The organism is Streptomyces fuscichromogenes, assembly GCF_014645815.1.
Classification (GTDB): domain Bacteria; phylum Actinomycetota; class Actinomycetes; order Streptomycetales; family Streptomycetaceae; genus Streptomyces; species Streptomyces fuscichromogenes.
This window is the reverse complement of sequence record NZ_BMML01000030.1, coordinates 1-56,541: the sequence shown is the minus strand read 5'-3', so window position 1 is coordinate 56,541 and position 56,541 is coordinate 1. Positions and strand designations below refer to the sequence as shown.

At 69.7% G+C, this 56,541-nt stretch carries 54 protein-coding genes and 1 pseudogene (1 of these 55 only partly in view); 44 read left to right on the top strand and 11 right to left on the bottom strand.

Annotation, left to right across the window (positions count from 1 at the left end; all coding sequences use genetic code 11):
* Positions 1-107 carry the 3' end of a FadR/GntR family transcriptional regulator gene (locus tag IEZ11_RS42320; protein ID WP_189268393.1) on the top strand. 619 nt of this gene lie to the left of the window's left edge, so 107 of the gene's 726 nt are visible here — the last part of the coding sequence; the start codon falls outside the window, past its left edge; its stop codon occupies positions 105-107.
* Between the two features lie 227 nt (positions 108-334).
* Complete coding sequence (locus tag IEZ11_RS42315; protein ID WP_189268392.1) at positions 335-3,490, top strand: DUF1349 domain-containing protein; 3,156 nt, start codon at positions 335-337, stop codon at positions 3,488-3,490.
* 144 nt (positions 3,491-3,634) lie between these two features.
* Here the strand turns inward: IEZ11_RS42315 and IEZ11_RS42310 are convergent, their stop codons facing one another.
* Entirely contained in the window at positions 3,635-4,321 is a 687-nt protein-coding gene (locus tag IEZ11_RS42310) for a GntR family transcriptional regulator (protein ID WP_189268391.1), read from the bottom strand.
* Positions 4,322-4,463: 142 nt separating this feature from the next.
* Here IEZ11_RS42310 and IEZ11_RS42305 point away from each other — a divergent pair, with 142 nt between their 5' ends.
* The 3 genes from IEZ11_RS42305 to IEZ11_RS42295 are packed head-to-tail and all read left to right on the top strand — an operon-like array spanning position 4,464 to position 7,338.
* The gene (locus tag IEZ11_RS42305; RefSeq protein ID WP_189268390.1) at positions 4,464-5,243 is read left to right on the top strand and encodes a (Fe-S)-binding protein; all 780 of its coding nucleotides are present in this window, start codon (positions 4,464-4,466) and stop codon (positions 5,241-5,243) included.
* Positions 5,240-6,676: a LutB/LldF family L-lactate oxidation iron-sulfur protein gene (locus IEZ11_RS42300; RefSeq protein WP_189268389.1), complete on the top strand. Its 1,437-nt coding sequence runs from the start codon at positions 5,240-5,242 to the stop codon at positions 6,674-6,676. The genes IEZ11_RS42305 and IEZ11_RS42300 overlap by 4 nt, the downstream gene beginning before the upstream one ends.
* On the top strand, positions 6,673-7,338 hold the full coding sequence (locus IEZ11_RS42295; protein ID WP_189268388.1) for a LutC/YkgG family protein: 666 nt from the start codon (positions 6,673-6,675) through the stop codon (positions 7,336-7,338). Before IEZ11_RS42300 ends, IEZ11_RS42295 begins: the two co-directional genes overlap by 4 nt.
* 90 nt (positions 7,339-7,428) lie before the next feature.
* On the opposite strand, the pseudogene IEZ11_RS51460 reads toward IEZ11_RS42295, so the two are convergent.
* Positions 7,429-7,515: pseudogene (locus IEZ11_RS51460) on the bottom strand (GntR family transcriptional regulator); the annotation flags it as partial.
* A gap of 272 nt (positions 7,516-7,787) precedes the next feature.
* Here IEZ11_RS51460 and IEZ11_RS42290 point away from each other — a divergent pair.
* Positions 7,788-9,713, top strand: a complete 1,926-nt coding sequence (locus tag IEZ11_RS42290) for an alpha-L-fucosidase (RefSeq protein WP_189268387.1) — start codon at positions 7,788-7,790, stop codon at positions 9,711-9,713.
* A 94-nt stretch (positions 9,714-9,807) separates the two neighbouring features.
* Here IEZ11_RS42290 and IEZ11_RS42285 read toward each other — a convergent pair whose 3' ends face one another.
* Positions 9,808-11,004 (bottom strand): ROK family transcriptional regulator, encoded by a 1,197-nt coding sequence (locus IEZ11_RS42285; RefSeq protein ID WP_229713694.1) that lies wholly within the window; start codon positions 11,002-11,004, stop codon positions 9,808-9,810.
* A 396-nt stretch (positions 11,005-11,400) separates the two neighbouring features.
* Between IEZ11_RS42285 and IEZ11_RS42280 the strand changes: the two genes are divergently transcribed.
* From IEZ11_RS42280 to catC, 22 genes are all read left to right on the top strand, one after another.
* On the top strand, positions 11,401-12,528 hold the full coding sequence (locus tag IEZ11_RS42280; RefSeq protein ID WP_189268385.1) for a Gfo/Idh/MocA family protein: 1,128 nt from the start codon (positions 11,401-11,403) through the stop codon (positions 12,526-12,528).
* Positions 12,525-13,418 carry a sugar phosphate isomerase/epimerase family protein gene (locus IEZ11_RS42275; protein WP_189268384.1) on the top strand — a complete coding sequence of 298 codons (894 nt, stop codon included), beginning with the start codon at positions 12,525-12,527 and terminating at the stop codon, positions 13,416-13,418. The genes IEZ11_RS42280 and IEZ11_RS42275 overlap by 4 nt, the downstream gene beginning before the upstream one ends.
* Positions 13,419-13,505: 87 nt before the next feature.
* The gene (locus IEZ11_RS42270) at positions 13,506-15,014 is read left to right on the top strand and encodes an ABC transporter substrate-binding protein (RefSeq protein WP_189268383.1); all 1,509 of its coding nucleotides are present in this window, start codon (positions 13,506-13,508) and stop codon (positions 15,012-15,014) included.
* Positions 15,015-15,053: 39 nt separating this feature from the next.
* Positions 15,054-15,995 carry an ABC transporter permease gene (locus tag IEZ11_RS42265; RefSeq protein WP_189268382.1) on the top strand — a complete coding sequence of 314 codons (942 nt, stop codon included), beginning with the start codon at positions 15,054-15,056 and terminating at the stop codon, positions 15,993-15,995.
* Complete coding sequence (locus IEZ11_RS42260; RefSeq protein WP_189268381.1) at positions 15,992-17,743, top strand: dipeptide/oligopeptide/nickel ABC transporter permease/ATP-binding protein; 1,752 nt, start codon at positions 15,992-15,994, stop codon at positions 17,741-17,743. The genes IEZ11_RS42265 and IEZ11_RS42260 overlap by 4 nt, the downstream gene beginning before the upstream one ends.
* Positions 17,740-18,567, top strand: coding sequence for an ATP-binding cassette domain-containing protein (locus IEZ11_RS42255; RefSeq protein ID WP_189268380.1), 828 nt, complete (start codon positions 17,740-17,742; stop codon positions 18,565-18,567). Before IEZ11_RS42260 ends, IEZ11_RS42255 begins: the two co-directional genes overlap by 4 nt.
* Entirely contained in the window at positions 18,564-18,995 is a 432-nt protein-coding gene (locus tag IEZ11_RS42250) for a nuclear transport factor 2 family protein (protein WP_189268379.1), read from the top strand. Before IEZ11_RS42255 ends, IEZ11_RS42250 begins: the two co-directional genes overlap by 4 nt.
* Positions 18,992-19,252, top strand: coding sequence for a hypothetical protein (locus tag IEZ11_RS42245; protein ID WP_189268378.1), 261 nt, complete (start codon positions 18,992-18,994; stop codon positions 19,250-19,252). Before IEZ11_RS42250 ends, IEZ11_RS42245 begins: the two co-directional genes overlap by 4 nt.
* Before the next feature lies 1 nt (position 19,253).
* Complete coding sequence (locus IEZ11_RS42240; protein WP_189268377.1) at positions 19,254-19,856, top strand: response regulator transcription factor; 603 nt, start codon at positions 19,254-19,256, stop codon at positions 19,854-19,856.
* Positions 19,853-21,286 (top strand): ATP-binding protein, encoded by a 1,434-nt coding sequence (locus tag IEZ11_RS42235; protein WP_189268376.1) that lies wholly within the window; start codon positions 19,853-19,855, stop codon positions 21,284-21,286. The genes IEZ11_RS42240 and IEZ11_RS42235 overlap by 4 nt, the downstream gene beginning before the upstream one ends.
* Positions 21,287-21,417: 131 nt before the next feature.
* On the top strand, positions 21,418-22,632 hold the full coding sequence (locus tag IEZ11_RS42230) for a metal-dependent hydrolase family protein (protein ID WP_189268375.1): 1,215 nt from the start codon (positions 21,418-21,420) through the stop codon (positions 22,630-22,632).
* 124 nt (positions 22,633-22,756) lie between these two features.
* The gene (locus tag IEZ11_RS42225; protein ID WP_189268374.1) at positions 22,757-23,866 is read left to right on the top strand and encodes an acyl-CoA dehydrogenase family protein; all 1,110 of its coding nucleotides are present in this window, start codon (positions 22,757-22,759) and stop codon (positions 23,864-23,866) included.
* Between the two features lie 14 nt (positions 23,867-23,880).
* Positions 23,881-24,240: a hypothetical protein gene (locus IEZ11_RS42220; protein ID WP_189268373.1), complete on the top strand. Its 360-nt coding sequence runs from the start codon at positions 23,881-23,883 to the stop codon at positions 24,238-24,240.
* Complete coding sequence (locus IEZ11_RS42215; protein ID WP_189268372.1) at positions 24,237-25,496, top strand: aromatic ring-hydroxylating oxygenase subunit alpha; 1,260 nt, start codon at positions 24,237-24,239, stop codon at positions 25,494-25,496. The genes IEZ11_RS42220 and IEZ11_RS42215 overlap by 4 nt, the downstream gene beginning before the upstream one ends.
* Positions 25,486-26,004 carry an aromatic-ring-hydroxylating dioxygenase subunit beta gene (locus IEZ11_RS42210; RefSeq protein ID WP_189268371.1) on the top strand — a complete coding sequence of 173 codons (519 nt, stop codon included), beginning with the start codon at positions 25,486-25,488 and terminating at the stop codon, positions 26,002-26,004. Before IEZ11_RS42215 ends, IEZ11_RS42210 begins: the two co-directional genes overlap by 11 nt.
* A complete protein-coding gene (locus tag IEZ11_RS42205) occupies positions 26,001-26,789 on the top strand; it encodes an SDR family NAD(P)-dependent oxidoreductase (protein ID WP_189268370.1) in 789 nt (262 codons plus the stop codon). The genes IEZ11_RS42210 and IEZ11_RS42205 overlap by 4 nt, the downstream gene beginning before the upstream one ends.
* A 42-nt stretch (positions 26,790-26,831) precedes the next feature.
* On the top strand, positions 26,832-27,779 hold the full coding sequence (locus tag IEZ11_RS42200; RefSeq protein WP_189268369.1) for a PDR/VanB family oxidoreductase: 948 nt from the start codon (positions 26,832-26,834) through the stop codon (positions 27,777-27,779).
* 38 nt (positions 27,780-27,817) lie between these two features.
* Complete coding sequence (locus IEZ11_RS42195) at positions 27,818-28,324, top strand: flavin reductase (protein ID WP_229713693.1); 507 nt, start codon at positions 27,818-27,820, stop codon at positions 28,322-28,324.
* Positions 28,321-29,532: an amidase gene (locus tag IEZ11_RS42190; protein WP_189268368.1), complete on the top strand. Its 1,212-nt coding sequence runs from the start codon at positions 28,321-28,323 to the stop codon at positions 29,530-29,532. The genes IEZ11_RS42195 and IEZ11_RS42190 overlap by 4 nt, the downstream gene beginning before the upstream one ends.
* Positions 29,529-30,632, top strand: a complete 1,104-nt coding sequence (locus IEZ11_RS42185; RefSeq protein ID WP_189268367.1) for a mandelate racemase/muconate lactonizing enzyme family protein — start codon at positions 29,529-29,531, stop codon at positions 30,630-30,632. The genes IEZ11_RS42190 and IEZ11_RS42185 overlap by 4 nt, the downstream gene beginning before the upstream one ends.
* A 35-nt stretch (positions 30,633-30,667) precedes the next feature.
* Positions 30,668-31,519 carry a catechol 1,2-dioxygenase gene (gene catA / locus IEZ11_RS42180; protein ID WP_189268366.1) on the top strand — a complete coding sequence of 284 codons (852 nt, stop codon included), beginning with the start codon at positions 30,668-30,670 and terminating at the stop codon, positions 31,517-31,519.
* A 42-nt stretch (positions 31,520-31,561) separates the two neighbouring features.
* Complete coding sequence (gene catC, locus IEZ11_RS42175; protein ID WP_189268365.1) at positions 31,562-31,840, top strand: muconolactone Delta-isomerase; 279 nt, start codon at positions 31,562-31,564, stop codon at positions 31,838-31,840.
* Positions 31,841-31,877: 37 nt separating this feature from the next.
* Here catC and IEZ11_RS42170 read toward each other — a convergent pair whose 3' ends face one another.
* Entirely contained in the window at positions 31,878-32,249 is a 372-nt protein-coding gene (locus tag IEZ11_RS42170; protein WP_189268364.1) for a DoxX family protein, read from the bottom strand.
* 259 nt (positions 32,250-32,508) lie between these two features.
* Between IEZ11_RS42170 and IEZ11_RS42165 the strand changes: the two genes are divergently transcribed.
* The 9 genes from IEZ11_RS42165 (at position 32,509) to IEZ11_RS42130 (ending at position 42,519) form a co-directional block, all read left to right on the top strand.
* Positions 32,509-34,851, top strand: coding sequence for an ATP-binding SpoIIE family protein phosphatase (locus IEZ11_RS42165; RefSeq protein WP_189268363.1), 2,343 nt, complete (start codon positions 32,509-32,511; stop codon positions 34,849-34,851).
* A gap of 115 nt (positions 34,852-34,966) precedes the next feature.
* On the top strand, positions 34,967-35,128 hold the full coding sequence (locus tag IEZ11_RS52295; RefSeq protein ID WP_308426588.1) for a hypothetical protein: 162 nt from the start codon (positions 34,967-34,969) through the stop codon (positions 35,126-35,128).
* The gene (locus IEZ11_RS51455; RefSeq protein WP_308426587.1) at positions 35,095-35,421 is read left to right on the top strand and encodes a molybdopterin cofactor-binding domain-containing protein; all 327 of its coding nucleotides are present in this window, start codon (positions 35,095-35,097) and stop codon (positions 35,419-35,421) included. The genes IEZ11_RS52295 and IEZ11_RS51455 overlap by 34 nt, the downstream gene beginning before the upstream one ends.
* Positions 35,422-35,568: 147 nt before the next feature.
* Entirely contained in the window at positions 35,569-36,726 is a 1,158-nt protein-coding gene (locus tag IEZ11_RS42155) for an acyl-CoA dehydrogenase family protein (protein WP_189268362.1), read from the top strand.
* Positions 36,723-37,511: an enoyl-CoA hydratase/isomerase family protein gene (locus IEZ11_RS42150; RefSeq protein ID WP_189268361.1), complete on the top strand. Its 789-nt coding sequence runs from the start codon at positions 36,723-36,725 to the stop codon at positions 37,509-37,511. The genes IEZ11_RS42155 and IEZ11_RS42150 overlap by 4 nt, the downstream gene beginning before the upstream one ends.
* A gap of 219 nt (positions 37,512-37,730) precedes the next feature.
* Positions 37,731-38,990: an ABC transporter substrate-binding protein gene (locus IEZ11_RS42145; RefSeq protein WP_189268360.1), complete on the top strand. Its 1,260-nt coding sequence runs from the start codon at positions 37,731-37,733 to the stop codon at positions 38,988-38,990.
* 46 nt (positions 38,991-39,036) lie between these two features.
* A complete protein-coding gene (locus IEZ11_RS42140; protein WP_189268359.1) occupies positions 39,037-41,028 on the top strand; it encodes an ABC transporter permease in 1,992 nt (663 codons plus the stop codon).
* Positions 41,006-41,752: an ABC transporter ATP-binding protein gene (locus IEZ11_RS42135; protein ID WP_189268358.1), complete on the top strand. Its 747-nt coding sequence runs from the start codon at positions 41,006-41,008 to the stop codon at positions 41,750-41,752. The genes IEZ11_RS42140 and IEZ11_RS42135 overlap by 23 nt, the downstream gene beginning before the upstream one ends.
* On the top strand, positions 41,749-42,519 hold the full coding sequence (locus IEZ11_RS42130) for an ABC transporter ATP-binding protein (RefSeq protein ID WP_189268357.1): 771 nt from the start codon (positions 41,749-41,751) through the stop codon (positions 42,517-42,519). The genes IEZ11_RS42135 and IEZ11_RS42130 overlap by 4 nt, the downstream gene beginning before the upstream one ends.
* A 74-nt stretch (positions 42,520-42,593) precedes the next feature.
* Here IEZ11_RS42130 and IEZ11_RS42125 read toward each other — a convergent pair whose 3' ends face one another.
* The 3 genes from IEZ11_RS42125 to IEZ11_RS42115 are packed head-to-tail and all read right to left on the bottom strand — an operon-like array spanning position 42,594 to position 45,702.
* On the bottom strand, positions 42,594-44,051 hold the full coding sequence (locus IEZ11_RS42125; RefSeq protein WP_189268356.1) for an aldehyde dehydrogenase: 1,458 nt from the start codon (positions 44,049-44,051) through the stop codon (positions 42,594-42,596).
* A 5-nt stretch (positions 44,052-44,056) separates the two neighbouring features.
* Positions 44,057-44,509 carry a Zn-ribbon domain-containing OB-fold protein gene (locus IEZ11_RS42120; RefSeq protein WP_189268355.1) on the bottom strand — a complete coding sequence of 151 codons (453 nt, stop codon included), beginning with the start codon at positions 44,507-44,509 and terminating at the stop codon, positions 44,057-44,059.
* Positions 44,506-45,702: a thiolase C-terminal domain-containing protein gene (locus IEZ11_RS42115; RefSeq protein ID WP_189268354.1), complete on the bottom strand. Its 1,197-nt coding sequence runs from the start codon at positions 45,700-45,702 to the stop codon at positions 44,506-44,508. The genes IEZ11_RS42120 and IEZ11_RS42115 overlap by 4 nt, the downstream gene beginning before the upstream one ends.
* Positions 45,703-46,048: 346 nt before the next feature.
* Between IEZ11_RS42115 and IEZ11_RS42110 the strand changes: the two genes are divergently transcribed.
* Positions 46,049-46,807 (top strand): FadR/GntR family transcriptional regulator, encoded by a 759-nt coding sequence (locus IEZ11_RS42110; protein WP_229713692.1) that lies wholly within the window; start codon positions 46,049-46,051, stop codon positions 46,805-46,807.
* 138 nt (positions 46,808-46,945) lie between these two features.
* A complete protein-coding gene (locus IEZ11_RS42105; RefSeq protein WP_189268352.1) occupies positions 46,946-49,420 on the top strand; it encodes a CaiB/BaiF CoA transferase family protein in 2,475 nt (824 codons plus the stop codon).
* Between the two features lie 60 nt (positions 49,421-49,480).
* Here IEZ11_RS42105 and IEZ11_RS42100 read toward each other — a convergent pair whose 3' ends face one another.
* Positions 49,481-49,687 carry a hypothetical protein gene (locus IEZ11_RS42100; protein WP_189268351.1) on the bottom strand — a complete coding sequence of 69 codons (207 nt, stop codon included), beginning with the start codon at positions 49,685-49,687 and terminating at the stop codon, positions 49,481-49,483.
* A 3-nt stretch (positions 49,688-49,690) separates the two neighbouring features.
* Positions 49,691-50,824, bottom strand: coding sequence for an amidohydrolase family protein (locus IEZ11_RS42095; RefSeq protein ID WP_189268350.1), 1,134 nt, complete (start codon positions 50,822-50,824; stop codon positions 49,691-49,693).
* Positions 50,825-51,062: 238 nt separating this feature from the next.
* Between IEZ11_RS42095 and IEZ11_RS42090 the strand changes: the two genes are divergently transcribed.
* From IEZ11_RS42090 to IEZ11_RS42080, 3 genes are read left to right on the top strand one after another with little or no spacing between them, the layout of a single operon-like run.
* Positions 51,063-52,001: a TIGR03619 family F420-dependent LLM class oxidoreductase gene (locus tag IEZ11_RS42090; protein WP_189268349.1), complete on the top strand. Its 939-nt coding sequence runs from the start codon at positions 51,063-51,065 to the stop codon at positions 51,999-52,001.
* Complete coding sequence (locus IEZ11_RS42085) at positions 51,998-52,855, top strand: SDR family NAD(P)-dependent oxidoreductase (protein ID WP_189268348.1); 858 nt, start codon at positions 51,998-52,000, stop codon at positions 52,853-52,855. The genes IEZ11_RS42090 and IEZ11_RS42085 overlap by 4 nt, the downstream gene beginning before the upstream one ends.
* Positions 52,856-52,862: 7 nt before the next feature.
* Positions 52,863-53,633: an SDR family NAD(P)-dependent oxidoreductase gene (locus IEZ11_RS42080; RefSeq protein WP_189268347.1), complete on the top strand. Its 771-nt coding sequence runs from the start codon at positions 52,863-52,865 to the stop codon at positions 53,631-53,633.
* Positions 53,634-53,695: 62 nt separating this feature from the next.
* Here IEZ11_RS42080 and IEZ11_RS42075 read toward each other — a convergent pair whose 3' ends face one another.
* Positions 53,696-54,328 carry a TetR/AcrR family transcriptional regulator gene (locus tag IEZ11_RS42075; RefSeq protein WP_189268346.1) on the bottom strand — a complete coding sequence of 211 codons (633 nt, stop codon included), beginning with the start codon at positions 54,326-54,328 and terminating at the stop codon, positions 53,696-53,698.
* A 91-nt stretch (positions 54,329-54,419) separates the two neighbouring features.
* Between IEZ11_RS42075 and IEZ11_RS42070 the strand changes: the two genes are divergently transcribed.
* The gene (locus IEZ11_RS42070; RefSeq protein WP_189268345.1) at positions 54,420-55,274 is read left to right on the top strand and encodes an MBL fold metallo-hydrolase; all 855 of its coding nucleotides are present in this window, start codon (positions 54,420-54,422) and stop codon (positions 55,272-55,274) included.
* 259 nt (positions 55,275-55,533) lie between these two features.
* On the opposite strand, the gene IEZ11_RS42065 is transcribed toward IEZ11_RS42070, so the two are convergent.
* Complete coding sequence (locus tag IEZ11_RS42065) at positions 55,534-56,109, bottom strand: TetR/AcrR family transcriptional regulator (RefSeq protein ID WP_189268344.1); 576 nt, start codon at positions 56,107-56,109, stop codon at positions 55,534-55,536.
* Positions 56,110-56,266: 157 nt separating this feature from the next.
* On the opposite strand from IEZ11_RS42065, the gene IEZ11_RS42060 reads away from it, so the two are divergent.
* The coding region (locus IEZ11_RS42060; RefSeq protein ID WP_189268343.1) for an SDR family NAD(P)-dependent oxidoreductase at positions 56,267-56,541 on the top strand (275 nt) is incomplete at its 3' end.

The following is a 56,541-nucleotide window of genomic DNA, read 5'->3' as shown; positions in this document are numbered from 1 at the left end:
AGCGGCTCCTGGCGCGCGATCCGCAAGGTGCCGCGGACGCCATGACGGCGCATATCGAGGCCGCGTGGCGCCGCCGCCGCGCACCGCAGCCAGGTGCTACCCCCTGAGCTGCACTCGACCTTCCGGGCGCACTCGACCTCAACCCGCCCCCGAGCCGTCAGGCCGGGGGCGGGTTCCTTTTCGGGCACGGACCTATTTCTGTCGCACATCTTGACGACATACGTATGACGACTAACGTTACGTCGCCGTATCACCTCCGAAATCACCGCCGGGCTGTCACCCCATGACCGGGGCGCCCCGCGTGTGACTCCCTTGCACAACCGGAAGGTGCCAGATGCGCCCAACCCGCCTCCGTCCCGCGCTGCGTGACCGGCTCAGACCATGTCTGGCCGCACTCGCGCTGCTCACCGCATCGGCCGGGGCCGTCCTCGCCCAGGCCATGCCCGCCTTCGCCGCCACCACGACGCTCTACGTGGCTCCGAACGGCACCGGTACCGCCTGCTCCGCCGGCCAGCCCTGCTCCCTCACCCAGGCCAAGACCAACGTCCGGGCCATCAACAACTCGATGACGAGCGACATCACCGTCGAGCTCGCCGACGGCACCTACCGGCTCTCCGCACCGCTGACCTTCACCTCGGCCGACTCCGGCACCGGTGGCTACACGGTGACCTGGAAAGCCGCGCTGGGCGCCCATCCCGTGATCACCGGTGCGCAGCAGGCCACCGGCTGGACCCTCCACGACTCCGCCAAGAACATCTGGCAGGCCAGTGTCGGCACCGGCTTCGACACCCGGCAGCTGTACGTCAACGGCATGCAGGCGACGAGGGCCCGCGCCTCGCTCAACCGCTCCGACCTGACCGCGACCACCAGCGGTTACACGTTCACCAGCAGCGCGCTGAGCTACCTCAACAGCCTCGCGAACCCGGGCCGGACCGAGATCCACGGCATCGGGTCCTTCACCGACCGCTACGCCCCGGTGTCCGGCATCAGCAACGGCACCATCACCATGAGCCAGCCGTCCTGGGACGACAACACCTTCGGCTACGACACCCTGACGAGCCCCTTCCGGGCGGGCCCGCTGTACATCGAGAACGCCTACGAACTCCTCGACACAGCCGGCGAGTGGTACCTCGACACGGGCACCGGGACCCTCTACTACAAGCCGCTCCCGGGGCAGGACATGAGCACCGCCGACGTCGAGGTGCCAGAGCTGCAGTCACTCCTCGACGTCGGGGGAAGCTATGGCTCTCCCGCCACCCACATCACCTTCTCCGGGCTGCAGTTCTCGGGCACCAGCTGGCTGCGGCCCGGCACCGACGGCTACGCCAGCCAGCAGACCGGCGCCTACCTCAGAGGCACCTGGGACCGCCCGTCGGACGCGTTGACCTCATGCCAGAGCGGCTGCCCGCTCTTCGAGGCGACCCGCCCCCACTGGGACCAGATGCCGGCGGCCGTGCAGGTCTCGGCCGCCGACCACATCACCTTCACCGGCAACCGGTTCACCCAGCTCGGGCAGGTCGGCCTCGGAATCGGCAACGACGCCAACGCGCACGCGACCGGCGTGGGACTCGGCGCCGACACCGTCACCGCCACCGGAAACGTCTTCACCCAGGACGCGGGCGGTGGCATCGTCGTCGGAGGGCTCCAGGCGGACGCGCACCACCCCAGCGACAGCCGGATGACCAACCAGAACATCACCGTGAGCAACAACCTCATCCACGACGTGGCACTGGACTATCGGGACATGTCGTCCATCCTGCTCACCTATGTGAACGGCGCCACCGTGTCGCACAACGAGGTGTACAACCTGCCCTACTCCGGCATGACCATCGGCTACGGCTGGGGCACCAACGACCCGGGTGGCAGTCAGGACTACGTCAACCGCGGCCTGTACAACTACCAACCGGTCTACACCACTGCGACCACGGCCGCGAACAACCACGTCACGGACAACTACATCCACGACATCATGCAGCAGATGAACGACGGCGGTTGCATGTACACCCTGTCGGCGTCGCCCGGCAGCACCTTCGAGCGCAACTACTGCCACACGAACAACAACTACATGGGCTTCTACCACGATGAAGGATCCCGGAACTTCACGGACACCAACAACGTCTTCCGGGACACCGGCCGCTGGGCCAACCAGAACGGCAGCTCCACCAACAACACCGGCGCCCTGACCCTCACGGACAACTGGACGAGCAACAACTCCACCAACATCACCAACGGCAGTCGCGGGAACGTCGTGAGCGGCACCGTCGTCGTCGCCGACGGCAACTGGCCGTCCGGCGCCCGGACAGTGATGGACAACGCCGGCATCCAGCCCCTCTACCGTCCCCTGACCACCGACCCGGTCACCGCCCCCTACAGTGCCTATTCCTCCACCCCTGCCTTCACCGGCCAGAGTGGCGGCCGCTTCACCATCACCGACGCGGGAGCCGACATCTGGGGCGCCGGCGGACAGCACGACGACGCCTACGGAACCGTCTACCTGCCGGGCGCCGCCGTCGACGGCACCTCGGTGACCACCCGGGTGGACAACGTGGACAGCTCCAACGGCTGGGCCAAGGCCGGTGTCGTCCTGCGCAACAGTCTCACCGGCAGCGGTTCCTCCCCGGGCTACGCCGTAGCGGTGGCGACCCCCGGCCACGGCGTCTGCTTCCAGTGGGACTCGACCGCCGACGGCTACCTCGACCAGATGACATGCACGGCCTCCACGGTCAAGGCGCCGGTCTGGGTACGACTCACCCGCACCGCCACCCAGGTGTCCGCCTTCTACTCCACCGACGGCGCCACCTTCACGCAGATCGGCTCGGCCGTCACGCTCCCGTCCATGGCCGCCACGCAGGACGCCGGCCTCATCCACACGGCCCACGGCACCACCGTCGGCAGCGCGGCCTTCAGCAACCTGCGGATCGTCACCACCCCCTTCAAGGCCTACAGTTCCGTCCCGGCCGCCGTGGGCCAGACGCAGGGGGTGACGTCCCTTACCAACGCGGGCATCGACACGTGGGCCGCGGGAACGACCCGCGACGACGACTACTCGTCGGCCTACCAGCCAGGCGCGGCGGGAACGTCGTCGACCGTGATCGTGCACGTCGACAGCCAGGACAAGACCAACGACTGGGGCAAGGCCGGCCTGATGCTGCGCAACGACATCACCGGCACCGCCTCGTCCACCGGTTATGTCGTCCTCGCCGCCACCCCCGGGAAGGGGGTCTCCCTGCAGTGGGACTCCGACAGTGACGGCTACCTCGACACCAACACCACCAAGACCGGAAGCGCCGCCATCGCCCCCGTCTGGCTCCGCCTGGTCCGCAGCGGCACCTCGGTCACCGGATCCTATTCGGCCAACGGCACCACCTGGACCACCGTCGGCACGGCAACGCTGACCGGAGCGAACAGCAGCGAGGACGCCGGCGTGTTCTTCACGGCCCACGGCGGAAGCCCCGGCACGGCGAACTTCAGTCAGTTCTCCGTGAACTGACGGGCCGACCGGAGCGATCGTCCTTGATCCAGCGAGCGGTCCCGCGTCGCGGTGCGGCATCACCGCGACGCGGGACACCGCCGTGTCTTCTACCCGTGCCCCGGGGACATGGGCGCTCCGCTCGTAGTACCCGCTCCGCGGCAGTCATCGCCGGCCGTGGCCTCCTGTGCCGGGCAGGCTCGGCCCGTTCGCCAGACCGATGCGCCGGGCCACGGCGGCGATGTGGCCGATCAGCGACTCGCGAGCGCTCGTGGGGTCACCGTCGGCCAGGGCGCGTGCCAGCGCGCTGTGTTCCTCGACGTCCTCCATGACGTGCGTGGGCCGCGTCGTCGAGGCGGCGCTGACGCGGATCTGCTGGTCCCACAGGGCCGCGTGGGAGGCGGCGAGGACCGCGTTGCCCCCGGCTCGCATCAGGCAGGCATGGAAATCGCGTGCGGTCTCCAGGGCCTGGCGGGATGAGGGGCCCCCGTCCGCGTCGGCTTCGCGGTTGGCCAGGGCCAGCAGCTCGGTGCCGGTGGCGCGGACGACGTCCGCAGGGCCGGCGGCCACGGAGTCCAGGGCGAACAGTTCCATCAGCAGGCGGGCCTGCAGCACTGCCAGGGCCTCACCGGGGGTGACCGGGACGACCATCGCACCGCGCTTGGGGTAGAGCCGCAGGAAACCCTGGGCCTCCAGGCGCAGAAAGGCCTCGCGAACGGGGGTGCGGGAAACGCCCAGCTCCGCAGCGACCACGCCTTCCGAGAGCAGTTCGCCACCGGAGAGGTCACCGTCGAGAAGGCGATCGCGCAGACGGGTGTAGACGAGGTCGGCGGCAGGCTGAGGCTTCGGCATACACCCATTCTGGCCTGCACGAGGACTCTCTGCATCCAAGCTTGTATCGCTGCTTGCATCTAAGTTTGCATCTATACTTGCATCTATCTTTGTATGCATGCTTTCATGAGTCGGCATTTCTCGCACACCGAAAGGCGAACCGGTGAACGTCGCCCTCTTCGTGACCTGCCTGAACGACGCGCTCTTTCCTCGTTCCGGCCAGGCCGCAGTCACGCTCCTCCGCCGTCTGGGAGTGGATGTGGACTTCCCGTCCGCGCAGAGCTGTTGCGGGCAGATGCACTGGAACACCGGCTACCGCTCCGAGACGCTCCGGCTTGCCCGGCGCTTCGTCGACGTCTTCGCCGACTACGAGGCGATCGTGATCCCGTCCGCGTCCTGCGGCGGAATGCCCGCCGAGGCCTACGCCACCGCCGCCGAGGCGGCCGGCGACATGGGCCTCGTCCGAGCGGTGCGCGAACTCGTGCCACGGGTCCACGAGTTGACGACGTATCTGACCGATGTGCTGGGTGCCGAGGACGTCGGCGCCTATTTCCCGCACCGGGTGACCTACCATCCGACCTGCCACAGCCTGCGCGCCGCACCCGTCGGTCACCGGCCCTACCGGCTGCTGTGCGCGGTCGCGGGCATCGATCTCGCCGAACTGCCCGCACAGCAGGAGTGCTGCGGCTTCGGCGGCACCTTCTCGGTGAAGAACGCCGCCGTCTCCGGGGCGATGTGTGCCGACAAGGCCCGCCATGTGGTGGAGACCGGAGCAAGCGTGCTGGCCGCCGTGGACAACTCGTGCCTGATGAACATCGGGGGCCGGCTCGACCGGGACGGGCATCCGGTGCACACCATGCACCTCGTGGAGATCCTGGCCCGGACCTGGGAGGACGGTCCGGTGCCGGAACTCCCTCTGGCGGCGGGCGCGGTGGCCCGATGAGCCGCACCTTCGTCGGCTGGCCCGCCTTTCCCCGAGCTGCTGCCGCCGCCACCCAGGACATGCAACTGCGCTCCAACGTCACCCGCGCCACCGGGACCATACGCGGCAAGCGGGCGAAACTGGTCACCGAGCGGCCGGACTGGGAGGACCTGCGGGACTCGGCGGCGGCGCTCAAGGACGAGGTCCTGGCACACCTGGACCGCTACCTGCTCCAGGCCGAGGAACAGGTCACCGCCGCGGGCGGCACCGTGCACTGGGCGCGCGACGCGGCGGAGGCCAACCGGATCGTCACAGAGCTGGTGCGGGCCACCGGCGAACGGGAGATCGTCAAGGTCAAGTCGATGCTCACCGAGGAGATCGGTCTCGACAACGCGCTGGAGGCAGCCGGGATCAGTGCCCGGGAGACCGATCTCGCCGCCGCCATCGTGCAGCTGGGGGACGACCTGCCCTCGCATGTGGTGGTGCCCGCGCTGCACCGCAACCGCGGCGAGATACGGGACGTCTTCGTCCGGGAGATGGGCCGCCACGGTCGTCCGGCTCCGCAGGGGTTGACCGACGAACCCGCGCAACTCGCCGAGGCCGCACGGCTGCACCTGCGCGAGAAGTTCCTCAAGGCCAAGGTCGCCGTGAGCGGCGCCAACTTCCTGGTGGCCGAGACCGGGACGGTCGTGGTGGTCGAGTCGGAGGGCAACGGCCGCATGTGCCTCACCCTCGCCGACACGCTGATCTCGGTGGTGGGGCTGGAGAAGGCCGTCCCGACCTGGCGCGATCTGGAAGTCTTCCTGCAGTTGCTGGCTCGCAACGCCACGGGGGAACGGATGGCCCCCTACACGACCACCTTCACCGGGGTCACCCCCGGCGACGGGCCGCAGCGGTTCCATCTGGTGCTGGTCGACAACGGCCGGACCAGGGCGCTGGCCGACCGGGTCGGACGGCAGGCGCTGCGCTGTATCCGCTGCGGCGCGTGCATGAACATCTGTCCCGTCTACGAGCGCACCGGCGGCCACGCCTACGGCTCGGTCTACCCAGGACCCATCGGGGCGATCCTCAACCCGCTTCTCAAGGGACCGGACGACCCTCAGACCGCCTCGCTGCCCTACGCCTCTTCGCTCTGCGGAGCCTGCAACGAGGTCTGTCCGGTGCGGATCCGCTTCACGGACGTGCTGCTGAAACTGCGGCATGAGGTCGCCGAGGGCGACGCGAAGGTGAAACACCCGGTGGAGAAAGCGGCGTTGGACGCGGTCGGCGCCGTCATGGAGCACCCGGCAGCGTGGAACGCCGCCGTGCGCGCGGCGGGCAGGGTGGGTCCCCTGATGCCGAGGAAACGGTTGCCCGGCCCGCTGCGCGGCTGGACGGACACCCGCAACGTCCCCGAGATCCCCAAGGAGTCCTTCCGGACCTGGTGGAAGCGCACGGACGGGGGCACCAAGTGAGCACCGGCGCCCGCGAGGAGATCCTGGGCCGGATCCGGTCGGCGACGGCCGACCTGCCGACGCAGTCGCCCGAGGTGCCGCGCACCTATCTGAGGCACGCGCCCGACGTCGACCCGGCGGACCGCGAGACAGTGCTCGCGCTCTTCGCCGAGCGACTGGAGGAGTATGGCGCCACCGTGTACCGGGCGGGCCCGGCCGGTCTGGTGTCCACCCTGGCCGAGGTGCTGCCCGCCGGGCGTGTCATGGTGCCGACCGGGTTCCCGATCGCATGGCTGACGCAGTGGGCCGGGGAAGCGTTAACGGAGGAGACGACGCCGCTGTCCAGGCGACAACTGGACGGGCTGGACGCGGTGCTGACGACCTGTGCAGTCGCGATCGCGGAGTCGGGGACCGTTGTGCTGGACACCGGTCCCGGCCAGGGCCGACGCGCGGCCACCCTCCTTCCTGACCTGCACGTGTGCGTGGTACGTGCCGGCCAGGTGTTCTCGTCGATGCCGGAGGTGATCGGCTCGCTGGATCCGCTTCGACCTCTGACGTGGATCAGCGGGCCCTCTGCCACGGCGGACATCGAGATGATCCGGGTACCGGGCGTGCACGGTCCACGCCGACTGACGGTGGTGCTCCTGCTGGAGGAAGACCAGAGTCGCGACGCCGTGGGATGAGCAACGGCACCATGTCCCGCTGCCGCGCCGCCCGGGTGTCCACCAGGCCTCGCCAGATGCGGGCAACGCCGCGTCATGGGCGTTCACTCACGTCACGGCCAACGCGGTGGCGGCGGGTTCGAGCAGGCGTCGTACCTCCATGAGGTCCAGCACGGCACCCGGGTCCCCCTGAAGCAGCTATGGACACGCCGGACTGATCGGTTCATCCCATCATCCCTCAGAGGAGTGATTCAAGACATGGGATGTCTAGAGTGATGGAAACTTAGCAAATAGGACGAAATTCGACTCTGGCTCCAAATGGAAGCGCTCTTCATCCCAGCACGATGGTTGACATGGCCCGGTCGTATGCAAGAAGTTCATGCCTGACATCCAATGATGCTCGCGCTGTTGTCGTTCGACGGGCGGCCCAGCCCGCTCCGTGGGAACACCTCTGAATCCAGGAGTCAGACATGCCGTCAGGAAGCCCGTCCCGTCGTTCCGTCCTGGCCGCCGGCGGCGTCTCAGCCGCGGCCGCGGCGCTTCCCGTGCTCTCCGGTTCGCCGGCCGAGGCCGTCACCGGCACGACGACCGCGCTGAGAAGACTGGTGGACATGCGGTTCGGCATGTTCAACCACTTCAACATGGGGACGTTCACCGACGAGGAGTGGGCCGCGCCCGACCAGGACCCCGGCCTCTTCGCTCCGGGCACCGTCGACTGTGCACAGTGGGCCGCGGCCGCCAGGGCTGCCAGGATGAGCTACGGCGTGCTCACCACCAAGCATCACGACGGCTTCTGCCTCTGGCCGAGCAAGTACAACGACTACAACGTCGCCAACAGCGGGTACAGACAGGACATCGTCGCGCAGTACGTGAAGGCCTTCCGGGCGGAGGGGCTCCGCGTCGGCCTGTACTTCTCGATCTGGGACCGCTCGTACAGCGTTCAGGGGTACGACACCCGGCACGGGGTGGGAGCGGATCAGATCATCGTGCCCGGTGATCTGACGTACATCCTCGACCAGATCACCGAACTGCTCACGAACTACGGCGAGATCGACATGTTCGTCACGGACGGCTACGGATGGCAGATGGGGCAGCAGGCCATTTCGTACCAGCGGATCCGCGAGCATGTGAAGTCCCTCCAGCCCGACATCGTCATGATCGACCACGGTGGACTCTCGGTACCGTTCCTCGGCGACGCGATCTACTTCGAGGAGCCGTTGGGCATCACGGCGCCGGAGGGGAACACGCACGCCGCCGTACAGGGGCAGACGATCAGCAACGGATGGTTCTGGCATCCCTCGACACCGACCACCGACCCCGTCAGCAAGGCGTCGATCCTGTCCCATCTCGTCGATCTGGAGCCGAAGTACACCTCGTTCATCCTCAACTGCCCGCCCAACCGTGACGGCAGGTTGGACGACAACATCGTGCAGAGGCTGGCCGAGGTCGGAAAGGCCTGGCGGCCCGACACGTCCCGCCCGCCGCTTCCTGCCCAACTGCCGCGCGCGGAACACCCGGTGACGCCGGTCAGCGCCTACGCCACCGGCTTCCACGACGGTGAGGGCCCCATGAACGCGATCGACGGACTCAGTGACAGGAACTTCGAGACGTGCTGGTCGACGTGGAGCCTGAGCCTGCCCCACTCCGTCACCATCGATCTCGGCGGAGTCTGGAGCGATGTGTCCACGCTGGAATATCTGCCGAAGCAGTGGAACCGCAACAACTCCACGGACGGCGACATCATCTCGTACAAGATCAGCACCAGTGTCGACGGCACCCTTTTCGTGCCGGTGGGTGAGGGCATCTGGGGCGGCAGCCGGGCGCTGAAGGTCCTGGAATGGAGTCCTCGGGACGTGGGATACGTGCGGATACAGGTCGAGGAGGGCACTGGCGGCTACGCGAACGTGGGTGGTGTGCGGATCGGCGGCAGGAAGAAGAGGCCGGCACTGGTGTCGCGGGTGCTGCCGGGGGACTCGACGGTGTACCGGCTGGTGAACCGCGCCAGCGGTCAGGTGGCCGACGTTCTGGGAGGTGGCACCGCCAACGGCACCGACGTGCGCCAGCAGCCCTGGCGGAGCCAGGAGAACCAGAAGTGGACCTTCGCATCCACCGGCGACGGCTACTACAGGATCCAGGGCGTGGGCAGCGGCAAGGTGCTGGAAGTGGCCGGACTGTCGCGGGCGAACGGCGGCAACGTCCGCATCTGGTCCGACACCAGCGTCCCCCAGCAGCACTGGGCGGTGACGCCGACCGGCGACGGCTACTTCTGTCTCACCAACAGGCTCTCCGGGCTGGCCCTCAACGTCGACGGTGGATCGACGGCGGACGGGGCGGACATCAACCAGTGGACCTATACCCGGACGGAGCGGCAACAGTGGCTGATCGTGGCCGAGTGACCGGTGCCTGGCCTGCCCTGGGGCGGGCACTTCCTGGGCTTCCTTCCGATGCCTGTACCGCGCCGTGATCGACGGCTGTGTCCCCCCGACGGGATCACCTGATCGACGACCCGGCCAGCAGCTCCGCGATGCCCGCGGGGCTGAACACCTCCTGCGTGGCGAGCGCGATTCCGCCGTGCACGCCCGCGCTGCCCCTGAGACGGCTGGCGGTGATGGTCAGCTTCCGGGTGGCCAGCGGCAGGGCGCGCTGGTACACCGCGGCCCGTACGGCGGAGACCAGGTCGTCGCGGAGTTCGCTGAGCGGGCCGGCTAGCACGACCGTGCGCGGATTGAACATGTGGACCAGCATGGCCACGATCTCGCCGATCTCGGTGGCGGCCTGACGCACGGCGTGGAGTGCGGTCGGGTCGCTGTCGGCGATACGCCGGGCGAGCTCCCGCGCGCCGTGCAGCGGGTCCTCGTCGGTGGACTCCGGGATACCGAGGCTGCGCAGTACTGCCTTGTGGGAGGCCAACGCGCCGACACAGCCGACGTTGCCGCAGGCGCAGAGCGCGGTGCCCCCGCCGACCGCCCTGATGTGCCCGATGTCGCCGGCGGCGCCGTCGGCCCCGCGGTACACCTGCCCGCCTGCAGTGATCAGACCCGAGCCGATACCACTCGCGATCTTGATGCAGAGCAGCGGCGTTTCCATCGCCCCCTGCTCGGATTCGCCCAGGGCCATGAGATTGACGTCGTTGTCCACGATGACAGGGGCCTGAAAGCGCTCCCGCATGTACTCGGCCACGGGGTAGCCGTCCCAGCCCGGCATGCCGGTCGGCTGCACCGCGCAGCCCTGCTCGAAGTCGACGGGTCCCGGCAGGCCCACGACGACCTGCTGTACGCGGCCGGGATCACGGTGATGTTCCTCCAACAGCCTCCGCAGCCGTTCGGTCACTGCGTCCAGCACGGCTTGCGGACCCGCGCCGATCCAGACGTCCACGCTCTCCTGTGCGATCACCCGTCGGGTCAGGTCCGCTATGCCGATACGTGTGGTCGAGGTGTCGACGTCGGCGACGATCACGGTCCCCGCCTGCGGGCTGATGGTGAGCACGCGCGGAGGGCGGCCGCGGACCGAACTCCTCGACTCGACCTCATCGAGGATGCCGGTGCCGACGAGCTGATCGACCTGCTGACCCACCGTGGAGCGGGCCAGACCGCTGCGTCGGGCGATCTCCGCGCGGTTGGTCGCCGCTCCGGAGACGACGAGGTCCAGTACCCGCCGCAGAGCCTGAGGAACGGTAGTGGATCCCACTTCGGCCTCACTGTGACCGTCATCTTTATGCATTCACGTGAACTTAATGGGCCGCCATTGTGCTCGTCAATGATGAGATCCGCCTTCAGGATCTAGAGGATCAACCGGACAGCCCATCCTGATTTTTGACTGAATTTAGGCCCCTAAAAAAATTAAATATCCCCTCTTGTGTGCAGCACGCGAACTAAACGATGGTGATGCGCAACGCGGCGTTCAGGCCGCGGACAAGTACGGGACGTCGGGGTGCGGCGGCGAACCACTCGAACCGGGCGGCGGTCTTCGGCGCCGGAACGACCGGCGCTGTGTGCACCGCTGCGATCCGTGCTGCAGGCGGTCGCCGCGGCCTCTGATCACCGCCTGAGACTTCGTCAAACCATCGGGGATTGCGGGAGATTCATGGTTCAGCAAGCAGCACGGCATCGCATCGGGATCCTGGGGGCCGGCAACATCTTCGGCCGTTACATCGAGGGTCTGCGCACCTTTCCCGAGCTCGAAGTGGTGCGTGTGGCCGATGTCGACGAAGACCGTGCCCGGCGGGCCGCGGACGAGTACGGGATCCCTGCCTGGGGCGATGGCGACCAGCTCCTCGACGACGACTCCGTGGAGATCGTCGTCAACATCACCCCGCCGCAGTTCCACGCCAAGACCGTCATCGCCGCGCTGGAGGCCGGCAAGCACGTCTACGTCGAGAAGCCGCTCGCGGCGACGGTGGCCGAGGCCCGCGAGGTCCTCGGTGCCGCCGCGGGCACCACGGCGCTGCTGGGGTCGGCCCCTGACACTTTCCTCGGCAGCGCCGTGCAGACGGCCCGGCACGCGATCGACACCGGACTGATCGGCGAGCCCGTCGGTGCCACCGCGTTCGTGCGCTCCAGCCGCGCCGAGACCTGGCACCCCGACCCGCGCGCCTTCTACGGCCCCGGCGGGGGCCCCGTCCTCGACATGGGCCCCTACTATCTGGCCGCGCTCGTCAACTGCCTCGGCCCGGTCGCCCAGGTCGCGGCGGCCACCCGGGTCGGGGCGCCGGTCCGCACGGTCACCAGCCCCGAGCGGGTCGTGGACGAGGTCACGGTCCAGGTCGCCACCCACGCCTCGGCGACCCTGACCTTCGCCTCCGGCGTGATCACCACCACCCTGATGAGCTTCGACGTCTGGGACACCGAACTCCCGCGCATCGAGATCTACGGGACGGCGGGAACTCTGGCTCTGCCCAATCCCAACTTCTTCGACGGCGACGTACGCCTCAAACGGCACGACGACATCGACTGGCGGGTGCTCACGCCGGTCACCGAACTCTTCGGCGCGGTGAACAGCACCGAGCAGCACCGCCGAGGGCTGGGCGTGCGGGACCTGGCCCGCGCGATCGGCGGTGGGCCGCACCGCGCCAACGCGCAGTTCGCCTTCCACGTCCTGGACGTCCTTGCGAGCTTCGAGACCTCCCAGCAAGAGAACCGTTTCGTCACCCTGGCGAGCACCTGCGAACGTCCCGCCCCCCGCTCCGCCCACCGAGAGGACCTCACACCATGAAGATCAGGCAGGACCGTCTCGCCATCAACCCTCTGCAGTGGGTGGCGAGCGCGGACGGCTGGATCGACCCCAGCCTGGCCCCGACACTGCAGGAGCAGCTCGTGGTCATCCGTGACGCGGGCATCACAGCCCTGCACAGCGCCGTCCCCGGGGACATGCCCCCCAAGGACTACGTCGAAAGGCTGGCCGAGCACGGCATCAGCCCCGCACCCGGATACATCCCCGTCCGGCTCACCGAGGACGCCGCCGAGCGGCAGACCTTCCGGGACACGGCCGCTCGCGTCGCGGCACAGCACGCGGAACTCGGCGTGCCGACCGTCTTCCTCGCCATGGGGATGGCGAAGGACGCCGAGCGCGTGGCCCGCCCCGCCGTCGGCCACCTCGCCGAGCAGGGCCGCCTGGAACGCGTACGGGACCTGCTCGCCGAGATCGCCGGGATCATCCGCGCCGAAGGCATCACCCCGGCTTTCCACCCGCATGTGGGTACCTGGGCCGAGACCGAGCCGGAGACCCGCTTCATCCTGGACACCGTCGACGCGTCCCTGCTCGGCTTCGGACCGGACATGGGCCATCTGGCCTGGGCCGGCGCGGACCCCGCAAAGCTCGTGCGCGACTACGCGGACCGGGTGGCGAGCGTCCACATCAAGGACCTCGACCTGGGCCTTGCCGCACGGGCGCGGGAAGCGGGCTGGGACTACCGCAGGACGGTGCTGGCGGGACTGTGGTCGGAGCCGGGCCACGGAAATGCCGACATCGACGGCTTCGTCGCCGCCCTGCCGGACGACTTCGACGGCTGGCTGATCATCGAGGTCGACCGGGGCGCGCGGCCGACCCCGCAGGAGAGCGTACGGCTGTGCGGCGAGTGGGCCGCGGAGCAGGCCGGGTCATGAACGAGTTACGCGGGCCGTCGGCGGCCACAAGCGGGACGACACGGGGGACGAGAAGGAGCCGAGGACAATGAGACACCTGGAGAGAACATGCGCAAGACAGCGGCCATCGTCGGTGCCGGAATCCTGACAGCGACCGTCGCGGCCTGTGGCGGCGGCACCCAGGCGTCGGGCGGGGACAAGACCCTCACCCTCGCCGAGTCCGTCACGGCCACGCCGTGGGACCTGGCCCGGGCCAGCATGGGCCCCGAGGCCCAGTACTACCAGCCGGTCTACGACACGCTGATCCGGCTGGACACCAAGGGGAACCCGACCCCCAACCTGGCCACGTCGTGGTCGTACGACAAGGCCCAGACCACCCTGACCCTGAAGCTTCGCCAGGGCGTGAAGTTCACCGACGGTACCGCCGTCGACGCGGACGCGGTCGCCAAGAGCCTGCTGCACACCAAGAGCGGTACGGCCAGCGCGGCGAGCGAGATCCAGGACATCACGGGTGTCGACGTCGTCGACTCCCACACCGTGGCGGTAAGGCTGAGCCATCCCAGCGCCTCGCTGCTGCCCGCGCTCGGCCAGGTCTCCGGCATGATCGCCAGCCCCAAGGCCCTGGACAACCCCAAGACACCGGTCGGCTCCGGTCCGTACCAGCTGGACACCTCGGCCACCACCGCCGGCCAGACATACACCTACACGCGCAACGCCGGCTACTGGAACACCAAGGCGTTCCCCTACGAAAAGATCGTCATCAAGTTCCTGTCCGACCCGGCCGCCCGTACCAACGCGCTGCTGTCCGGCCAGCTCGACGGCGCCACCCTCAGCCTCAACCGGGTGAAGACCGTCAAGGGCCGGGGACTGAACGTCGTCACCTACCAGCCCGGCGACATCGAGGGCCTCTACATCTGGGACCGGGCCGGCAAGATCGTGCCCGCCCTCGGCAAGGTGAAGGTCCGCCAGGCCCTCAACTACGCCTTCGACAAGAACGCCATCATCAAGTCGGCCAAGACCGGCCTGGGCACGCCCACCACCCAGTTGTTCGCCAAGGGCGAGGACGGCTACCAGGCCGCACTGGACGACACGTACTCCTACGACCCGGCGAAGGCCAAGAAGCTGCTGGCGGAGGCGGGATATCCGAACGGCTTCTCCGTCACCGTCCCGGACCTCTCCGCGAACTTCCCGCAGGAACAGGCCGCCCTGACCCAGTCCCTCGAGGACATCGGCATCAAGGTGAAGCAGGACACCCTGCCCACCGACCAGATCTTCAGCGCCATGCTCGCCGGCAAGTACGCGATGTCGTACTTCAAGCTGGGCGCACCCACCTCATGGGACAAGGTGCAGCTGGAGCTGACGAAGAAGTCGACCTGGAACCCGCTCAAGTACGACGATCCCAAGGCCGGCGACCTCATCGACCGCATCGGGACGGCCACCGGCGCAGCGCGGACCTCGCTGATGTCACAGCTCAACACCTACGTGGTCGACCAGGCCTGGAACGCCCCCTGGGATGTCATCGCCAACGCGTACGCGACCGCGAAGGACGTCAAGGTGACACCTCAGCCCGGCTCCCAGTACCCGCCGATCTACAACTACGAGCCGGCCGGCAACTAGCCCCGCCGAGATCCGACGCACGCAAGGAGGGAACCGACCGTGCTTGCCTTCCTGTTCCGGCGCCTCGCCGCCGGCGCCGTCCTGGTGGTCGTCGTGGCCACCACGACGTTCCTGCTGCTCAGCCTCACGGGCACCGACGTCGCCCGCAACATCCTGGGTGAGACAGCCACGCAGTCGGCGGTGACCGCCAAGAGACACGAACTCGGCCTCGACCAGCCCCTGGTGGAGCGCTACTGGCACTGGGCCGAACACGCCCTGCAGGGCAACCTGGGCAGTTCGTGGTTCACCGGTGAGCCGGTGAACCAGTCCTTGACGGACACCTTGCCGGTGACCCTCTCCATCGTGCTCGCCGGAATGCTCGTCGCGGCGGTGCTCAGCGTGACGCTGGGCACCGCGGCGGCCCTGCGCGGTGGCTGGGTGGACCGCGTGGTGCAGTTCGCCGCGGTGCTCGGCACCGCGGTGCCGAGCTTCCTGATCGCCCTGGTCCTGGCCGTCACCCTGGCCGTGCAACTGGGCTGGCTGCCGGCCACCGGCTATGTCGCCCTCGGTGACTCGCCCGGCGACTGGCTGCGCTCCATCACCCTGCCCGCCCTGTCCCTGGCGGTCGCCGCCACCGCGGCCACCGCCATGCAGGTGCGCGGCGCCCTGATCGACGTCCTGCGGGCCGACTTCGTCCGCACCCTGCGGGCCCGGGGCCTGACCACCCGCAGCGTGGTGTTCCGGCACGCCCTGCGCAACGCGGCACCGCCCGCCCTGACCGTGCTCGCGCTGCAGTTCATCGGCCTGATCGGCGGCGCCGTCGTGGTGGAGAAGGTGTTCGGCCTGCCGGGCATCGGCACCCTCGCCAACTCGGCCGCCGTCCGCGGCGACGCCCCCGTGCTGCTCGGCACGGTCGTGGTCACCGTCGTGATCGTCGTCGCCGTCAACCTGCTGCTGGACATCGCCTACGGCTGGCTCAACCCGAAGGTACGTATCTCATGACCACCGTCGAGCCCTCCACGGCCCCGGCGCAGCGGGACCGTCTGCTGCGCCGCACCCTGCGCGACCCGGTCGCCGTCGTCTGTCTGGCCGTCCTGGGCCTGGTGATCGCAGGGAGCCTTGCCGCGCCCCTGCTCACCAGCCACGACCCGGCCCGCAGTGTCTTGGCCGACACGCTGGCACCCATGTCAGGCAGCCACCCTCTCGGCGGCGACGGCGTCGGCCGCGACGTCCTGGCCCGCCTGCTCTACGGCGGCCGCACCAGCCTGGTCGGCGGCACCATCGCCGTCCTCGTGGCCTTCGCGGTCGGCGCACCGCTCGGCCTGGTCAGCGGCTTCTACCGGGGCTGGTTCGACGCCGTGGCCGGCTGGATCGTCAACATCATCATGGCCGTGCCCGCGATCATCGTGATGCTCGTGGTCATGGCGGCCGTCTCGCAGGATCTCAACGTCGCCATGATCGTGCTCGGGGTGATCATGGCGCCGATGGTCTTCCGTCTCATCCGCGCCTCCGTGCTCGCGGTCCGCGAGGAGCTCTACGTCGACGCCGCCCGGGTCGCCGGTCTCGGTGACGCGCGCATCATGCGCCGGCACATCCTGCCCGTGGTGATCGCGCCGTCCGTCATCCAGGCGACCCAGGTGTTCGCCCTGGCCATCGGCATCCAGGCCGGTCTCGCCTTCCTCGGCCTGGGCAAGGCGTCCCAGCCCAGCTGGGGCGCGATGCTCAACGACGCCTTCACCAACGTCTACAACGAGCCCATGCTGCTGGTCTGGCCCGGCCTCGCCATGGGCCTGACCATCCTGTCGTCCAGCCTGCTCGGCAACGCGGTCCGGGACGCGCTGGGAGTCGCCGAACCCGTCGTGGCCAAGAGGCGCCGGCATCGTGCCAAGGCGGCCGGCGCTCCGGTCGCCGACCTGCCCGCCGACCGCTTGTTGACCGTGTCGGGGCTGTGCGTCGCGTACGGGGAGAAGACGGTCGTCGACGGCGTGGACCTGATCGTGGCACGGGGTGAAGTCCTCGGTCTGGTCGGGGAGTCCGGCTCGGGCAAGAGCCAGACCGCGTTCTCCGTGCTCGGACTGCTTCCCGACCAGGCGGAGGTGACGGCCGATCAACTCTCCTTCGACGGCAAGGACCTGCTCGGCCTGGACCTCGCCGACCTCAACGCCCTGCGCGGGCGTGGCATCGGGTACATCCCGCAGGAGCCCATGTCCAACCTGGACCCCTGCTTCCGCATCGGCTTCCAACTGGCGGAACCCATGCGCAAGCACTTGCGGCTGTCCCGGACGGAGGCCCGGACCAAGGCGCTCGAACTGTTGGCCCGGGTGGGCATTGCGGATCCGGAGCGGGTGTTCAGGTCCTACCCGCACCAGATATCCGGCGGCATGGCCCAGCGCGTCCTCATCGCCGGCGCCGTCTCCTGCGACCCCCGGCTGCTGATCGCCGACGAACCGACCACGGCCCTCGACGTGACCGTCCAGGCCGAGGTGCTCGACCTGATGCGCTCGCTCCAGCGGGAGCGGGGGATGGGGATGATCCTGGTGACCCACGACTTCGGTGTCGTCGCCGACATCTGCGACCGGGTCGCGGTGATGCAGCGGGGCCGCATCGTGGAGGCCGCGCCGGCCGCGCGGATCTTCGCCGGCCCCGCGCACGAGTACACCCGGATGCTCCTCGACTCGACTCTCGAAGGCGGACCCGCACGTGGACCGCTGGTCACTCCCGCCGAACCCGTGAAAGAGGTGACGTCATGACGTCTTTGCTGCTGGAGCTCGACGACGTCGTCGTGGAGTACCCCGCGAAGGGCCGCGGTAAAGAGCCCTTCCGTGTCCTGCACGGCGTCTCCCTGTCCGTCGCGCCCGGCGAGACGCTCGGCCTGGTCGGCGAGTCGGGCTCCGGCAAGACCACCCTGGGCCGGGCCGTCCTCGGACTCGCCCCGGTCACGGGCGGCGAGATCCGCTTTGAGGGCCGTCCGGTCTCCGGGCTCGGCAGACGGGAACGGCGGGCCCTGAGCAAGGACATCCAGGTCGTCTTCCAGGACCCCTACACCTCGCTGAACCCGGCCCTGACGGTCATGGACATCCTCACGGAACCGCTCCTGGTGACCGGGGTCGCCCGTGCCGAGGCGGAGCGCCGGGTGCAGAAGCTGCTCGGCCATGTCCACCTCCCGCAGGACGCGGCCCGCCGGCTGCCCCGCGAGTTCTCCGGCGGCCAGCGCCAGCGCATCGCCATCGCCCGCGCCCTGTGCCGCGACCCCAGGCTGATCGTCTGCGACGAGCCGGTCAGCGCCCTCGACCTGACCACCCAGGCCCGGGTGCTGGACCTGTTCGTCGAGATCCAGGAGGCGACGGGCGTGGCCTACCTCTTCGTCACCCACGACCTGTCCGTCGTACGGCACATCAGCCACCGCGTGGCCGTGCTCTACCGCGGCGACATCGTGGAGACGGGCGACGCCGCGCAGGTCACCGAACATCCCGAACACGCCTACACCAAGCGGCTGTTGCTCGCCGCTCCGGTATCCGATCCGGAACGTCAGGCGCAGCGTCGCGCCGAGCGGCTGAAGGCGGCCGCGTCATGACCGCCGACGTGGTCGCCACCCTGACTCGTTACCTCGCCCTGTGCGACGTGCCCGCGAGCGCGGAGGGCGAGCTGGGGGAGCTGTTCACCGAGGACGCCGTGTGGGAGGGCGGCGGCAGCGCGTACGGCGAGAGGTTCGGTCGTACCGAGGGACGCGCGGCCATCGTCGCCATGCTGTCGGACTACCTGCCGCCCAACCCGCACTTCCGGACCAACGTCCATCTGCTGTTCCCGGGCACCTTCGATGTGAACGATGCATCTGCACAAGGGAGTTGGCGGATGCAGCAGCTCTCGCACTACGGCTCGGGCGGCACGGAGGTGATGGTCGCGCGTCTCGACGTGACCTTCCGGTTCGACGCCGACCGGCCCCGTATCTCCGCCTTCCGCACCGAACGCCTCTTCAGCGCGCCTCTGCCGGAGGAGCGATGAGCGCCCGCACGATGCTCTTGACCTGCTACGCCGACACCCACCGCTACGGCTGGCACCACGTCGACCTCTTCACCCACGACCACACCGGCCGCGAGGTCAACTGGGTCCACTGGACGGTCGACGAGGACGGACCCCACGGCGCCGACGCGGCGACCTCCCGCGTTGAGCCCTCCCTGCGCCGCACGACCGAGTGGCGGCACGGGATCAGCGCCGACGGCAGCGAGTACTGGACCGCGCAGGCCGACTGGGACGGCTGACATGTGCCTGGTCTACATCGTGGACGACGACGAGGAGCTGAGCGAGTCCCTCGCCTGGCTCCTGGAGTCGGTCGGTATCCGGTCCGAGCGCTACCACGACGCCCGGACCTTCCTCGCCTCCTACGACCCCAGCAGGCCGGCCTGCCTGGTCCTGGACGTCCGGATGCCCGAGCTGAGCGGCTTCGGCGTCCAGGAACTGCTGAACGAGGCGGGGGCGCCGCTGACCGTCGTGTTCGTCTCCGCCCATGGCGACATCCGCATGTCGGTCCGCGCGCTGCAGAACGGCGCGCTCGACTTCCTGGAGAAGCCTTACGACCCGCAGCACCTGCTCGACGTGGTGCAGACCGCGCAGCGCACGGCCGGGGAGCGCTTCGCCCGGGCGGCACGACACGGCGAGCTGCGCGCCAGGCTGGACACGCTCAGCGTGCGGGAGCGGCAGGTGCTCACCCTGTCCGTCGAGGGCGTGTCGAACAAGCAGATCGCCGGGCGGCTCGGCATCAGCGCCAAGACCGTCGACGTGCACCGCGCCCGCATCCGGGAGAAGACCGGCGCCGACAGCATCGCCACCCTGGTCCGGGACATCCTGCGGCTGGAGGCGCGGTGACCGCCGCGGACGCCCTCGTGCCGGACGACTTCCACGAGCTGACCGATGCCCTCAAATACTGCGTGCTGCTCCACGACGCCCGCACCTTCGAGATCCTCTGGGCCAACCGCGCCGCCTGTGACCTGCTCGGCCGGAACGTCGACGAACTCAGGCCCCTCAAGGCACCGGACATGAGCAAGAACGCCCTCCAGTACAGCCGCGAACTCGGCCACCGCTGGCTCGGAAACGCGGTGGACAACGGCATCGGCGTCACCGAATGGTGCTACCGCTCCAAGAGCGGTGAGGAGATCCTGACCGAGGCGATCGCGATCCGGGTCGAGCTGGCCGCCCGCACGGCGATCATGGTCCAGTTCCGGGACATCGCCGAGGAGAAGGCGGTCCGACGCGACCTGTTCCGCACCGAGCACCGGCTGCGCACCTTCCTGAGCGAACTCGCCGAGGGAATCGTCGTCCTCGACGACACCGACCACGTCGTCTTCGCCAGCGAATCCGCGGTCCGGCTGCTCGGCGAGGAACTGCGCGGCGCCGACTTCGCCGCCTACTGCCGCGACGGCCCCGTACCCGCCCGCGAGGGCCGCTACCGCCTCGCCGCGCCCGGCCACGAGCCCCTCTGGTACGCAGCCACCTGCCAGCACATCGACATCGAGAGCGACCTGCGCGGCCGGATGCTCCTCTTCTACGACATCACCGACCGCGTCCTCGCCGAGGAGCGCCACCGCCGCGACACCCAGCGCCTCGACCACCTCGCCCGCTACAACGCCATGGGCGACATGGCGATGGCCATCGCCCACGAGGTGAGCCAACCACTAGCCGCCGCCTACAACTTCGTCGAGGGCGCACGGGGCCGGCTGGCCACCCGGGACGAGTCGGTCGCCTGGGGCCTGGACAACGCGGCTCGGCAGATCGACCGGGCCCGGCGGATCCTGGGCAGCCTGCGGCAGTACGTGGGCCGCCTGGAACAGTCCGAGCAACTGGCCGACCTCAACGCGATCGTGCGCGACTGCGCGTACTTCATCGAACTGCGGGCCAGGGAACACGCGGTGGCGGTCGCGCTCGACCTCGCCGCCGGACCACTTCCGGTGCTGTGCGAGAACGTGCTGATCGGGCAGGTCGTGATGAACCTCGCCTTCAACGCGGTGGACGAGACCGCGCGCCTGCCGCTGCGGGAGCGCCGGGTGGAGATCACCACCCGGCGCGCCGAGGACGGATCCGCCGAGCTGGCGGTCCGGGACCGGGGACACGGCCCGCCCCCCGACGAGCGTGTCTTCGACGGCGGCTTCACCTCGAAGGAGAACGGCAGCGGCATCGGCCTCGCCCTCAGCCACCGCATCATCACCCGGCACGGCGGACGGATCGACGTCGGGTCGAACCGACCGTGTGGAGCGGTCTTCAGCTTCCGTCTGCCGCTCGCCGCAGCGGAAAGCCCATGACCGGCTGAGGACCTTCCTCAGCCGCCGCCCTGCCCCGCGCCACCGGGGCAGGGCGGCGTGCCCGCGCGGAATTCTCCCGGGCGCTGCACATCCATGCCCGTGTCCCTCAGCCTCGCGAGAACGGAACCGAGATGACCACCCGATACCACCACGCCGTCCTCATCGACGGCACCGGAGCCGCGCCCGTACCGGACGCCGTCCTCGACGTGGACGACGACGGACTGATCGCCTACGCCGGCCCGGCAGGCAACGCCCCGCCGACGGTGCCGACCACGACCGTCGACCTGCGCGGTCGCACCCTCCTGCCGGGATTCTTCGACTGCCACGCGCACCTGTGCATGACCCCCGGACACGGACTTCTCGCGAGTCTGGGCGCCGATCCCACGGTGCAGACCTTCGAGATCGCCGAACGGCTTCGCGCCACCCTGCACGCCGGCGTCACGTCGCTGCGCGACCTCGGCGGCATCCCCGCCGGGTACCGCACCGCCGTCGAGCGAGGCCTGATCACCGGCCCCCGCCTCCAGGTCGCCGTCAAGGTCATCAGCCACACCGGCGGCCACGCCGACTGCTCGCTGCCCGGCGGGGTCGACGCCGCGCCCCACCTCGGGGAGATCGCCGACACGCTCGACGAGGCGCGGATCGCGGCCCGCAGGATGCTGCGCGCCGGCGCCGACGTCGTCAAGGTCTGCGCCACCGGCGGCATGGGCAGCCCCCACGACGACCCCGACGACGAGGGCCTGAGCGTCGAGGAACTGCGGGCGGTCGTCGACGAGGCCGCACGCCACCGGGGCAAACCCGTGGCCGTGCACGCCCAGGGCACCGCGGGCATCCGCAACGCGCTGCGCGCCAAGGTGGCCAGCATCGAGCACGGTTACGGAATGACCGACGAACTGTGCGACATGACACTGGAACAGGGCACCTTCCTCGTCCCCACCCTGTCGACCGTTTTCACCGAACTCGACCCGGCCGCCATGCCCGAATACCACTACCGCAAGAAGACCCGGTGGGCCGGAATCAGCAAGGAGAACATCGCCCATGCCATCAGCCGAGGCGTGCCCGTCGCACTGGGCACGGACTCGGGCGTCGTCCCGCACGCCCGCAATCTGCTGGAGCTCTCCCACCTCGTCGACCTCGGCATGGACCCGCTCGACGCGATCACCGCGGGGACGCTGAACGCGGCCCGTCTGCTCGGGGTGAGCGAGCAACTCGGCTCCCTGGAGGCCGGGAAGACAGCCGACTTCGTGGTCCTGGACGGCGACGCCGTGCGCGACATCGGCGCCCTCGGCCGACCCGAGCGCATCGTGCTCGTCGCCCAGGCCGGAGCGGTGCGCAAGAACCTCCTCTGACCCGGGCGGGTAGGGGAATTCCCCTAGTCGATGAGGGCAATTTCCAATGGCTGACGCCTGGTTGGCGAGCATAACGTGAAATCGCAGCGGTGAGAGAAACCCGGCAACGCGAGGAGAATTCCGCATGGGGAATTTCGAGAGAGTGCTGGAGGTCGTGGCGGAGCGGCGCGCCGAGTTCGAGGAGAAGCGGCACGTTCCGTCGGACGTGATCGCCGAGTTCAAACAGGCCGGGATCTACCGGGCGGGCGTTCCCCAGCGTTTCGGCGGGGACGCGCTGCCGCCCGCGGAGTTCCTGCGGCTCGTCGAGCGTGTGTCGACGGTGGACGGTTCGGCCGGCTGGGTCGCGAGCTTCGGCTCGTCCGCCGTCTACCTGGCCGCCCTTCCGCTCGACACCCAGGCGGAGTTGTACGCGGCGGGGCCCGATGTGGCCTTCGCGGGCGGCCTTTTCCCGGTGCAGTCGGCACACGTCGTGCAGGACGGCTACCGGATCACCGGCCGCTGGAAGTTCGCCAGCGGCTGTAAGGGCGCGGACGTGCTCGGCGTCGGCATCAGAGCGGGCGAGGACAGGACCGGCAGGCCCCTCACCGCCGTACTCCGCCCCGATCAGGTGAAGATCGCCGAGAACTGGGACGTCATCGGCCTGCGCGGCACCGGCAGCCACGACCTGGTCGTCGACGGAGCCGTCGTACCGCGGGAGTGGACGTTCGTCCGAGGCGGCAAGCCCACCGTCGACGAACCCCTGTACCGCTACCCGACCGTCCCCTACGCCGCCCAGGTCCTCGCGGTCGTCGGTCTCGGCGTGGCCCGCGCCGCCCTCGATCTCGTCATCGCCCAGGGCGGCCGCTCCGGCTACACCGGCGCTCCCAAGCCCGCCGAACGGGCCACCTACCGCATCTCGGTGGGCCAGGCGGAAGCACAACTCCGCTCCGTCCGGGCCTTCTTCTACGAGATCACCGAGGATGTGTGGGCGACGGTCGAGGCGGGCGACGCCGTGCCCCCCGAACAGGCCAGCCTGCTGCGGCTCGCCTCCGCCCACCTCGCCAAGACCTCGTTCGAAGTCGTCCGCGCCGCCTACCAGCTCGTCGGCATTGCCGCCATCACGGACAGCAGCCCCATGCAGCGCTACCTGCGGGACGCCTCGGTGGTACCGCAGCACGCCTTCCTCCAGGAGGGCATGTACGACGGCGCCGGCGCGGTCCTCACGGGCGTCCAGCCCTTCCCCGGCTACCTCTGAAAGGCAGGAAACCCATGTCCGACGCGCCACTGAGGGTGCTGTTCTGCATCGGCGTCAACCAGAACTTCTTCGACCTCCCCACCGGTCGGGGCAAGGCCGTCTGGGACGGTTTCACCACGATGCTGGGCGAACTCCACACACTGTCCGGCGTCACCGTCCTCGGCACGATCGACGACGACCAGCACATGGTCGGCCCCTCCGACTCCTGGCCGTGGACCTGCTACGTCCTCGCCGACGTCGTCGACCAGCCCACCGTCGCCGCGGCCTGCAACCTGCTGCGCACCGTCCAGGTCGGCGAGCACGGCCTGTGGCGCTACATGAAGATCGAGGCACGCCTCGGCCGCCCGCTGCCCGAGCCGCAGGTGACCCGATGACCCCCGAGATCGGTTCCCTCGTCGAGCCCGACCGCGTCGCCGGCAGCCTCTACACCGACCCGGCCCTCTTCGAACGGGAGATGGACCGCATCTTCCATCGCACCTGGGTGTGGGTGGCCCACGAGAGCGAGATCCCGAAGGCGGGCGATTTCAAGACCGCCTGGGTGGGCCGCCGTCCCGTCATCGTCACCCGCGACCGCCGCGGCGGCGTCAACGTCCTGCTCAACCGGTGCCGTCATCGCGGCGCCAGTGTCTGCGAGACCCCCAAGGGCAACGGCAACGGCTTCACCTGTCCCTACCACGCCTGGTCGTACAGCCTGGACGGCGCCCTTCGCGGCATCCCGTACCCCGAGGGCTACGAGGACGTCGTGGAGAAGAAGGACCTGCCGCTGCAGCGGCTCAAGGCGGGCTCGTACGCCGGGATGGTCTTCGCCAGCTTCAGCGAGGACGTCGAGCCGCTGGAGGACTTCCTCGGCGGGGCCCGGCTGTGGATCGACCGCTTCATGAAGCAGGGCGCCGGCTATCCGATCAAGGTGCAGGGCGAGCACCGCTTCCGCTTCCAGGGCAACTGGAAGATCCAGCTGGAGAACACCACCGACTGGTACCACTTCCCGATCGTGCACCGCTCCTGGATGGCCTCCGTCGACGCGGAGACGGCGAACATGCTGTCGATCATGACCGACGAGAACGCGATCACCCACTCCCTCGGTAACGGCCACAGTGTGGCCATCAGCGTGGCCGACCACGTCGACTTCGACGAGGACGACGGAACCGAGAAGCTCCAGGACCGCTTCGGTCACCTCGTCGAGGAACTGTCGAAGGACATGGACCCCGCCAAGGTGCGGCGCATCGTGCGCGCCATGCACGGTGTGGGCTTCAACCTCAACCTGTTCCCGAACGTGGCGATGTCGATGTCCTTCTTCCGCGTCCTTCGGCCGGTCTCCGTCGACGAGACCGAGATCCGGCACGTGGCGCTCGGCCTGGACGGCGGCCCGGAGATCGTCAACCGCGAACGGCTGCGCATCCACGAGCACTTCCAGGGCCCGTTCGGCTTCGGCAGCCCCGACGACGCCGAGGCGTGGAACCGCGTCCAGCGTGGCGTCGCCGGAGACGCCGGCATGGCGATCCTGGTCAACCGTGGCCTGGGCCGCGAGAAGCCGAACGACCTGGGGCAGCCCACCTCGCACGCGACCGACGAGACGGGCATGCGGGAGGCCTACGCGATGTGGAAGAGGATGATGACCGATGGCAACTGAGGCCCTCAGCGGGGAAGCCGCGGCGCTTCCGTTCGACGACCCGCGTGCCCTCGCCGCCGTGTCCCTGATCTGGCGAGAGGCCCACCTGCTCGACGCCCGCCGCTACGAGGAGTGGGACGGCCTGTGGACGGAGGGCGGCGAGTACGTCGTCCCCATCGACCGCGACACCACTGACTTCGCCGCCACCCTCAACCTCGTCTACGACGACGACCGGATGCGCCGCATGCGCATCGAGCGCCTCACGGGTGGGTTCTCCATCTCGGCCGCGGCGGCGGCACGCACGGTCCGTTCGGTGTCCCGGCACGTGGTCACCGGCCGCGACGGCGACGCGATCGAGATCTGCTCGGCGCAGGTCCTGGTGGGCTACAAGCGTGAGGAGACCTTCGTCCTCGCCGCGGACGTCACCCACCGGATCGTCTTCGGCACGGAGGGCCCCGGTATCTCCCGGAAGATCGTGCGACTGGTCAACTCCGAGGAGGCGGTCACGGCGTCGGGGTTCCTGCTGTGAGCCCGCAGGGAACCGGCGGCCCCTGGGGGGACTGGGAGGACGACCACCACCGCGTCGTGCTCGTGACCGGTGCGGCCGGCGGCCTGGGGGCGTGCATCGCCCAGCGTTTTCACGACCGGGGCTGGCGGGTCGCGCTGACCGACCTCGACGAGCAGAGCGCGGTCAGGACGGCTGCAGCGCTGGACCCCACCGGGCATGACGCCGTCGGTCTCGCGCTCGACGTGCGCGACAAGGACGCCTTCGCACGGGTGCGTGACCGGGTCGTCGAGCACTGGGGTGCGATACACGCCCTGGTCAACAACGCCGGGCACTCCAAGGTCGAGTCCCTGATGGACATCGGCCCCGAGAGCTTCGAGGCCGTCGTACGGACCAACCTGCACGGCACGTTCTTCGGCTGCCAGGTCTTCGGCGCCTACTTCGCCGAGCGCGGCTACGGACGGATCGTCAACATCGGCTCGCTGGCCGGTCAGAACGGCGGCACGGCGACCGGGGCCCACTACGCGGCGTCCAAAGGCGGAGTGGCGACGCTGACCAAGGTGTTCGCCCGGGAACTGGGTCCGCACGGAGTCACGGTCAACGCCGTGTCCCCGGGGCCGCAGGACCTTCCAGTGGTCCGCGGATCGGTCGCCCCGGAGCGCCTCGCGCAGATCGAGGCGTCGATCCCGGTGGGCCGGCTAGGGCGCCCGGTGTTCATCGCCGACATGGTCCTGCTGCTCGCCGCGGAGCACGCGGACACGGTCACCGGAGCCTGCTGGGACGCCAACGGCGGCCTGTACATGCGCTGACGACGCGGTCAGCACCACTCCCACGAACCCGAAGGCAGACGGATGTTCCCTGTCACCGTCACCGAGACCGTCGAGGAAGCCGGCACCGTCAAGATCCTGCGGCTGGTCCGCACCGACGGAACCCCCCTCGACCCGTATCCCGCGGGCGCCCACATCGACGTGACGGGGCCCACCGGCATCACCCGCCCGTACTCCCTCTGCGGTCCACCCGACGACGCCGGTGCCTACACCATCGCCGTCAAGCGCGAGGAGGACTCCCGCGGCGGCTCCCAGGCCCTGCACGACAAGGTCCAGCCCGGCGACGAACTGACCGTCGGCACTCCTCGGCAGCTGTTCGGGCTGGTCCCGCAGGCCAGGGAGCACCACCTGGTCGCCGCCGGGATCGGCATCACCCCGCTCCTGGCCATGGCGTACGAACTGCACGCCCGTGGAGTGGAGTTCCGGCTCCACTATGTGGCACGGGAGCGGGCCGGGGCCGCCTTCGCCGACCTGATCGAGTCCAGCGCCTTCGCGGACCGGGCCGTCTTCCACTTCGGCCGGGGCCGGGAGGCCACGGCTGACCGGCTCGCGACGGAACTGGCCGTGCTCCCGGCCGACGCCCACGTGTACACCTGCGGTCCCCAGGACTTCATGGACCAGGTCGCCGCACTCGCGACCCGCACGCTGCCCGAGGACCACGTCCACCGCGAGTTGTTCCAGGCGGGTACGACATCGACCGGAGGCGACAGCTTCGAGGTCGAACTCGACACCGGCGAGGTCTACACGGTGCCGGCGGACAAGACCATCGCCGAGGTGCTGGAGGCGGCCGGAGCGCCCCTGGACACCTCCTGCCGCGAGGGCATCTGCGGGACCTGCGTACTGCGGGTCCTGGAGGGCGAACCCGACCACCGCGACCACTGCCTGTCCGCCAAGGAGAAAGTGGCCGGCGACCAGATCGCCGCCTGTGTCTCCCGGGCGAAGTCGCCGCGTCTGGTGGTGCAGCTGTGGTGAACGCGATCCGACCCGAGCAGCAGAGGAGCGGCACCGCCGTGACCCCCGATCAGGCCGAGTTCCGGGAGGCCATGGCGCATCTCCCGGCGGCCGTCAACATCCTGACCACGAACGGCCCGAACGGCCGCTGCGGTATCACCCTCAGCGCCATCTGCTCCGTGACCGACGCCCCACCGACCCTGCTGGTCTGCGTCAACCGCTCCAGCGCCATGCACGACGTCTTCCAGGCCAACGGGCGCGTGTGCGTGAACGTCCTGGGCGGCGAACACCAGGAACTGGCGATGCACTTCGCCGGAGCGACGAAGGTGCCCATGGCCGAACGTTTCACCTGGGACATCTGGGACCACACCCAGGACGTGCCGGTCCTCAAGGACGCCCTGGTGACCGCCGTCGGCACCATCAAGGAGACCGTACCGAGGGGCTCCCACAGCGTGCTGTTCGTGGAACTGGAGCAGATTCGCACCCGGTCGGGCGGGCAGAGCCTCGTCTACTTCAACCGGGCCTTCCACCGGCTTGAGGCCACGCTCCCGGGAACCGCCCGATGACGGGGGCCTCGGCCGTCGAGGAGGCGCTGAACCGGCTGGAGAAGACCGAGGAGGAGATCCGCGCCTGGGTCCGTGTGGACGCCGAGGGTGCACGCGCGGCGGCCGAGCGCACCGCGGGCGGGCCGCTGAAGGGCATGCCGTTCGGCGTCAAGGACATCATCGACGTCGCCGGTCTGCCCACGGAGTGCGGCTCCGCGCTGCGGCGCGGCCGGGTCGCGGCGGCCGACGCCTGGCTGGTGGACAGGCTGCGCGGGGCAGGGGCTGTCCCGCTGGGCAAGACGGTCACCACCGAGTTCGCCTACTTCCAGCCCGGTCCGACCCGTAACCCCCACAACGTCCACCACACCCCGGGCGGCTCCTCCAGCGGCTCGGCCGCCGCCGTCGCGGCCGGTGTGGTGCCGCTTGCGCTGGGTTCGCAGACGGCAGGATCGCTGACCCGTCCCGCCTCCTACTGCGGCGTCGCCGGATACGTCGCCCCCGTCGGCGCATGGCCGACGACGGGTATCACCGGCCTGAGCCCCACTCTGGACGCTCCCGGACTGCTCGCGCCCGATGTCGCCGCACTGGCCCGAGCCGTGGCGGCGGTCGACGGCACGGAGGCCGAAACCCCGCCGTTCATACGGGTGCTGCTGTGGCCGGGAACCGGTCTGGTCGGCACCGACCGGGCGATGCTCGACGCGTTGGAGCGCACCGGCCGCGCCCTCGTCGCCGCAGGCGCGGCCATCGGCGACCTCGGCGACAGCGGCCTGACAGGTCGGCTCGCGCAGGCGCACGCCACCGTCATGGCCTACGAGGCCGCGCGCGCCCTCGCCGACGAGGCGGAGCGGCCCGAGTACCTGAGTGACCCGCTGAGGGAACTGCTGTGCCGGGGACGGAACATCGCCACGCGTGAGCACGCGGCGGCCCTGGAGGTCCGGCACGTCGTCCGTGCGCGGATGCTCCGTCTCCTGGAGAACACCGACGCCGTCCTGGGGCCGGCGGCCCCAGGACCGGCGCCTCACGGACTGGCCGCCACGGGCGACCCGGTGCTCAGCCGCCCCTGGCAACTGCTCGGCCTGCCCGTGGTGACCGTCCCCGGGCACCGCGACGCCCATGGCATGCCGCTGGGCCTGCAACTCGTCGGTCATCCCGACCGGGTGGGGCGGCTGCTGGGTGTGGCCCGGCATACGGAAGGACTGGTCCGGCGGATCACGGAGGGTGCCCCGTGAAGATCACGGCGATCGAGACCGTCCCCTACGCCATCCCGTACACGAAGCCCCTGAGGTTCGCGAGCGGAGCGGTGCACACCGCCGAGCACGTCCTCGTGCGCGTGCACACCGACGAGGGACTGACGGGCGTGGCCGACGCCCCGCCCCGACCCTTCACCTATGGCGAGACCCAGGCATCCGTGATCGGAGTGATCGAGAAGGTCTTCGGACCGCAGCTCGTCGGACTGGACGTGCTGGCCCGCGAGCGGGTCCACGGCCTGCTGCACCGAACGGTCGGCAACCCCGCCGCGAAGTCGGCCATCGACATGGCCCTGTGGGACGTCGTCGGCCAGGCACTGGGCCAGCCGGCCAGTCGGCTGCTCGGCGGCTACACGGACCGCATGCGCGTCAGCCACATGCTGGGCTTCGACTCACCGCCGCGGATGGCCGACGAGGCCGAGCGGATGCGCGACACGTACGGCATCACCGTGTTCAAGATCAAGGTCGGCCGGCATCCCGTACGCGACGACCTGGATGTGTGCCGGGCCGTACGTGAGGCCCTCGGTGACGCAGCGGAGCTGTACGTCGACGGCAACCGTGGCTGGACCCCCTCGGAGGCCGCTGCCGCCCTACGCGAACTGGACGCCCTGGGTATCACGCTGGCCGAGGAGCTGTGCCCGGCCGACGACGTCCTGGGCCGGCGCCGACTGGTGCGTGACTGCCCCGTCCCCTTCGTGGCGGACGAGTCCGCCACCACGCCCGCCGAGGTCACCCGGTCCCTCCTGGACGGCGCTGCCACGGCCATCAGTATCAAGACCGCCCGTACCGGCTTCACCCAGTCCCAGCGCGTGCTGTTCCAGTGCGAGGGGATGGGGGCCGAGGTGGTGATGGGCAACCAGATCGACGGGCAGCTCGGCACCGTGTGCACTCTCGCCTTCGGAGCCGCTCACGCGGCCTCGTCCCGCCGTGCCGGCGAGCTGTCCAACTACCTCGACATGAGCGACGACCTGCTCACCGCACCGCTGCGGATCAGCGGAGGCACCCTCGCCGTCCCCGGCCTGCCCGGTCTGGGCGTCGCCGTCGACGAGGACAAGCTCGGTCGCTACCGCCAGGACCAGTGACCCCCACCCCCGACAACCAGAAGGAGCCGCACCCCATGTCCGACACCTCCCTCAAGGCCACCGCCGCCGCATCCGGAGCCTCGGCCACCGAACGCTTCCTCACGGACAAGATCGGCACGAGCGCCCCCACCGACACCGCCCGCGTCGACATCCTCGCCACCGAGATCATCACGGCTCTGCACGACGTCATCCGCCGCCACCAGGTGACGTATCAGGAGTACGACGCACTGAAGTCCTGGCTGATCTCCGTCGGACAGGACGGCGAATGGCCGCTGTTCCTCGACGTGTGGGTCGAGCACGTGGTCGAGGAGGTCGCTCACAGCACCCGCGAGGGCAGCAAGGGGACGATCGAGGGTCCGTACTACGTGCCCGCGGCCCCGGAACTGCCCAGCGTCGCCACCCTGCCGATGCGGGCCGGCGAGCCAGGCACCCCACTGTGCTTCACGGGGCAGGTCACCGACGTGTCGGGCGAGCCCCTCCCGGCGGCCGTGCTGGAGATGTGGCAGGCCGATGACGAGGGCCTTTACTCGCAGTTCGCTCCGGGTGTCCCGGAGTGGAACCTGCGCGGCAGTGTGACGACCGACGACGAGGGCCGCTTCGCGGTCACGACCGTCCAGCCGGCCCCCTACCAGATCCCGACGGACGGCTCCTGCGGCCGACTCATCGCCGCCGCCGGCTGGCACGCCTGGCGCCCGGCGCACCTCCACCTGAAGGTGTCCGCCCCGGGGCACGAGTCGCTCACCACGCAGCTGTACTTCCGGGGCGGCGAGCACATCGGGGACGACGTGGCCTCCGCGGTCAAAGCCGAGCTCGTCCTCGAACCGAAGCCGACTGCCGACGGCGGCACCGAGGCCGGCTACGACTTCGCCCTCGCCCCCTCGGCCTGACACGTCCATAGACCTGACACGTCCGTAGAAGGGGAGCCGGCCGTGCTCTTCGCCGTCCAGATGACCGTAAACCTGCCGCCCGGTATGGACCCCGAGGTCCGCGCCTCGACGATCGCCGCCGAGAAGGAGTACGCGCAGCGGTTGCAGTGTGCGGGGGAGTGGCTGCACCTGTGGCGTTGCGCCGGCCGGTACTCCAACCTCAGCGTCTTCGACGTCGTCGACAACGACCGGCTCAACGACATCCTGTGGGGACTGCCGCTCTTCCCGTACATGGACGTGACGGTGACCGCCCTCGCTCGACACCCGTCGGCCGTCCGCTGAGCGCCGGGATCGGTGGGATGCGCAGTGGCGGGGCGGCTCAGAACCGGTACGGCCCGAAGCGCCCCCACACGATCACGGCCAGCAGAACGATGGTGACCAGGTTTCCGACCGCGTCGGAGGTCTCGGAGCGGCGCAGGTGGATTGCGGTCCCGCCGGTCATGATCGCGAGCCCGCCGAGCGCGGCACACGGTACGAGTACCGGTGCTATGCCGGTGGCTCCCGGCAGGACTAGTCCGAGGCCCACCAATGTGTCCAGGACTCCGCTGATCTTGACGAACGTGTCGGAGGCCTGTCCGACCCAGCCGAAGACCGAGGCGAGCTGGACTCTGTTGCGCACGAGTTTCATCGTGCCCACGGCAAGGAAGACGGCGGCGACGAGTGACTGGAGGATCCACAGCAGAAGATTCATGGAGGACTCCCGGCGGAGAAGGCACTTGGATGACGTGGGCATGGCGGATATGGGAGGGCGCGGTGGCTGTCGAGTCCTGGCATGAACGCGGCCCGCGGCCTATGATGAACCGACGCTCACTTTAGTGCAAGCGTCGGGGGGGGGCCCGCAGACGGGCGGGGCGTCGACGTGAGCGCCCCTTTGCCTTGCCTTGGTCGGCCGCTTGGAAGAGGATGAATGTCGGCTGCTTCGTATGCGGTCTCGACGTAGGCAGAGCGCCATGACGGAAGACACCGAGACATCCGGCCGGTTCCCCCCGCGGCTGCTCAGGGAGGTCCGAGGCACCGTCACGGTCGTTGTCACCGACTCCGCCGGCACGGTGACTCTCTGGAGCCGCGGTGCGGAGGCGCTGTGGGGCTGGTCTTCTCAGGAGGCCCTCGGTACCGGTCTGGCTGACCTCTTCACGTCCGACTGGGCGGTCAGGCACCGGGACGGCCGTGTGTTGGACATGGACGTGGACATCTGCCCGCTGCAGGTCGGAGAGCGGCGCGTTGGGTTTCTGCTGGTGGCGGATCGTCGCGTGGAGGTTCAGGGAGGCGGGGACGACGAGTTGATGGCGTGGGTGTTCGACCAGTTCCCGGCCCCGCTCGCCATCAACGACACCGAGGGCCGGGTCCTGCGGCACAACCAGGTCATGACCCGGCTGACAGGCCGCGACGAGGACGAGATGCGGGGTCGGCCGCTCACGGAATCGGTGGTGGAGGCGACGACCGCGGACGACGAGCGCAGGGTGATGCGAGTGGCCGCCAAGGGCGAGCTCGAGACCGCCGAGCGGTTCGTCAAGGTGCCGGGTGAAGCCAAGGCGCATGCGTGGGTCTCGGACTTCTTCCCTCTCAAGGACTCGACAGGGCGGGTGCGGGCCGTCGGCGTGTCCTCCTACGACTACTCGCAGCAGTACGGCGCGCGGGAGCGGCTGGCGCTGCTGAGCGAGGCCCGGACCCGGATCGGCATGAGCCTGGACCTGGCCGGCACGGCTCGCGAGGTCGCCGAGGTGGTGATGCCGCGCTTCGCCGACGCCCTCAGCGTGCATCTGCTCGACGAGGTCTTCCACGGCGAACTGCCGCCGCCCGGCCCGTCGCGTCGGTCGGTGGTGCTGCGCAGGGTGGTGCCGTTGGCCGACGGCGAGCAGGCCGTGTCCAGTGAGCCCATCCAACCCTCGTCATCAGCCGTCGCCCGGTGTCTGCTCGGCAGCGGCGCCCAACTGATCGAGGACGACGCGTCCGAGGTCGCGCGGTGGTTCGGTGACGACATCGGCCAGGGCATGTGCTCGACCATCGCGGTGCCCATCCGCGCGCGCGGCACAACGCTCGGGCTTGCTCTGTTCCTGCGAAACGCACCGACGCGTGAGCCGTACGGGCCGGACGACCTCGCCGTCACGGAGGACCTGATCGCCCGCGCGGCGATCTGCCTGGACAACGCGCGCCGGTTCACCCGCGAACACGGGATTGCCGTGGCGCTGCAGAGTGCCCTGCTGCCGCACGGCTCGCCATCGCATTCGGCGGTGGAAACCGCTGCGCGCTACCTTCCGGCCGGCGGCGGGGCGCAGGTCGGAGGCGACTGGTTCGATGTGATCGCGCTCCCGGGATCGCGGGTGGGCCTGGTAGTGGGAGACGTCGTCGGTCATGGAGTCACCGCCTCGGCCATCATGGGGCAGCTGCGCACGGCCGTACGGACGCTCGCCGACATCGAGCTCCCTCCCGAGGAACTCCTCACCCACCTCGACGACGTCGTGACCCATGCGGCGGACGGAGAGTGCGATGACAGGGACCCCTGCGCTTCTGGAGCCACCTGCCTCTACGCCGTGTACGACCCGGTTGCCGGGGTGTGTTCCCTGGCCGCGGCCGGACATCCGCCACCTGTCCTGGTGCGTCCGGACGGTACGTCCTCCGTCGTCGACATACCCGTCGGTCCGCCGCTGGGCCTCGGCAGCCTGCCGTTCGAGGCGGCCGAACTGGCCGTCCCCGAGGGAAGTCTGCTGGCGCTGTTCACCGACGGCCTGATCGAAACCCGTGAGCACGACGTGGACGCCCGCCTGGAGGAGCTCCGTGCCGCCATCGCTCGCCCGAGTCCCTCGCTTGACGCGCTGTGCGACACCGTTCTGGGCGCACTTCACAGCGGCCCCGCAGCCGATGACGTCGCGTTGCTGATAGCCCGTACCAGGGGCCTGGCCAAGGACCAGGTCGCGGAGTGGGAGTTGCACAGCGATCCCGCTGTCGTGAGCGACGCGCGACGCCTCGTCGATGACCGGCTCACCGCCTGGGGGCTGGAAGACCTGACGTTCACCACGGAGTTGGTGGTCAGCGAACTGGTCACGAACGCGATCCGCTACGGCGTCGGCCCGGTTCACCTGCGTCTGATCAAGGACCGGTCCTTGACCTGCGAGGTCTCGGACGGCAGCGCCAGCGCCCCGCACCTGCGCCGAGCCCGGCTGAGTGACGAGGGCGGCCGTGGTCTGTTCCTGATCGCCGAGCTGACTCGGCGATGGGGCACTCGATACACCATGACGGGCAAGACCATCTGGGCCGAACAGGCACTGGATGTGCCTCGTTCTGTGGAGCTCTAGGAGCCGAAAGCCGCCACACCCTCCTCGGGGGCCGCGGCAAGGGCTGCGCATTGCTGGTTGCGGTCACCGCCGGCTTGTCCATCGCTCGCGCACGGCGGAAGGCCCTTGCATCAAGGTGAATCCTGCCCAGTGGGTGCTGGGCGCGGTCGCCGAACTCGCCACGGTGTTCGGTGTCACTCCGGAGTCGGTGCGCGTCCTCTCGCCCTTCGTCGGCGGAGCGTTCGGAAACTCGCTGAGCACCGGGTGCGCCTCGGCAGCGACCGGCGCGGCCGGCTGACCGCGACGGCCCATGAGCCGAAGGCCGAGACCTCACGCTACGAGACCTACGCCGAAGCCATCCCGGACCTCGGTCAGATGCTCTACGCCACCCCCGACGTCGGCCAGTCGTACCAGTCGGTGGCGCTGGACGTGAACACACCGACGCCCGTGTGCGGACCGGGCTGCTCCTCCGCCGCCTACGCCGTCGAGTCCGCGCTCGACGAACTCGCCCGCCTGCGGAAACGGCCCTCTCCAGCGCCGCGGAGATCGTCGCCGACATTCTTCAGGGCGCAGGCGTGCCGCCGTCTCTGATGGCCGGCCCCATCCACCGCCTCCGGGCGGACCCCTCGTCCTTGGGCGCAGCCACGCGTGACGGGACTCGACGCGACTGGTCTATCTTAGTTGACTAAGTGATACTCATCTCGTGATGCAGTGTGCCGTGCGGAGAGGTGGAGGGACATGCAGCGCAGGCTCTACGAACAGGACCACGAGGACTTCCGGGCGACCGTCCGGGAGTACGTGGAGCGCGAAGTGGTTCCGCACCAGGAACGCTGGGACGCCGAGCGGATGGTCGAGCGGGGTGCCTGGCTGGCCGCGGGCCGCCAGGGGGTCCTCGGACTGTCCGTGCCCGAGGAGTACGGCGGCGGTGGTGTGACGGACGTCCGCTACCGCAGCGTGGTGATCGAGGAGCTGGCCCGGGTGGGCGCCGCCGCGGTGAACCTCGGTTTCGGGCTGCAGGACGACATCTTCCTGCCGTATCTGCTGAGCCTCGCGACCCTGGAGCAGCGGGAGCGCTGGTTGCCCGGTGTGGCCGGCGGAGAGCTCGTCGGCGCGGTCGCCATGACCGAACCGGGCGCCGGCAGTGACCTGCAGGGCATCCGCACCACCGCCGTTCGCCATGGCGAGGAGTGGATCCTCGACGGCACCAAGACCTTCATCACGAACGGCATCGCCGCCGACCTCGTGATCGTTGTCGCAAGGACCGATCCGGATGCGGGCTCCCACGGGCTCAGCCTGTTCATGGTGGAACGTGGGATGCCCGGCTTCGGGCGCGGTCGCAAACTCGAAAAGATCGGCCTGGTGGCCCAGGACACCGCGGAGTTGGTCTTCGAGGACGTCCGCGTGCCCGCCGGCAATCTCCTGGGCAAGGAGGGCGGCGGTTTCGCGCACCTCATGGAGAACCTGCCCAGTGAGCGGCTCTCCATCGCCCTTCAGGCCCTGTACCCGGCACGGACCGTACTGGGCTGGACGCTGGAGCACACCAAGGAGCGCACGGCCTTCGGCCGGCCGCTGGCCGCCTTCCAGAACACCCAGTTCCGACTGGCCGACATGGTCACCGAACTCGATGTCGTCCAGGCCTACGTCGACGACTGCCTGCGCGCCCTGAACGCCGGCGAACTCACCGCGGTGGACGCGGCCAAGGCGAAACTCGCGGCCACCGAACTCCAGCAGCGGGTGGTCGACCGCTGCCTGCAACTCTTCGGAGGCTACGGCTACATGAGCGAGCACCCGGTCTCCCGGTCCTTCCTCGACGCACGCGTGCAGACCATCTACGGGGGTACTTCCGAGATCATGCGCACGATCATCGGCCGGGATGTCACGGGGGTGCGGTCATGACGGGGACGGCGGCGAACGGTCAGGACCACCTGCTGCGGGAGCGGCGGGGTGCAGCCGAGTGGCTTGTGCTCAACCGGCCCGAGCGGCGCAACGCGCTGACCGTCGAGTTGGTCTGTGACCTGGCCGACGCGGTGGCGCAGGCGGGTGCGGACCCTGAGGTGCGGGTCCTGGTCATCACCGGCGTGGCGCCGGTCTTCTGCGCGGGAGGTGACCTGGCCGCCCTGTCGGTTGTGGCCGAGCAGGGCGCACGCGCGGTCACCGACACCATCTACGGGCAGTTCCAGCGCCTCGTACGGCTGATGCGTGACGTTCCGGTTCCCGTCATCGCGGCGGTCAACGGTGCCGCGCTGGGCGCCGGCCTCGACCTGGCCCTCGCCTGCGACCTGCGCTACGTCTCCCGGGAGGCGAGCTTCGCCAGCTCCTGGATCAACGTCGGCCTCGTGCCCGGAATGGGGGGCGCCCATCTGCTGACCCGGGCGGTGGGCAGTACGCGGGCGAGCGAGATGGTCATCACCGGGCGCGTGGTCCCTGCGGAGGAGGCGTTGGCCTGGGGACTCGTCAACGAGGTGCTCGAGGCCGGCCGGTTGGGGGAGCGGGTCTGCGAGGTGACGGATGGGCTGGCCAAGTTGTCCCGCCCGGCGCTCAGCAGCAGCAAGGCATCGCTGCGCCGGGCGCTGAGTTCGGAGTTCGATCACGAGCTGGCGGTGCTGGGCGCGGTCCAGGGCGGGCTGCTCACCGGCCAGGACTTCCGCGACGCCACGGCGCGGTTCCGACGCAAGTCCTGAGGCGGTAGGGCGGGCGCACAGCGCAAGCACCCCCGGCGTGCGGCCGGGGGTGCTTGCGCTGTGCGTTTCCCAGGTAGAGAGTACACCTAGATTACTAGGTTGCTCTCATTTCATATCGGATCGTTATCTGGGGCGAATGCTGCTCAAACCCTTGTCAAGGCCCCGTTGCGCACCCACACTCTCCCTTCAACGAAGTCAACTAAGTTGATGGGGTGTGCTATGTCTGTGGAGAAGATCTCACGTAGGCCGGCCAGGGTGGTCGCCGGTGCCTGTACGGCCCTCGCCCTGACGCTGGTGGCGGCCTGCGCCAGCAATGGTGACGCCGGGGCGAACAGCAAGTCGGACAAGGCGGAGAGCGTCCGTCAGGTCGAACTGCCGGTGAAGAAGGCGCAGGGCAAGCCGATCGTCGTCGGCATGATCAACAACGACACCAACGCCGCGGGCAACTTCGCGAACATGGGTGAGGCGACCCGCGCGGCCGTGAAGTACGTGAACAACAACCTGGGTGGTGCCGGAGGACGTCCGATCCGCCTGGAGTACTGCAACTCCAACGGTACGACCGCGGCCTCGGCCAACTGCGCGGCCCAGATCCTGGAACAGCATCCCGCCGCGGTGATCGGCGGCCTCGACCTCGGCTCGGACGGTTCCCTGCCCCTGCTCGCCAAGGCCGGTGTGCCCTACGTGGCCACGACGCCGATCAGCGCCACCGAACTCACGTCTCCCGACTCGTTCTCGTTCTTCGCGGGAGCCGCGGGGTCGCAGATCGCCGCGTCCGTCTACGCCGCGAAGGAACTGCACACCAAGAAGGCCGCCGTCCTGTTCAACGAGAACCCCCAGGCGCGACTGGCCGCCGAGAGGTTCGTCCGGGACGTGCTCAAGGCGCAGGGTGTGAAGAAGGTGACCATGGTCCCCTTCGGTGTGAACGAGACCGACGTGGCCGGTCCGCTCAGCCAGGCCCTCCAGGGCGGGACCGACACGGTGTTCGGCATCATGCCGGAATCCGGCTGCGTCAACGTCCTCAAGGCCAAGCAGTCGCTGGCCAGCACGGCGACCTACGTCTTCACCGGTAACTGTGCCGCGCCGGGCGTACTGAAGGCCGGCGGAAGCGCGGCCGACGGGTCGTACTTCCCGGTCTCCGTGCAGCCCGCGAACGCGGACACTCCCGACACCAAGGCGTTCCGGGCCGCCATCGCGAAGTACGCCCCCTCCGTCGATCTCGGGTTCTACCCGGAATCGGCCTTCGCCGCGACCGTGTCCCTGTCCCGGGTGCTCGGCAAGACCGACAAGCCGGACGATCCGGCGGCCGTGATCAAGGCCTTCCACGCGCTGAAGAACGAGCCGACCTTCGTCGGCCCCCCGGTCACCTGTGACGGTAAGCAGGTCGCCGGTCTGCCGTCCGTCTGCACCAACCAGGTCCGCATCGTGAAGAGCGAGAACGGCCGGCTCCAGGACGTCGCCGGTCGCTGGTACTCCGGATGATCACCCATACGGCTCTGGTCGATCACCGGCAGACCCAAGGAACGACATGATCGAGATCCTGCAATTCGCCCTTCTGGGCCTCGGCGCGGGAACCATCTACGCCGCGCTGGGCACGGGAGTGGTGCTCACCTACCAGGCCGCAGGTGTCATCAACATCTCCCTCGGCGCGATGGGGATGTACATCGGATACACCTACGCCTTCCTGCACAACGAGGACCTGCTCGTCCTCCCGATCGGCACCATCGCGACGCCGGACCTCCCGGTGTGGGCCGCCATGCTGGTCTGCCTCGCCGTCGCGGCGTTGCTGGGCCTGGTCGCCTACGCGCTGGTCTTCCGTCCGCTGCGATCGGCGTCGGGTCTGCTGAAACTCGTGGCCGCCGTCGGTATCACCATGGTCCTGCAGTCCCTGGTGGTCCTGCGGTTTCCCACCACGAGCGCGAGCGTGCCGCCGATCCTGGCGAACGACCCCGTGCACTTCGGCGGGCTGACGGTGTCGTGGGACAGGTTCCTGCTCGCGGCCGTCGTCATCGTCATCGCCGCCCTGCTGTGGGTTCTGACGCGGTTCACCCGGACCGGGCTGGCGATGCGGGCGGTCGCCGAGGACGAACGGGCTGCCACGCTCCTCGGGCACTCGCCCGGGCGGCTCTCCGCCCTCGCCTGGATGGGCTCGTCGATGCTGGCGGGCCTGCTGGGCATCCTGGCCGGACCGATCACCGGGCTCGACCCGGTGACCAACAGCCTGTTCATCGTGCCGGCGCTCGCCGTGGCGATCGTCGGCCGGCTTCGCTCCTTCGGGATCACGGTCGCCGCCGGTATCGCCCTGGGCATGGTCCAGAGCGTCGTGCTGAAGCTCCAGGGCGACTACTCCTGGCTGCCTCAGACCGGGCTGCGCGAGGTGCTGCCCTTCCTGGTGATCGTGGTGACGCTCGCAGTCAGCGGCGGGAGCCTGCCCTCCCGCGGCACGGAGGAGGATCCTCGGCTGCCGGCGGTGCCGCGCGGTGGTGCCAGCCCGATCACGGTGGGCGCGACGCTGCTGGTCGGCGTGGCGCTGGTCCTCACTCTGGACGGGCCTTACCGCACCGCCCTGACCACGACGGTCGTCTCCGTGCTGGTCTGCCTGAGCATTGTCGTCGTCACCGGCATGCTGGGCCAGATCTCGCTGGCCCAGATGACCTTCGCCGGTGCCGCGGGTTTCGTTCTCAGCAACCTCACCACCCGCGCCCACATCGGGTTCCCGTTCGCACCGCTCATCGCCGTGGCCCTGGCCGTGATCCTGGGCGTCGCCGTCGCCGTGCCGGCGCTGCGGATCCGGGGGGTGACCCTCGGTGTGGTCACGTTGGGCCTCGCCGTCGCCGTGTCGGAGTTCGTCTTCAAGAACCCGGGCTGGACGGGCGGTATGGGTGGCAGCCGGGTACCGGAACTGCGCCTGTTCGGTGCCGGACTCGGCAACGGCGGCGACATCGGGTTCGCCCTGTTCGCCCTCTTCGCCGTGACGGCCTGCGCGATCGGCGTGATCTGGTTGCGCCGGACCCGACTCGGCGGACAGATGCTCATGGTCCGCGCCAACGAGCGGGCGGCTGCCGCGGCGGGAATCAACATCGCCGGTATCAAACTGACAGGTTTTGGAATCGCCGCCGGTCTCGCCGGGACAGCCGGCGTCCTCCTCGGATACCAGCAGGAGAGTCTGGCCTTCCAGAACTTCGACGTCTTCGTGTCGCTCACCTACGTCGCGGTGGTCTACCTGGCCGGCATCAGCCGCGTGTCCGGTGCCGTGATCGCCGGTCTGATGGCCCCGGGCGGGCTCGTGTACTACGCGCTCGACAGGTGGCTGGACCTGGGCAAGTACAACGCGATCGTCAGCGCTATCGGGCTCCTGCTCGCTCTGGTGACCACCCCTGGTGGTGTGGCGGGTGAGGCGGACCGGCAGCTGCGGTGGCTCGTCGGCAGGCTGCGCCGACCGGCGGTTCCCGAGCCGTCCGGAGAGCAGGTCGCCGCACTCGGAGAGGAGACCGGGCATGCTGTCTCTCGCACTACGTGATCTGAGTGTGGCCTTCGGAGGCGTGCACGCTCTCGACGGCGTGACCCTTGAGGTCGCGCAAGGTTCCCTCACCGGTCTCATCGGCCCCAACGGCGCCGGCAAGACCACCCTGCTGGACGCATGCACCGGCTATGTCACGGCACACGGCGAGGTCCGTCTCGGCGATCGCCGAATCGACGGCCTGGCGCCGTATCGCAGGGCCCGCGCCGGACTGGTGCGCACCTTCCAGTCGCTCGACCTGTTCGACGACCTGACCGTGGCGGAGAACGTCGCCACCGGGATGCCGGGCGAAGCCCGCCGACGCTGGTGGCACCAGCTGAGGCGGATGCCCGCCGCGGACACGCCGGTGGTGCACGACCTGTTGGCGTCACTCGGGCTGGACAGTGTCGCGGGTGCCCTTCCCGGATCCGTCAGCCAGGGGCAACGTGCGCTGGTCGCCCTCGCCCGTGCGCTGATCGCCCGCCCCGACGTCCTGCTCCTCGACGAGCCGGCGGCGGGTCTCGACAGCCACGAGAGTGAAGAGCTGGGCCGACGCCTCCGGGACGTGTGCGACCGGGGCACCACCGTGCTCCTGGTGGAGCACGACATGAGTCTCGTCCTCGGCAACTGCGACCACGTCCATGTCCTGGACGCCGGAAAGCTGCTTGCCTCGGGGACTCCGGCGGAGGTCAGAAAGGACCCCGCCGTTCTCGCCGCCTACCTGGGGGAAGGGAGTCCGTCATGACCGGCGCGGACAGCGCGGCCGACACGGCCGACGCCGCCACCACAGAGGCCGCACCCGCTCTCCTGCGGGTGCAGGGCCTGTGCGCGGGCCATGGCGCCAGTACGGTCGTACGCGACCTCGACCTGCACGTCGAGCGCGGGGAGGTGGTGGGTCTCTTCGGGCCCAACGGCGCGGGCAAGACCACCACCCTGCTGACCCTGGCCGGCTGCCTGCCCGCGCACGCCGGGCAGATCGAGGTGCTCGGTGGTCCGGTCACCGCGCGCACCGGCGCCCGGGTACTGGCCCGGCGCGGGTTGCGCCTGGTTCCCGAGGACCGGGGGCTGTTCCGGCAGCTGACCGTCCGGGAGAACCTGACGCTCTGCCTGGAACAGCGGCGTGGCGGCCGGGCCCTGATCGAGGAGGCACTGACCGTGCTGCCTCAGCTGGGCCCGCTGCAATCCCGCCGCGCGGGATTGCTGTCGGGCGGTGAACAGCAGCAACTAGCGCTGGCTCGTGCCCTGTTGGGGCGGCCCAGGCTGCTCCTGGTGGACGAGATGTCGCTGGGCCTCGCCCCGAGGATCGCCGGAGAGCTGCTTCGGACGCTGCGCACCCTGGCCGTGGAACGGGAGCTCGGCGTGCTGTTGGTCGAACAGCATGTCCCCGCCGCCCTGGAGGTGGTGGACAGGGTGTACGCGCTGGCCCACGGCCGCCTGGTGCACCGCGGCACCGCGGACGAACTGCGGCGCGACCCGAACATGCTCCAGGCGGCCTACCTCGGCGCGGACTAGCGGGACGGACCACAAGTGTGCCCCGGGAGCGAACAGCTCCCGGGGCACACGCGTGACGCCGGCACACACGCGGATCAGAGGAAGACCGAGCGCGTCTCCACGAAGTCGTCGATGCCCTCGGGGCCGAGCTCCCGGCCGTAGCCGGACGCCTTGAACCCGCCGCAGGGGATGGCCGGGTCGGTGCCGATGGGGCTGTTGACGGCGACGGTGCCGGTGCGGATGCGCCGGGCGAACTCCAGCGCTCGGTCACGGTCACCGCTGTAGACGGCGCCGGCCAGACCGTACTTGGAGTTGTTGGCGATCTCGACGGCTTCGTCCTCGTCCCGGTATGTCAGCACGGTGAGGACAGGGCCGAAGATCTCCTCCTGCGCGGCCGTCGAGTCGGGCGACACGTCGGTGATGACGGTGGGGGAGATGTACAGGCCGTCCTCCATTCCCTCCGGTCGCCCGCCACCGGTGACGATGGTGCCGCCCTCGGCACGTGCGGAGTCGATGAAGCCCATCACCCGGTTGAAGTGCTGCTCATTGATCATGGGACCGAGCTGGGTGGCCGGGTCGGCCGGGTCTCCTACGACGGTCTTCTCCAACGCCGTCGCCAGCGCGCCGACGATCTCGTCCTTGCGCCGCTCGCTGACCACCAGGCGGCTGGGCATGGCGCAGATGGCCCCGTTGTTGAGCGGCAGGACGAAGGCCATGGAGCCTGCGACCAGGTCCACGGGTGCGTCGTCCAGCACCAGGGCGGCGGACTTGCCGCCCAGCTCCAGCGTGACCCGCTTGAGAGAGCCGGCGGCCGACGCGGCGATGCTCTTGCCGACGGCCGTGCTGCCGGTGAAGGAGATCTTGTCGACCCCCGGGTGCTTGACGAGCGCCTGGGAGACCTCGGTGTCGGCCGCGATGATGTTGATGACGCCCTCCGGCAGCCCGGCGCGCACCGCCGCGTCCGCGAGGTAGTGGAGGCTCAGCGGGGACTCGGGGGACGGCTTGAGGACCAGGGTGCAGCCCGCCAGCAGCGCGGAGGGCACCTTGAACGCGGCCAGCTTCAGCGGGGCGTTCCACGGGATGAAGGCGGCGACGACCCCGACCGGCACCTTCTCCACCAGCACCTTCGCACCGGAGGCGGCGGTGCGTTCCTCGGTGAGCGCGATGGTCCCGGCGAGCCCCGCGGCATAGCGCAGGAACTGCGGGATGCCCTGCGCCCCGTCGCGGCACATCGCGACGGCGAGGCCGGTCTCGGCCAGCGCCACCTGGGTCAGCGGCTCGATGTCGCGTTCGAGCTCGGCCGCCAGCCTGATCATGGCGGAGGCGCGCTCGGCGAGCGTCATCCGGGGCCAGGGGCCGTGGTCGAAGGCGCGGCGCGCGGCTGCCACCGCATCGTCCAGGTCGGCGGGGCTCGCCAGCGCTGCCCGGCCGAAGACCTGCCGGGTCGCGGGGTTGACGACCTCCTCGTAGCGGCCGTCGGAAGAGGGGCGCCAGGTCCCGTCGATGAAGAGGCCGCGCTCGGTCGCCGGAGCGAGTTCGGAATGGGTGGTCATGCTGGTCAGCCTTCCTTGCCTTCCACGGCAGGGGTGAAGGGACGGAAGACCGGAAGCAGCCAGCCGTCCGAGACGGGAGAGAAGTCCACGACGAGTTCCATGCCGATCCGCACCTCGTCGGGATCGGCGTCGATCACGTTGCTGACGAGCCGGGCACCCGGAGCGTCGGGCAGATCGACGACGGCGGCCACCACCACGGCGTCGTCCAGTCCGGGGATGTCGCGGACGACGGAGAAGCTGAAGACGCTGGCCCGGCCCGACAGCTGAACCCAGTCGACCTTCTGCGACTGGCACTCCGGGCAGAACGGGGTCGGCGGCAGCCGGAAGTGACCGCAGTCCGCGCAGCGCGGGGCGGCCAGCCGACGCTCCCGGGCCGCCTGCCAGAACGGCTCGGTGACGTGGTCGGTGGCGATCTGCACCCGCTCGGGGGGCAGCGCGCGGGACAGAACGGCACTCATGCGTCACGCCCCAGGATCAGGCCGCTGACCGGAATCGTCGCCGGACCACCGCTGACCAGGGCCAGCTTCGCGTCCGGCACCTGGTTCACCGCGGTGCCGCGCATCTGCTCCACCGCCTCCCGCACATGGGTCATGCCGATCACGTAGCCCTCCGAGAGATGTCCGCCGTGCGTGTTGACGGGGATCGAGCCGCCCTTGTAGCGGATGGCTCCGCTCTCCACGAAGGCGCCGCCCTCGCCCTTGGGACAGAAGCCGTAGTCCTCCAGCTGCATCACGACCATGGGCGTGAAGTGGTCGTAGAGCAGGGCCACGTCGATGTCGTCGGGGCCGACCCCCGCCTTGCCGTAGAGCCGCTGGGCGACCGCCGCGTGGCCGGAGGAGGCGAACGTCTCCTCCGGCATGCCCATCCAGCTGAAGGCACGTCCCCACTCCCGTCGGCCGCCATGCGCGGCGGCGATGACCGGGACCGGCTTCTGGCGCAGGTCACGGGCGCGTTCGAGGCTGGTGGTGAGGACGGCGACGGCGCCGTCGGTCTCCATGCAGAAGTCGTACAGGCACAGCGGCTCGGCGATCATCCGGGCGTTGAAGTAGTCGTCGAGGGTGAGCGGTGTCCGCCGCAGCGCGGTGGGGCGTGTGAGCGCGTTCTCCCGGGTGGAGACGGCGACCTCGGCGAAGGCCTCGCGACGGGTGCCGTACATGTGCATGTGACGGCGGGCCAGCACCGACATCAGGTGCCCGGGACCGGTCAGCCCCGCGGGCTGGATGAAGGACTTCTCGGGCGTCGGCTCTGCTTTTCCGAAGACACCGCCCAGGCGGTACTGGGGAAGCTGCTGCAGAGCCATCACACTCACGACACAGGTCGCGTCACCCGCCACGATGGCGGCTCGGGCCAGGCCGATCGAGCCGGCCGAGCCACCCCCTCCCGCGGTCAGGGAGGCGGTGAAGGTGATCTCGGGGATGCCGAGGGTCTCCATGAGGGAGGCGGTGTCCATGGACCGGCCGTAGCCACCGCCCGCCATGGAGTAGTAGGCGAACCCGTCGATGTCCTTGACCGACAGCCCGGCGTCCTCGCAGGCCGCCAGGATCGCCCTGCCCGCCAGCTCGGTGATGGTCTGCGGGTAGGACTCGCCGCGAGGGTAGTACGGGGTTGCGCCGACCCCGACGATCGCGGTGTCGGGGGGTTGAAGGGCCATGGGCACCTCTCCTTGCGCGGCCCTCAGAGAGTGCCGCAAACCTAGGGTTCTTAGTTCACCATGTTAGAACAGGGTAGTTCTGGTCATGGGCTGTCAGCAAGGGATCGTCGTACGGGTTCCGGAGGTGTTGGGAGGGCGGTTGTGAATGCGCCGTGGTCGCTTCGACGTGGGGCCCGCTGAGTGGGACAGTCGCGGTCCGACGAGATAGCTATCCTCGTAAATGACGTAACCCAGGTGTGTCCGTATCGTGCGGCGGCTCGGATCGCAGCAAACAGTGAGGGTGGAACCTATGGCGGGGTCGGACGACCGGCGTCCTGACGGTGTGAACTGGAACAACGGTGGAACGGTGGCCGCTGCCAACGGCGTGCGGGCGCCGAAGACCGGCGAACTCGTCGCCCGGCGGCTGCGCCGCATGATCGTCGACGGCGAACTCAGGAGCGGCGACTTCCTGCCGCACGAGCCCGAACTGCTGGCGCACTTCAACGTGTCCCGGCCGACCCTGCGGGAAGCCGTCAGGGTCCTTGAGTCCGAAGGGCTGGTCGAGCTGAGGCGTGGCTCGCGTACCGGTGCCCGGGTGACGGTTCCCGGCCCGGAGGCGGTGGCCCGGCCTGCCGCGCTCCAGCTCCAGCTCGGGGGTGCCACCCTTGCCGACGTCTACGTGGCGCGCAGCGCGATCGAGCCGCCGGCCGCACGCCTGCTCGCGCTCGACGGGGACGAGGCGAAGTACGCCGCCCTGGAGCAGGCGCTTGAGGAGGAGCGGGCCAACCTGGACGACGTCGACCGGTTCGCCGTGGGTGCCGCCCAGTTCCACCTGCGTCTGGTCCAGCTCTCTGGCAATCAGACCCTGGCCGTCATGGCCGGGATGGTGTACGAGATCATCCTCCGCCAGTCGCAGATCGTGGTCCGGGCTCGCCGCGAGAACACGCCCAGCCTGAGCCGTCAGTACAACAACCGGGCGGTTCGCGCCTACGAGAAGCTGGTCAACCTGGTGCGCTCGGGGGACGGCGACGCGGCGGAGGCGTTCTGGCGCAAGCACCTGGCGGTGGCTGACGAGCTGGTGTTGGCCGGCAGCGAGGCGACGAGGGTCATCGACATCCTGGAGTGACGCATTCCGCTGCGTCCGACTCGTCCGGACCGGGCTCTTGTGTGGCTCTGACCGACCCGCTTACATAGATAACTACGTTAGTGTTCTTGCGGGTCGTGTCACCAGCGAGGTCGGCACCTCGGCGAAATGGGGCGAAACATGAGTGACGCATCTGTCCGTCAGCGGGACGGTGAAAATGCCTCCGACGAGGGCCCGCTCGCGGGCATTGCGGTCATCGACCTCTCCACGACCCTTCCGGGGGCACTGGCCACACAGTTCCTCGCGGACGCGGGTGCCGATGTGCTCTGTGTGGAACCGCCGGGTGGCAGTCCGTTGCGGTCCAGGCCCGGCTGGCCTGCTCTCGGCCGGGGAAAGCGCAGCGTCGTGCTCGACCTCCACGCCGAGTCCGACCGCAGGGCGCTCGGATGTCTGATCGCGGGTGCCGATGTCGCTGTCACCACGATGCGGCCCGCGGCCGCCGCTCACCTGGGCCTGGCTCCCGAATCCCTGGCAGCCGCCAACCCGCGGCTGGTGAGCGCAGCCATCACCGGCTGGGGGTCCTCGGGCCCCTGGGCCCATCTCAAGGGCTACGAGGGACTGGTGATGGCCAAGCTCGGGATGTTCCACGTCAAGCGGAACATCGTCGGCCGGCCGGGGCCTGCTTTCGTGGCCGCACCGTATGCCAGCTGGGGGGCCGCCCAGACCGCCGTGCACGGCATCCTCGCCGCCCTCCTGGAGCGGGAGAGCAGCGGACACGGCCAGCACGTGGAGGCAGACCTGGTGCGCGGGGTCTCCACCCTCGACACCTGGAACTGGTTCACCGAACTGGTCGGCATCCGGTGGCCGGGCTCCTTCAACGTCGTCGACGCCTACACCGACGACGGGCAGCCGCAGTCACCCATGGCGCTGGGGCTGCTCGCGGCACTCACCAAGGACGGCCGATGGCTGCAGTTCGCCCAGGCCGGACAAGGGCTCTTCCGGGCACTGATGGAGGAACTCGGGCTGGGGTGGCGCTACGACGACCCCCGATGGAAGTCACTGCCCGCACTCGACACACAGGAACTCCGCACCGAGCACTGGAAGACCATGCTCGACACAGTGCGGGAGCGGACCTACGCCGAGTGGACGCAGGTCTTCGAGAGCAACCCCGACGTCAACGCCGAGGCCTACCGGACCGCCTCCGAGGTCTTCGACCATCCGCAGTTGCGGCACGACGGACGGGTGGGAGTGGTCGACGATCCCGACCGCGGGCCCGTCCGGCAGCTGACCAGCCTGGTGCACTCGGACGACCGGCCCCTCACGCCGCTGCGGCCCGCGCCGCGCCTGGACGAGCACGGTGCGGCGGCACGCGCCGCGACCGACGTGCCGCGGACGCCGACGCCGTCGGCCGAACCGGAATCGGTCCGCCTGCCCTTGGACGGCGTGACCGTGGTGGAGTTCGCCCTCATGTACGCGGGCCCGTACGGTGCCACTCTCCTGACCGATCTCGGCGCCCGCGTGATCAAGGTGGAGAGCCTGGACGGCGATCCCATCCGCCGTGCGGTTGCCTTTCCGGAGGCCGGGGGAGCGAAGGCCATGCTGGGCAAGGAGAGCATCTGCCTCGACCTGCGGACGGCGGAGGGGCGTCGGATCGCCCACGAACTGGTCCGCCGCAGTGACGTCGTGCTCCAGTCCTTCCGCGCCGGCGCCGCCGGGCGGATCGGCGTCGACGAGGCGACACTCAGGGCGCTCAACCCCAGCCTGGTGTATCTGACCGCGGCAGGATACGGCACCGACGGCCCGTACGGGCACCGGCCCGCGTACGCCGCCTCGATCGGCGCCGCCAGCGGCTTCGCGCTCGCGGAGGCTCCGTACGTCACCGACGTCAGCGGTGATCCGGAGGAGGTGAGGGCGTCGGTTCCCCGCCTCTACGCCGCGGCCGCCCGCGCGAGTCTGCAGTCCGACGGTGTCTCCGCGCTCGGTGTGGCCTCCGCGATGCTCCTCGGCCTGGTCGCACGTGCCAGGCGGCGCCCGCTGGGAGCGCTGACGACCACCATGCTCGCGACCGCCGCCCATCCGCTCGCCGACTGGAACGTCGACTACGCGGGTCGTCCGCCCCTGCCCGCGGTGGACCCCGAAGGGTACGGCCACAGCGCTCTGTACCGTCTCTACCGTGCTGCCGACGGCTGGGTCTTCCTCGCGGCTCCGGCTGCCCACGAATGGCCGCCACTGGCCGAGGCCCTGGCCGCCGAGGTCCCCCTGGCCGAGGACTCCCGCTTCGTCTCGGCCGGACACCGCGCCGCTCATGACACGGAACTGGCCGAGGTTCTGTCGCGGGTCTTCAGCCGGCGGCCCGCGGCCGACTGGGAGGCGCGGCTGACCGCGGCCGACGTCGGCTGTGTCGCCGTGACCGAGCAGGCGCCGGAGACACTGGTGCAGACCGATCCGTCGCTGGCGGCCGAGTACGCCACCACGGTCGTGAGCCCGGTCTTCGACGAGCACCTGAGGCTGGCGCCGACGGTCCGGTTCTCGCGTTCGGCCACCCGGACCCTGGGGGCCTGCCTCGCGGGGGACCACACCGAGACCATCCTGCGGGAACTCGGATACGACACACAGGCGATCGCCGGGCTGCGTGAACGGGGCGTGGTCGGATAGCCGCGCCCCCGGCTCCCCGGGAGAGGCCGGACCATGAACCGGCCTCTCTCCGGGAGCTGTTCATTCCGCGGAGGACCCGGTGTGCTCCCGGGCCAACCGCAGGCCTTCCTCCCTGCTCGTGGCGACGACCTCCCATCGCTCGCAGGAGCAGGCGCACACATACCCGCCCTCGTCGCGCGGTATGACCGACTGAGCCACACAGGCACCCGCACCGGCCACGTCGTGCAGGAACTCCGTGGGGGAGTCGTACATCACGTTGTCGGACATGGCTCAGGCTCCCGTGACGGCCGCGGGCAGCGGGGGCACGTGGGGGAACAGCTCGGCGAAGACACCGGTGGTGATGCGTTCCGTGACCTTGGGGTCCACGCCGTCGAAGAGACCGTGCAGCGTCTCCTGGGTGTGCCCGAAGGTGCCCTCCATGTGCGGGTAGTCGCTGCCCCACATGACGTTGTCGTAGCCCATGGACGTGGCGGCGGCGACGGCGGTCTGGTCGTGCTGGAACGACGCGTAGACCTGCGAGTAGATGATCTCCCGCGGGGACCGCTTGAGCTTCGGGCGGACCATCGCGGCGTGCTGGCGGTAACCCTCCTCGATGCGGTCGGCGATGAACGGCACCCACGTGGCACCGCCCTCCGCGACCAGCACCTTCAGGTCGGGGTGACGGTCAAGGGCGCCGGAGGCGACCATCTTGACCACCGCTCGCTGACCGCCGAACGTGGTCTCGGTGTAGTTCAGCACCGCGCCGCCGGGCCCCCGGTACACGACGCCGGCCATGGCGCCGGTGGAGAGGTCCACCGGGTCGGTGCCGATGTGGAAGGCCAGCACCATGTTCGCTGCCTCCGCGGCGGCCCACAGGGGCTCCCACGCGTCGTCGTTGTAGTCCTTCTGCAGCGGATGCGGCCTGACGGGCAGGAACAGTGCCCGGAATCCCATCTCCGCGGTCCGCTCCAACTCGCGGACGGCGTCCCCGATGTCCAGCGTGGACACCTGGGCGGTCGCCACCAGCCGTTCGGAGGCCTGGTCGATGGTCTCCCAGGACCAGTCGTTGCTCACCCGCAGTGCCTCCCGCAGCGCCTCGGGCGTGCGGAACGACGAACTCCACAGGCCCAGCGACGGGAAGACCAGCTCGCCCCAGATGCCCTCGTTGTCGAGGTCCGTCATGCGCAGGGTGACATCGCGAGCACCGGGCGCCCGGTTGGACGCCTCCCGGAACTCCTGAGCCGCCGGCGGCGGAGTGGCGCGGCGGAAGGACATGCCGTCGATGTGGACGGTCTCCCACCTGCCGTCGGGGTCCTTGACGCTGTACGGCATCAGCTCGGCCAGGTGCTTGGGCACGTTGCTGCGCCACAGGTCGTCCGGCTCCATGAAGTGTGAGTCGCCCGAGTTGGCCCAGATCTTCGTCATGGCTGTCTCCTTGCGCGGGGTTCGGGATGAAGCCCCGTCTTGCGAAAATGACGTTTTCAACGGTGCACCCGGTCGGAGTGCCTGTCAACACCGCTATTTGTTGCAGGTCTGAGGTCTCATGCTGGCTGGCGCGAGGCATGCGCTGAAAACGATCTTTTCAAGCTTCTCGGTCGCCGAGTGAAGCTGTTAACATAAATAACTTCGTTAACTATGAGTGTCCAAGCAGGGAGGGGATGCCGTGAGGTTCACCGTCGACCATCCGATCGGGAGGCCTGGCTGTGCGCCGGAGCTGTACGGCCCCGAGGGCCTGCGGACCTTCGCCCGTGCTGCGGAGGACGCCGGCTTCGACGCGATCGCCTTCACCGAGCACCCCGCGCCGTCGGCCAAGTGGCTTGCCCGGGGCGGCCACGCGACCCTGGATCCGCTCGACGCCCTCGCCTTCTGCGCGGCGGTCACCGAGCGGCTGCGGCTGATGACGTACCTGATGGTGCTGCCCTACCACAGCCCGCTGGCGGCGGCGAAGCGGATCGCCACGGTGGACCGGCTCTCCGGTGGCCGGCTGACGATCTGCGCAGGAGGGGGTTATCTCCGCTCGGAGTTCAACGCGCTCCACGTGGACTTCGAACGCCGCGGCGAACTGTTCGACGAGGCCCTCGACGTGCTGCGGGACCTGTGGGCCGGCGAGTCGTACACCGGTGAGGGCTTGCGCCACACCGCGCGCGGGACGGTGAGCACGCCCGGCCCCGTGCAACTGCCTCATCCACCCGTCTGGATCGGCGGCAACGGGCGGAACGCGCGTCGCCGGGCCGCCCGTGCGGCCCAGGGCTGGTCGCCGCTCCTCAACAGCGCGGACCTGGCGGCCACCACCCGGACCGCGACGCTGTCGACCCCGGCGGACCTGGCGGTGGCCGTCGACGAGTTGCGTCACTTCGCGACGCAGGCGGGGCGTGACCCGGCGGCCATCGAGGTGCAGGTGAAGTCCCGGCACAGTGACCTCGGTACAGGCGAGGCCGCGTACCGGTCCCACCGTGAACACCTCGGGGAACTGGCCGACGCCGGAGCGACCTGGTTCGTCGTCCGGGTCCCCGGAGGCAGCGTGGACGAAGCCGTCGGAGCGCTCAAGCTCTACGGACGCGAGGTGATCGAGGCGTACCGGTCGGAGAGGAGCGGGTCATGACATTCGAGTTGGGTTTGCAGGGCAAGGCCGCGGTGGTGACCGGCGCGGGCGCGGGTATCGGCCAGGCCATCGCGGTCGCCCTGGCGGGGAGCGGCGTACGGGTCGGGCTGATCGACATCGACTTCGAGCGAGTCGAGGCGACGAGGGCGCTGACAGAGAAGTCCGGTGGTACGGCGACCTCGCTCGTGGCGGACGTGATGGACACCGCCGCCCTCACCGACGCCGTCGCGACAGCCCACCAGACCTTCGGGAGGCTGGACATCCTGGTCAACAACGCGGGCGGGGTACGGGCCAGGCGCTTCCTGGACCAGAGCGAACGCAGCTGGCGGCGCCACATCGACATCAACCTGGTCAGCATGCTGGCGGCGACCTCGGCCGCCGCCCCGCTGATCGCCTCGTCCGGCGGCGGCTCGATACTCAACATCACCAGCATCGAGGGCCGGCGTGCGGCTCCCATGTACGCGGTGTACGCCGCCTGCAAGGCGGGAGTGATCAGCTTCACCCGCACCATGGCGGTCGAACTGGCCGAGCACCGGATCCGGGTGAACGCGCTCGCACCCGACCACACCGCGACGGCGGGCAACCGGGGAATCCTGACGGGTCCCGTCGATCCCGACGCGCTGCCGCCCCGTCCCCCGGACCGCGACGCCGCGATCAGGCGCTATGTCCCCCTCCGTCGTGAGGGCGCCGCCGAGGAGTGCGCCGACGCGGCGCTGTACCTCTGCTCCGATCGCGCGGGCTATGTCACCGGCGTCACTCTCGACGTGGACGGTGGGACCCGGGCTGCCGGAGGCTGGGTCAGCTCGGGAGGCGGCTGGACCCTGTACCCCGACGCGGCACCCCTGGCGAGGTGACGGGCGGATGACGGACACCACACCGATCACGGCGACCGAGCAGTGGTTCGACGGCCGGGTCGCCCTCGTCACCGGTGGCGGAAAGGGCATCGGCGCCGCGATCTCCCTCGAACTGGCACGCCGGGGCGCGGACGTCGCCATCAACTACCACCACGACGCGGAAGCCGCCGGCCACACGGCGGAAGCCGTCCGTGCTCTCGGCGCACGGGCGGTCCTGGTCCGGGCGGACATCACCGAACCCGGGGCCTGCGCGGACATCGTCGCTCGCGCACGGACCGCGCTCGGGCCTGTTGATCTCCTGGCCAACAACGCCGCGTACACCCAGATCGTGCCGCCCGCCCAGCTCACCGTCGAGACCTGGCGGAAGATGTTCGCCGCCAACGTGGAGGCGGCGTTCGAACTGACCTGGCTGCTGAAGGACGACATGAGGGAGCGGGGCGGCGGGGCCGTCGTCAATGTGTCGTCCGTCGCCGCGCAGCGCCCCGACCCCCACCTGATGGCGTACGGCGCGTCGAAGGCGGCGCTGGAGTCGTTCACGGCCAGTGCGGCGCTCGCCCTGGTCGCCGACAAGGTGCGGATCAACGCGGTGGCGCCCGGATTCACGCGAACGCCGCGGGTGGACACGGTGGACCAGAAGACACAGGCGGCGATACTCGCGCGACTGCCGCTCGGCCGGGCGGCGGAGCCGGAGGAGGTCGCGTCCGTGGTCGCCTTTCTCCTCTCCGACGCCGCCTCCTACGTGTCCGGTCAGGTCGTCGCCGCGCGGGTTGGTCCCTGACGGATCGTCGGCCTCGCCGGTACGGCTCGGTCCGTGCGGTGCAACCGCCGTGGGACGCGGCTTCATGGCGACGCGCGGGGCCGCGTACCCGCTTCTGGAGAAGTCGGCCAAGCTGTAGCGGCTCCGGGATTCAAGGCGGTCGTGGTGGTGCGCAGTTCGGCGAGCACGTCGGCGGCCAGGGCGGCGACATCCTGGCTGTCGGAGGCTTCGATCCAGCGGGTGTAGGTCGCGTGGGAGGCCAGCCCGATCAGGGCGACGACAAGATCCAGGTCAAGGCCGTCCAGGCCCTTCTCGCGCAGGGCCGTGGTGATCGCCTCGTTCTGGGACTGCCGTTTGAGCAGGTCACGCTCCCGTAGTTCGGGGTTGTGGTCGACAACCGCCTGGCGCCGCCCGTACCAGGCGCGCTTGGCCGGGTCGAAGACCTGGATGATCGCCCGCAGGACTTCGTCGACCATGTCGAAGGCCGTGATTCCAGGCGGGAGCGCGGCGATCGCGGCCACGGCTCGGTCGGTGATCTCGCCCGTACCGGCGAACAACACTTCGCGTTTGTCGGTGAAGTGGCGGAAAAAGGTGCTCTTCGACGTCCCGGCCCGCTCGGCGATCTGTGCGGCGGTGGTGTTGTCGTAGCCGTGCTCGAACAGCTCCAGGGCGGCGTCCTGTAGTCGTTCGCGAGTGCCTGGTTCCCATCTGCCCATGGGCTCATCGTAGGTGATGGGACCCCGGACCCATCACGTGCTACGGTGACGGGACCGGGGTCCCATCACCTGAACGGAATGCGAGCCTGCCATGTCTTCACTTGCCACCCCCGCTGCCTGGACCGGGCCGCTGCCAGAGGCGAACCCGCCCGCGGGTGTGGGCGTGTACCACCTGCCCACCGGTACGTACGAGACCCGGGCCGCGCTCGCCGTCCGCGGCGGATCATTCAGTGACAAACGCCCGTTCGCCGCGTCCGCGATCCTGGTGCGGCACCCGAAGGGCGACCTGCTGATCGACGCGGGCTTCGGCGTCGGACTTGCGCGGCACATCGCGATGCTTCCCTGGTACATGCGCGCTCCCCATGAGGCGGGCCGGACGGCTGCCGAGCAGCTTGACGCTGTCGGCTACGACCGCGGCCGGCTCCTCGGTGTGGTGCCGACGCACACGCACTGGGACCACACGAGCGGCCTCGACAGTCTCCACGGAACGCCGGTCTGGTTGAACGCGGCCGAGCGGCGGCACGCGGCGGACGAACCGGACAGCAAGGTCTTCCGGCACGTGTCCCAGGACCACGAAATCCACTCCTACGACTTCGACGGCGGGCCTTACCTCGGCTTCCCGGCCAGCCACGACGTGCACGGTGATGGATCCGTGGTCATCGTGCTCGCCGCCGGCCACACGGCCGGCTCGGTGATCGTCTTCGTGACCCGGCCCTCCGGCAAGCGGTACGCGTTCGTCGGCGATCTGACCTGGCAGCTCGACGGCATCCGCCGCCGGGTCGAGCGGCCGTGGCTGATGCGGAGGTTCGCCGACGAGGATCCCGCGTCGGTGCGTGAGGGACTGCTGCGGATGATCGCCCTCGAAGACCTCATGCACATCGTCCCGGCCCACGACCTCGGTGCCTACGACGGGATCCCTCACCTGACGCCGGGTGTGAGTGGGTAGGGTCCGCACGGCGCCGCCGAGAACTCACCGATACCGGCTGCGCCGCAGCCCCCCATGACCGGTGAGCCAGCCGCCCATCCGGGCCCTGGCATGTCGTCGGATCGTCTGCGCGCCTGGTGTGTCGGTGGGCTCACGCGCGTTCGGCGAACCGGTCATGAGCTCCCGCCGACCGTCGCCTCCGGCCCGTCCCGGCAACGCGGCACCCCGTACCTCGCGGGGAAGCCGCTCGATGGTTTCCACGGAGTTCGCGCGGCCGGTGTCAGGCCCTCTCGTTTCGTGTGTGGGTGGTGAGGCCCGTGAGCACGAGGGTGAGCCAGCGGGTGCGGTTGGGTGCGGGTTGGTCGGTGGGGGCGGTGGAGATCAGGAGGTAGATGTCTTCGACGGTGACGTCGGCGTGAATGTCGCCGTCGGTGATGGCGGCGCTGATGAGGTCGGCGAGCGCGGTACCGGCACGGGCTTCGACCTCGGGGTCGAGGCGCGCGGCGCCGAGACCCGCGGCGGCGGCTTTGACGGCGTGGTTGGTGGCGGTGGCCTCGACGACGCGGGCCAGGAAGGCGGTGATCTCGTCGAGGGCGAGGGCTCCGTCGGCCGCACGCTGGCGGGCCGCTTCGACATCGTCGGCGATGTGCTCGCTGTATTCGGCCAGGACGGCGCTGACCAGGTCGGTCTTGGTGGGGAAGTGGCGGTAGAGGGTCCCCACCGCGACGCCGGCGGCGGCCGCGATCTCGTCCATGCCGGCGTCGGGTCCATTGAGGGTGATCTGTTCGCGTGCGGCGTCGAGGATCTTCTTGCGGTTGCGGACCGCGTCGGCGCGGGGCGCTCGGGCCTGGGCCATGGGGCCTCACTTTCCAGATGAACGGTGGCCGGGTCCGGGGTGCCTGCATGTGGGTGCGGCGACCGGGTGAACGTCTGCGGATCCGGACTTGCATTAACGTGAACCGAGGTTCATAGTAGTTGATGAACCCAAGTTCACCTTACCTCCAGGAACCCTCATGACCAAGACCGCTCTGGTCACCGGCGCCTCCTCCGGCATCGGTGAAGCCACCGCCCTCAAGCTCCAGTCCCTCGGCTACACCGTCTACGCCGCCGCCCGCCGCACCGACCGCCTCCAGAAGCTGGCCGACCGCGGCATCCGTCCCCTCGCCATGGACGTCACCAGCGACGACTCCATGCAGGCCGGCATCAGCCAGATCATCACCGACACCGGACGCATCGACGTCCTGGTCAACAACGCCGGCTACGGCTCCTACGGCGCCATCGAGGACGT

Bases quoted from the DNA above. Each gene is read 5' to 3' on its own strand.
- IEZ11_RS42270 (WP_189268383.1), top strand. From the start codon at position 13,506: ATGCGCAAGACAGCGGCCATCGTCGGTGCCGGAATCCTGACAGCGACC.
- IEZ11_RS42105 (WP_189268352.1), top strand. From the start codon at position 46,946: ATGAGTGACGCATCTGTCCGTCAGCGGGACGGTGAAAATGCCTCCGAC.
- IEZ11_RS42095 (WP_189268350.1), bottom strand. From the start codon at position 50,824: ATGACGAAGATCTGGGCCAACTCGGGCGACTCACACTTCATGGAGCCG.
- IEZ11_RS42280 (WP_189268385.1), top strand. From the start codon at position 11,401: ATGGTTCAGCAAGCAGCACGGCATCGCATCGGGATCCTGGGGGCCGGC.
- IEZ11_RS42070 (WP_189268345.1), top strand. From the start codon at position 54,420: ATGTCTTCACTTGCCACCCCCGCTGCCTGGACCGGGCCGCTGCCAGAG.
- IEZ11_RS42290 (WP_189268387.1), top strand. From the start codon at position 7,788: ATGCCGTCAGGAAGCCCGTCCCGTCGTTCCGTCCTGGCCGCCGGCGGC.
- IEZ11_RS42125 (WP_189268356.1), bottom strand. From the start codon at position 44,051: ATGACCACCCATTCCGAACTCGCTCCGGCGACCGAGCGCGGCCTCTTC.
- IEZ11_RS42170 (WP_189268364.1), bottom strand. From the start codon at position 32,249: ATGAATCTTCTGCTGTGGATCCTCCAGTCACTCGTCGCCGCCGTCTTC.
- IEZ11_RS42165 (WP_189268363.1), top strand. From the start codon at position 32,509: ATGACGGAAGACACCGAGACATCCGGCCGGTTCCCCCCGCGGCTGCTC.
- IEZ11_RS42245 (WP_189268378.1), top strand. From the start codon at position 18,992: ATGAGCGCCCGCACGATGCTCTTGACCTGCTACGCCGACACCCACCGC.
- IEZ11_RS42250 (WP_189268379.1), top strand. From the start codon at position 18,564: ATGACCGCCGACGTGGTCGCCACCCTGACTCGTTACCTCGCCCTGTGC.
- IEZ11_RS42065 (WP_189268344.1), bottom strand. From the start codon at position 56,109: ATGGCCCAGGCCCGAGCGCCCCGCGCCGACGCGGTCCGCAACCGCAAG.
- IEZ11_RS42155 (WP_189268362.1), top strand. From the start codon at position 35,569: ATGCAGCGCAGGCTCTACGAACAGGACCACGAGGACTTCCGGGCGACC.
- IEZ11_RS42215 (WP_189268372.1), top strand. From the start codon at position 24,237: ATGACCCCCGAGATCGGTTCCCTCGTCGAGCCCGACCGCGTCGCCGGC.
- IEZ11_RS42085 (WP_189268348.1), top strand. From the start codon at position 51,998: ATGACATTCGAGTTGGGTTTGCAGGGCAAGGCCGCGGTGGTGACCGGC.
- IEZ11_RS42145 (WP_189268360.1), top strand. From the start codon at position 37,731: ATGTCTGTGGAGAAGATCTCACGTAGGCCGGCCAGGGTGGTCGCCGGT.
- IEZ11_RS42100 (WP_189268351.1), bottom strand. From the start codon at position 49,687: ATGTCCGACAACGTGATGTACGACTCCCCCACGGAGTTCCTGCACGAC.
- IEZ11_RS42315 (WP_189268392.1), top strand. From the start codon at position 335: ATGCGCCCAACCCGCCTCCGTCCCGCGCTGCGTGACCGGCTCAGACCA.
- IEZ11_RS42300 (WP_189268389.1), top strand. From the start codon at position 5,240: ATGAGCCGCACCTTCGTCGGCTGGCCCGCCTTTCCCCGAGCTGCTGCC.
- IEZ11_RS42140 (WP_189268359.1), top strand. From the start codon at position 39,037: ATGATCGAGATCCTGCAATTCGCCCTTCTGGGCCTCGGCGCGGGAACC.
- IEZ11_RS42275 (WP_189268384.1), top strand. From the start codon at position 12,525: ATGAAGATCAGGCAGGACCGTCTCGCCATCAACCCTCTGCAGTGGGTG.
- IEZ11_RS42310 (WP_189268391.1), bottom strand. From the start codon at position 4,321: ATGCCGAAGCCTCAGCCTGCCGCCGACCTCGTCTACACCCGTCTGCGC.
- IEZ11_RS42190 (WP_189268368.1), top strand. From the start codon at position 28,321: ATGACGGGGGCCTCGGCCGTCGAGGAGGCGCTGAACCGGCTGGAGAAG.
- IEZ11_RS42080 (WP_189268347.1), top strand. From the start codon at position 52,863: ATGACGGACACCACACCGATCACGGCGACCGAGCAGTGGTTCGACGGC.
- IEZ11_RS42255 (WP_189268380.1), top strand. From the start codon at position 17,740: ATGACGTCTTTGCTGCTGGAGCTCGACGACGTCGTCGTGGAGTACCCC.
- IEZ11_RS42200 (WP_189268369.1), top strand. From the start codon at position 26,832: ATGTTCCCTGTCACCGTCACCGAGACCGTCGAGGAAGCCGGCACCGTC.
- IEZ11_RS42220 (WP_189268373.1), top strand. From the start codon at position 23,881: ATGTCCGACGCGCCACTGAGGGTGCTGTTCTGCATCGGCGTCAACCAG.
- IEZ11_RS42225 (WP_189268374.1), top strand. From the start codon at position 22,757: ATGGGGAATTTCGAGAGAGTGCTGGAGGTCGTGGCGGAGCGGCGCGCC.
- IEZ11_RS42120 (WP_189268355.1), bottom strand. From the start codon at position 44,509: ATGAGTGCCGTTCTGTCCCGCGCGCTGCCCCCCGAGCGGGTGCAGATC.
- IEZ11_RS42240 (WP_189268377.1), top strand. From the start codon at position 19,254: ATGTGCCTGGTCTACATCGTGGACGACGACGAGGAGCTGAGCGAGTCC.
- catA (WP_189268366.1), top strand. From the start codon at position 30,668: ATGTCCGACACCTCCCTCAAGGCCACCGCCGCCGCATCCGGAGCCTCG.
- IEZ11_RS42115 (WP_189268354.1), bottom strand. From the start codon at position 45,702: ATGGCCCTTCAACCCCCCGACACCGCGATCGTCGGGGTCGGCGCAACC.
- IEZ11_RS42135 (WP_189268358.1), top strand. From the start codon at position 41,006: ATGCTGTCTCTCGCACTACGTGATCTGAGTGTGGCCTTCGGAGGCGTG.
- IEZ11_RS42260 (WP_189268381.1), top strand. From the start codon at position 15,992: ATGACCACCGTCGAGCCCTCCACGGCCCCGGCGCAGCGGGACCGTCTG.
- IEZ11_RS42230 (WP_189268375.1), top strand. From the start codon at position 21,418: ATGACCACCCGATACCACCACGCCGTCCTCATCGACGGCACCGGAGCC.
- IEZ11_RS42130 (WP_189268357.1), top strand. From the start codon at position 41,749: ATGACCGGCGCGGACAGCGCGGCCGACACGGCCGACGCCGCCACCACA.
- IEZ11_RS42210 (WP_189268371.1), top strand. From the start codon at position 25,486: ATGGCAACTGAGGCCCTCAGCGGGGAAGCCGCGGCGCTTCCGTTCGAC.
- IEZ11_RS42150 (WP_189268361.1), top strand. From the start codon at position 36,723: ATGACGGGGACGGCGGCGAACGGTCAGGACCACCTGCTGCGGGAGCGG.
- IEZ11_RS42075 (WP_189268346.1), bottom strand. From the start codon at position 54,328: ATGGGCAGATGGGAACCAGGCACTCGCGAACGACTACAGGACGCCGCC.